This window comes from Arthrobacter sp. efr-133-R2A-63 (assembly GCF_030209795.1).
GTDB classification, from domain to species: Bacteria; Actinomycetota; Actinomycetes; order Actinomycetales; family Micrococcaceae; genus Arthrobacter; species Arthrobacter bambusae_A.
The window spans coordinates 115343-172202 of record NZ_JARVRG010000017.1; the positions used below are offsets into that span (position 1 = coordinate 115343).

At 64.1% G+C, this 56860-nt stretch carries 54 protein-coding genes and 1 pseudogene (2 of these 55 cut by a window edge); 30 read left to right on the plus strand and 25 right to left on the minus strand.

Annotated features, from left to right (window positions below; translation table 11 throughout):
- Window positions 1-1291, minus strand: the 5' portion of a protein-coding gene (gene hisS, locus QRN45_RS08635) for a histidine--tRNA ligase (RefSeq protein ID WP_264636429.1). It extends 65 nt beyond the left edge of the window; the window shows 1291 of its 1356 coding nt (coding positions 1-1291); the start codon lies at window positions 1289-1291; its stop codon lies off the left edge, out of view.
- Window positions 1292-1549: 258 nt separating this feature from the next.
- Here hisS and QRN45_RS08640 point away from each other — a divergent pair, with 258 nt between their 5' ends.
- From QRN45_RS08640 to QRN45_RS08650, 3 genes are all read left to right on the plus strand, one after another.
- Window positions 1550-2323 (plus strand): peptidylprolyl isomerase, encoded by a 774-nt coding sequence (locus QRN45_RS08640; RefSeq protein ID WP_502870703.1) that lies wholly within the window; start codon window positions 1550-1552, stop codon window positions 2321-2323.
- Between the two features lie 65 nt (window positions 2324-2388).
- A complete protein-coding gene (locus QRN45_RS08645) occupies window positions 2389-3897 on the plus strand; it encodes a DUF349 domain-containing protein (RefSeq protein WP_241709979.1) in 1509 nt (502 codons plus the stop codon).
- A 93-nt stretch (window positions 3898-3990) separates the two neighbouring features.
- Window positions 3991-4635, plus strand: coding sequence for a type IV toxin-antitoxin system AbiEi family antitoxin (locus tag QRN45_RS08650; protein ID WP_241709980.1), 645 nt, complete (start codon window positions 3991-3993; stop codon window positions 4633-4635).
- Window positions 4636-4646: 11 nt separating this feature from the next.
- Here the strand turns inward: QRN45_RS08650 and QRN45_RS08655 are convergent, their stop codons facing one another.
- The 9 genes from QRN45_RS08655 to pdxT all read right to left on the minus strand — a co-directional run bounded on the left by QRN45_RS08655 (window position 4647) and on the right by pdxT (window position 14541).
- Window positions 4647-7040 (minus strand): RelA/SpoT family protein, encoded by a 2394-nt coding sequence (locus tag QRN45_RS08655; RefSeq protein ID WP_078108975.1) that lies wholly within the window; start codon window positions 7038-7040, stop codon window positions 4647-4649.
- Between the two features lie 149 nt (window positions 7041-7189).
- Window positions 7190-8203, minus strand: a complete 1014-nt coding sequence (gene secF / locus QRN45_RS08660; protein ID WP_284762976.1) for a protein translocase subunit SecF — start codon at window positions 8201-8203, stop codon at window positions 7190-7192.
- Window positions 8203-9957 carry a protein translocase subunit SecD gene (gene secD / locus QRN45_RS08665; RefSeq protein WP_241709982.1) on the minus strand — a complete coding sequence of 585 codons (1755 nt, stop codon included), beginning with the start codon at window positions 9955-9957 and terminating at the stop codon, window positions 8203-8205. Before secD ends, secF begins: the two co-directional genes overlap by 1 nt.
- A gap of 109 nt (window positions 9958-10066) precedes the next feature.
- On the minus strand, window positions 10067-10450 hold the full coding sequence (gene yajC / locus QRN45_RS08670) for a preprotein translocase subunit YajC (protein ID WP_241709993.1): 384 nt from the start codon (window positions 10448-10450) through the stop codon (window positions 10067-10069).
- A gap of 190 nt (window positions 10451-10640) precedes the next feature.
- Window positions 10641-11717, minus strand: a complete 1077-nt coding sequence (gene ruvB / locus QRN45_RS08675) for a Holliday junction branch migration DNA helicase RuvB (RefSeq protein WP_078108971.1) — start codon at window positions 11715-11717, stop codon at window positions 10641-10643.
- The gene (gene ruvA, locus QRN45_RS08680; RefSeq protein WP_284754937.1) at window positions 11710-12354 is read right to left on the minus strand and encodes a Holliday junction branch migration protein RuvA; all 645 of its coding nucleotides are present in this window, start codon (window positions 12352-12354) and stop codon (window positions 11710-11712) included. Before ruvA ends, ruvB begins: the two co-directional genes overlap by 8 nt.
- A gap of 103 nt (window positions 12355-12457) precedes the next feature.
- Complete coding sequence (gene ruvC / locus QRN45_RS08685; protein ID WP_236810689.1) at window positions 12458-13036, minus strand: crossover junction endodeoxyribonuclease RuvC; 579 nt, start codon at window positions 13034-13036, stop codon at window positions 12458-12460.
- A gap of 44 nt (window positions 13037-13080) precedes the next feature.
- Window positions 13081-13836, minus strand: a complete 756-nt coding sequence (locus tag QRN45_RS08690; RefSeq protein WP_284762978.1) for a YebC/PmpR family DNA-binding transcriptional regulator — start codon at window positions 13834-13836, stop codon at window positions 13081-13083.
- Between the two features lie 3 nt (window positions 13837-13839).
- Window positions 13840-14541 carry a pyridoxal 5'-phosphate synthase glutaminase subunit PdxT gene (gene pdxT / locus QRN45_RS08695; RefSeq protein WP_078108967.1) on the minus strand — a complete coding sequence of 234 codons (702 nt, stop codon included), beginning with the start codon at window positions 14539-14541 and terminating at the stop codon, window positions 13840-13842.
- A 100-nt stretch (window positions 14542-14641) separates the two neighbouring features.
- On the opposite strand from pdxT, the gene QRN45_RS08700 reads away from it, so the two are divergent.
- Genes QRN45_RS08700 through QRN45_RS08710 form a run of 3 tightly spaced genes read left to right on the plus strand, consistent with a single transcriptional unit; the run spans window position 14642 to window position 18748 of the window.
- Window positions 14642-15937 carry a Mur ligase family protein gene (locus tag QRN45_RS08700; RefSeq protein WP_284762980.1) on the plus strand — a complete coding sequence of 432 codons (1296 nt, stop codon included), beginning with the start codon at window positions 14642-14644 and terminating at the stop codon, window positions 15935-15937.
- Window positions 15934-16686: a type 1 glutamine amidotransferase gene (locus tag QRN45_RS08705; RefSeq protein ID WP_284762981.1), complete on the plus strand. Its 753-nt coding sequence runs from the start codon at window positions 15934-15936 to the stop codon at window positions 16684-16686. Before QRN45_RS08700 ends, QRN45_RS08705 begins: the two co-directional genes overlap by 4 nt.
- Window positions 16687-16735: 49 nt before the next feature.
- A complete protein-coding gene (locus QRN45_RS08710; RefSeq protein ID WP_284762982.1) occupies window positions 16736-18748 on the plus strand; it encodes a M3 family metallopeptidase in 2013 nt (670 codons plus the stop codon).
- A gap of 328 nt (window positions 18749-19076) precedes the next feature.
- On the opposite strand, the gene pdxS is transcribed toward QRN45_RS08710, so the two are convergent.
- Entirely contained in the window at window positions 19077-20003 is a 927-nt protein-coding gene (pdxS, locus tag QRN45_RS08715) for a pyridoxal 5'-phosphate synthase lyase subunit PdxS (RefSeq protein ID WP_078108963.1), read from the minus strand.
- Window positions 20004-20449: 446 nt separating this feature from the next.
- Here pdxS and QRN45_RS08720 point away from each other — a divergent pair.
- Window positions 20450-22453, plus strand: a pseudogene (locus QRN45_RS08720) (HNH endonuclease signature motif containing protein).
- Between the two features lie 65 nt (window positions 22454-22518).
- On the opposite strand, the gene pgsA reads toward QRN45_RS08720, so the two are convergent.
- The 5 genes from pgsA to QRN45_RS08745 form a co-directional block, all read right to left on the minus strand.
- The gene (gene pgsA / locus QRN45_RS08725; RefSeq protein WP_264636425.1) at window positions 22519-23148 is read right to left on the minus strand and encodes a phosphatidylinositol phosphate synthase; all 630 of its coding nucleotides are present in this window, start codon (window positions 23146-23148) and stop codon (window positions 22519-22521) included.
- A complete protein-coding gene (locus QRN45_RS08730; protein WP_264636424.1) occupies window positions 23141-23746 on the minus strand; it encodes an HIT family protein in 606 nt (201 codons plus the stop codon). Before QRN45_RS08730 ends, pgsA begins: the two co-directional genes overlap by 8 nt.
- 30 nt (window positions 23747-23776) lie before the next feature.
- Entirely contained in the window at window positions 23777-25786 is a 2010-nt protein-coding gene (thrS, locus tag QRN45_RS08735) for a threonine--tRNA ligase (RefSeq protein WP_264636423.1), read from the minus strand.
- A 242-nt stretch (window positions 25787-26028) separates the two neighbouring features.
- The gene (locus tag QRN45_RS08740; protein ID WP_264636422.1) at window positions 26029-26310 is read right to left on the minus strand and encodes a YegP family protein; all 282 of its coding nucleotides are present in this window, start codon (window positions 26308-26310) and stop codon (window positions 26029-26031) included.
- Window positions 26311-26357: 47 nt separating this feature from the next.
- Entirely contained in the window at window positions 26358-27800 is a 1443-nt protein-coding gene (locus QRN45_RS08745) for a S53 family peptidase (protein WP_264636421.1), read from the minus strand.
- Between the two features lie 373 nt (window positions 27801-28173).
- On the opposite strand from QRN45_RS08745, the gene gad reads away from it, so the two are divergent.
- The 4 genes from gad to QRN45_RS08765 all read left to right on the plus strand — a co-directional run bounded on the left by gad (window position 28174) and on the right by QRN45_RS08765 (window position 31735).
- On the plus strand, window positions 28174-29574 hold the full coding sequence (gad, locus tag QRN45_RS08750) for a glutamate decarboxylase (protein WP_264637953.1): 1401 nt from the start codon (window positions 28174-28176) through the stop codon (window positions 29572-29574).
- 46 nt (window positions 29575-29620) lie between these two features.
- On the plus strand, window positions 29621-30487 hold the full coding sequence (locus tag QRN45_RS08755) for a class II glutamine amidotransferase (RefSeq protein ID WP_241708496.1): 867 nt from the start codon (window positions 29621-29623) through the stop codon (window positions 30485-30487).
- An 89-nt stretch (window positions 30488-30576) separates the two neighbouring features.
- The gene (locus QRN45_RS08760) at window positions 30577-30729 is read left to right on the plus strand and encodes a hypothetical protein (RefSeq protein WP_171983578.1); all 153 of its coding nucleotides are present in this window, start codon (window positions 30577-30579) and stop codon (window positions 30727-30729) included.
- A 115-nt stretch (window positions 30730-30844) separates the two neighbouring features.
- Window positions 30845-31735 (plus strand): helix-turn-helix transcriptional regulator, encoded by an 891-nt coding sequence (locus QRN45_RS08765; RefSeq protein WP_078108951.1) that lies wholly within the window; start codon window positions 30845-30847, stop codon window positions 31733-31735.
- 13 nt (window positions 31736-31748) lie between these two features.
- Here the strand turns inward: QRN45_RS08765 and QRN45_RS08770 are convergent, their stop codons facing one another.
- The 3 genes from QRN45_RS08770 to QRN45_RS08780 all read right to left on the minus strand — a co-directional run bounded on the left by QRN45_RS08770 (window position 31749) and on the right by QRN45_RS08780 (window position 34159).
- On the minus strand, window positions 31749-32213 hold the full coding sequence (locus QRN45_RS08770; protein WP_264636419.1) for a hypothetical protein: 465 nt from the start codon (window positions 32211-32213) through the stop codon (window positions 31749-31751).
- Window positions 32214-32413: 200 nt separating this feature from the next.
- Complete coding sequence (locus tag QRN45_RS08775) at window positions 32414-33394, minus strand: cation diffusion facilitator family transporter (RefSeq protein ID WP_284762983.1); 981 nt, start codon at window positions 33392-33394, stop codon at window positions 32414-32416.
- A 27-nt stretch (window positions 33395-33421) separates the two neighbouring features.
- Window positions 33422-34159 (minus strand): DUF72 domain-containing protein, encoded by a 738-nt coding sequence (locus QRN45_RS08780; RefSeq protein WP_284762986.1) that lies wholly within the window; start codon window positions 34157-34159, stop codon window positions 33422-33424.
- Window positions 34160-34230: 71 nt separating this feature from the next.
- Here QRN45_RS08780 and QRN45_RS08785 point away from each other — a divergent pair, with 71 nt between their 5' ends.
- From QRN45_RS08785 to QRN45_RS08810, 6 genes are all read left to right on the plus strand, one after another.
- On the plus strand, window positions 34231-34440 hold the full coding sequence (locus QRN45_RS08785) for a hypothetical protein (RefSeq protein ID WP_241708503.1): 210 nt from the start codon (window positions 34231-34233) through the stop codon (window positions 34438-34440).
- Entirely contained in the window at window positions 34437-34991 is a 555-nt protein-coding gene (locus tag QRN45_RS08790; protein ID WP_284762987.1) for a DUF6328 family protein, read from the plus strand. Before QRN45_RS08785 ends, QRN45_RS08790 begins: the two co-directional genes overlap by 4 nt.
- A gap of 286 nt (window positions 34992-35277) precedes the next feature.
- Entirely contained in the window at window positions 35278-35577 is a 300-nt protein-coding gene (locus QRN45_RS08795) for a hypothetical protein (protein WP_264636415.1), read from the plus strand.
- 56 nt (window positions 35578-35633) lie between these two features.
- Entirely contained in the window at window positions 35634-36332 is a 699-nt protein-coding gene (locus tag QRN45_RS08800; RefSeq protein ID WP_284762989.1) for an SRPBCC family protein, read from the plus strand.
- Window positions 36333-36730: 398 nt separating this feature from the next.
- Complete coding sequence (locus QRN45_RS08805; protein WP_241708508.1) at window positions 36731-37078, plus strand: hypothetical protein; 348 nt, start codon at window positions 36731-36733, stop codon at window positions 37076-37078.
- Between the two features lie 18 nt (window positions 37079-37096).
- Complete coding sequence (locus tag QRN45_RS08810) at window positions 37097-38989, plus strand: transketolase (protein ID WP_264636413.1); 1893 nt, start codon at window positions 37097-37099, stop codon at window positions 38987-38989.
- Between the two features lie 65 nt (window positions 38990-39054).
- On the opposite strand, the gene QRN45_RS08815 is transcribed toward QRN45_RS08810, so the two are convergent.
- Entirely contained in the window at window positions 39055-40131 is a 1077-nt protein-coding gene (locus QRN45_RS08815) for a LacI family DNA-binding transcriptional regulator (protein ID WP_264636412.1), read from the minus strand.
- Between the two features lie 145 nt (window positions 40132-40276).
- On the opposite strand from QRN45_RS08815, the gene QRN45_RS08820 reads away from it, so the two are divergent.
- From QRN45_RS08820 to QRN45_RS08850, 7 genes are all read left to right on the plus strand, one after another.
- Window positions 40277-41158: an ABC transporter substrate-binding protein gene (locus QRN45_RS08820; RefSeq protein ID WP_241708519.1), complete on the plus strand. Its 882-nt coding sequence runs from the start codon at window positions 40277-40279 to the stop codon at window positions 41156-41158.
- Window positions 41159-41233: 75 nt separating this feature from the next.
- Window positions 41234-42022, plus strand: coding sequence for an amino acid ABC transporter permease (locus QRN45_RS08825; protein ID WP_078107981.1), 789 nt, complete (start codon window positions 41234-41236; stop codon window positions 42020-42022).
- Window positions 42019-42795, plus strand: coding sequence for an amino acid ABC transporter ATP-binding protein (locus tag QRN45_RS08830; RefSeq protein WP_284762994.1), 777 nt, complete (start codon window positions 42019-42021; stop codon window positions 42793-42795). The genes QRN45_RS08825 and QRN45_RS08830 overlap by 4 nt, the downstream gene beginning before the upstream one ends.
- Window positions 42795-43838, plus strand: a complete 1044-nt coding sequence (locus QRN45_RS08835; RefSeq protein ID WP_284762995.1) for a Gfo/Idh/MocA family protein — start codon at window positions 42795-42797, stop codon at window positions 43836-43838. Before QRN45_RS08830 ends, QRN45_RS08835 begins: the two co-directional genes overlap by 1 nt.
- 71 nt (window positions 43839-43909) lie before the next feature.
- On the plus strand, window positions 43910-45031 hold the full coding sequence (locus QRN45_RS08840; RefSeq protein WP_284762996.1) for an NAD(P)/FAD-dependent oxidoreductase: 1122 nt from the start codon (window positions 43910-43912) through the stop codon (window positions 45029-45031).
- A 178-nt stretch (window positions 45032-45209) separates the two neighbouring features.
- On the plus strand, window positions 45210-45479 hold the full coding sequence (locus QRN45_RS08845) for a hypothetical protein (RefSeq protein WP_241708522.1): 270 nt from the start codon (window positions 45210-45212) through the stop codon (window positions 45477-45479).
- A gap of 206 nt (window positions 45480-45685) precedes the next feature.
- Window positions 45686-46033, plus strand: a complete 348-nt coding sequence (locus tag QRN45_RS08850; protein ID WP_284762998.1) for a YegP family protein — start codon at window positions 45686-45688, stop codon at window positions 46031-46033.
- A 134-nt stretch (window positions 46034-46167) separates the two neighbouring features.
- Here QRN45_RS08850 and ligD read toward each other — a convergent pair whose 3' ends face one another.
- Complete coding sequence (gene ligD, locus QRN45_RS08855) at window positions 46168-47190, minus strand: non-homologous end-joining DNA ligase (RefSeq protein ID WP_284763000.1); 1023 nt, start codon at window positions 47188-47190, stop codon at window positions 46168-46170.
- Window positions 47191-47390: 200 nt separating this feature from the next.
- Window positions 47391-47705: a hypothetical protein gene (locus QRN45_RS08860; protein WP_284763001.1), complete on the minus strand. Its 315-nt coding sequence runs from the start codon at window positions 47703-47705 to the stop codon at window positions 47391-47393.
- Between the two features lie 315 nt (window positions 47706-48020).
- On the opposite strand from QRN45_RS08860, the gene QRN45_RS08865 reads away from it, so the two are divergent.
- Window positions 48021-49331 carry a serine/threonine-protein kinase gene (locus tag QRN45_RS08865; protein ID WP_284763002.1) on the plus strand — a complete coding sequence of 437 codons (1311 nt, stop codon included), beginning with the start codon at window positions 48021-48023 and terminating at the stop codon, window positions 49329-49331.
- A gap of 133 nt (window positions 49332-49464) precedes the next feature.
- Here the strand turns inward: QRN45_RS08865 and QRN45_RS08870 are convergent, their stop codons facing one another.
- Entirely contained in the window at window positions 49465-49722 is a 258-nt protein-coding gene (locus QRN45_RS08870; protein WP_284763003.1) for a DUF6458 family protein, read from the minus strand.
- Window positions 49723-49948: 226 nt separating this feature from the next.
- On the opposite strand from QRN45_RS08870, the gene QRN45_RS08875 reads away from it, so the two are divergent.
- Complete coding sequence (locus tag QRN45_RS08875) at window positions 49949-50290, plus strand: YegP family protein (RefSeq protein WP_284763004.1); 342 nt, start codon at window positions 49949-49951, stop codon at window positions 50288-50290.
- Between the two features lie 72 nt (window positions 50291-50362).
- On the opposite strand, the gene QRN45_RS08880 is transcribed toward QRN45_RS08875, so the two are convergent.
- Both QRN45_RS08880 and QRN45_RS08885 read right to left on the minus strand, forming a co-directional pair.
- Complete coding sequence (locus QRN45_RS08880) at window positions 50363-50830, minus strand: cytidine/deoxycytidylate deaminase family protein (RefSeq protein WP_284763005.1); 468 nt, start codon at window positions 50828-50830, stop codon at window positions 50363-50365.
- Window positions 50820-52124: an MFS transporter gene (locus QRN45_RS08885; RefSeq protein WP_284763007.1), complete on the minus strand. Its 1305-nt coding sequence runs from the start codon at window positions 52122-52124 to the stop codon at window positions 50820-50822. Before QRN45_RS08885 ends, QRN45_RS08880 begins: the two co-directional genes overlap by 11 nt.
- A gap of 547 nt (window positions 52125-52671) precedes the next feature.
- Between QRN45_RS08885 and QRN45_RS08890 the strand changes: the two genes are divergently transcribed.
- From QRN45_RS08890 to QRN45_RS08905, 4 genes are all read left to right on the plus strand, one after another.
- Window positions 52672-53280 (plus strand): helix-turn-helix domain-containing protein, encoded by a 609-nt coding sequence (locus tag QRN45_RS08890; RefSeq protein ID WP_078107968.1) that lies wholly within the window; start codon window positions 52672-52674, stop codon window positions 53278-53280.
- Between the two features lie 228 nt (window positions 53281-53508).
- Entirely contained in the window at window positions 53509-54891 is a 1383-nt protein-coding gene (locus QRN45_RS08895) for an FAD-dependent oxidoreductase (RefSeq protein ID WP_241708533.1), read from the plus strand.
- Window positions 54888-56147, plus strand: coding sequence for a CaiB/BaiF CoA transferase family protein (locus QRN45_RS08900; RefSeq protein ID WP_284763010.1), 1260 nt, complete (start codon window positions 54888-54890; stop codon window positions 56145-56147). Before QRN45_RS08895 ends, QRN45_RS08900 begins: the two co-directional genes overlap by 4 nt.
- Before the next feature lie 8 nt (window positions 56148-56155).
- Window positions 56156-56860: the 5' portion of an enoyl-CoA hydratase-related protein gene (locus QRN45_RS08905; protein WP_502870704.1), read on the plus strand. It continues 96 nt past the right edge of the window; 705 of the gene's 801 nt are visible here — the first part of the coding sequence; its start codon is at window positions 56156-56158; its stop codon lies beyond the right edge, outside the window.

Genomic DNA, 56860 nt, shown 5'->3' on the forward strand with positions numbered 1-56860 from the left:
CGACTTGCTCACCGGTGCGGATGTCCTTCACTTGGTGCTTGCCGTCGTCGTCGGTGAACCAGACGAAGGGAATGCCGCGTCGATCGGCGAATTTGATCTGCTTGCCGAACTTCTCTGCCTTCGCCGCAACTTCGGTTGCGATCCCCCGTCCGCGCAGCTGCGCCGCGACGTCCTGGGCGGCAGACCAGCTGTCGTCGTTGTTCAAGGCCACGAGCACGGCCGTGGGCACCGAGCGCGACGCCGTCGCGAAGTCCTGGCTGAGGATGCGGGAGACGAGGCGGGTCACCCCGATCGAGAGGCCGACGCCGGGAAACTTGCGGTTGCCCTTGCTGGCAAGGGCGTCGTAGCGGCCTCCGGAGCAAATGGAACCGAGCTGCTCGTGACCCACCAGGACGGTCTCGACGACGGTGCCGGTGTAGTAGTCGAGGCCCCGGGCGATGCTGAGGTCGGCAACAACCTTCCCGGGGGCACGCTGCACGGCGGCCTCGATGACTTGTTCCAGCTCACTCAGGCCCTCTTCAAGAAGCTCGTCCGAGACGCCAAGCGCCCGGACCTGGCCCACGAAGGACGTGTCCTCGGTGCGGATGCCTGCAAGCTTCAGCGCGAGTGCCGCCTGCTCATCCGTGGCGCCGAGCTCGTTCCTGAGCAATTCGGCAACTTTCGCTTCGCCGATCTTCTCAAGCTTGTCGATGCTGCGAAGGACACCGGCAGTGTCCATGAGGCCGATGCCGCGGTAGAAGCCCTCCGCCAGCTTGCGGTTGTTGATGCGCAAACGGAAGTCCGGGATGGGGAGGGCGCCCAGCGCTTCCGCAATCACGAGGGCAATCTCGACGTCGTAGCGGAACGGCAACTCGCCGTCGCCCACCACATCGATGTCCGCCTGCGTGAACTCGCGGGCGCGGCCTTCCTGGGGACGTTCTCCCCGCCATACCTTCTGGATCTGGTAGCGGCGGAACGGGAAGGCAAGGTAGCCGGCGTTCTCGACGACGTAGCGGGCAAACGGCACCGTGAGGTCGAAGTGGAGGGCCAAGGCATGGGGATCTGCCTTGTCGGACTTTCCGCCCTCGCCGGCGGCGTCTTCGTCTTCCTGCAGGCGACTGAGTCCGTACACCTCTTTGTCGATCTCGCCCTTGCGGAGGAGCTGGCCCACTGTTTCCACAGCGCGGGTCTCGATGGAAGAGAAGCCATGGAGTTCGAACGTCTTGCGCAGCGTGTCCAGCACATGCAGTTCCACCAACCGCTCCTGGGGAAGCCACTCGGGGAATCCGGACAGGGAGGCGGTACGAGCCATGGTGGAATTTTCTCCTCAACGATTGCGCGGGCCGGACCGCCGCCACGAACCGCGGCCGATTCGGCTTAGCTTGGGCGGGCGTCCAGCCAGTCATGCATAAACTATGTGCGGCAGCCAGTTTATGCTTTCGGCGCCTGCACATCTAATGCGGGCACCACGGTCTGGCTTGCTTGCGATGGAAGCTTGTCCAGACAACCAGGAGGACCTTTGTCTACAAGGCCGCGGGACAACCGTGAAGCCAAACGGCGCATCAGACAGATGGAAGCCAAGCGCGAGCTACGGCGTGCACAGGGCAAGCGCCGCCGCAGGGACAACGTGATCGCCGTCGGCGTGGGTGCCGCCGCCTTGATTGCCGCCGTCGTGCTCCAACTCACGGTGTTCAACTCGAACCCGAGCGAGTCGGAGTTCGCCGCGGCGCAGGCCGGACTCAGTTCGCCGTCGGCCCCAGCCTCTGCGAGCCCTTCCGCTTCCGCCGCCGCGACAGGCTCCAATAGTGCCGGGATTCCCAAACCGGACACCGCTGCAGGGAAGACTTTCGTCGGCCAGCTCAGCCTCAACGGAGGCGCCGTCGGCGTCGAACTGGATGGTACGACGGCTCCCCAGGCCGCGGCCGTGTTCAAATCCCTGACTGATGCGAGCTACTACAGCGGGCTCAAGTGCCCTCGACTAACCACCGCTGACAACTTCGCGGTGCTGCAGTGCGGAGCCAAGGGCGCGGACACCACCGATGACCCCAACTTCCACTGGGGACCGCTGGAGAACACCCCCGCCAACAACACCTACCCGGCCGGAACCATCGCCGTCGCCAGGACGGGCAATAACGCCTACGGCAACGGGCACCAGTTCTTCATCGTGTACAAGGACACGGTCATTCCCCCGGATTCCGCCGGCGGGTACACGGTGGTGGGCAAGGTGACGAGCGGCATGGATGTCGTGACGAAGATTGCCCAGGCAGGTATTAATCCGGGCAGCAGCGCCACCGACGGCGCCCCTGTGGCACCTGTCACGATAGACTCGTTTTCTCTGAAGTAACCAGCCCGGGCCACGGTCCACGGCGCATTACCTTAGTAATCCCTCCAAGCGAAAGACTTTTAGCGGTGACAGACAGTCAGAAATCCGACGAAACTGCAGTAGTGGCCAACGAAGAAGAGACTCAGGCGCCGGCGGCCGGGCAAACCGGCGTCGAATCAGCTGCCCCGGCAGACGACGCGGCCGAGTCCGCGCCGAAGCCTGCTTCTCCGGCACCGCGTCCTGCCCCCTCGCATGCGCCTTCTCCGGCGGCATTTGCTGCCCGCCCGAAAGCCTCGCCCAGCGTGATTCCGGCCGCGCCGGCGGCCCAGCCTACGGCTGTGTCCCTCGCGGAAGCCGCAAAGTGGGGGCGAGCCGAGGGTGATGGCCACGTCTTCCTGACCATCGACGGCGAAGAGCAGCCGGTGGGACAGTACCCGGGAGTGAGCACCGACGAGGCGCTGGGATACTTCGCCCGGAAGTACGACGACGTCGTGGCGCAGATCGTTTTGATGGAACACCGCGTGGAGTCCAAGGCCCCCGCAACCGACATGCAGAAGACGGTCGAGCACCTGCGCGAGCAGCTTGCCGAGCGGAACATGGTGGGCGACATTCGCACCGCGGAAGCCCGTCTCGATGCCCTGGCCGGACAGATTTCCGAGTTGGAGAAGTCAGAGAAGGCCGCGCACGACGCCGCCCGCTCCGCGGAACTCGCGGCACGCGAGGCGATCGTTGCCGAGGCCGAATCCATCGCGTCCCAGGATCCGTCCCAGGTGCAGTGGAAGACGTCGAGCGCCCGCATGAACGAACTCTTCGAGAGCTGGAAGACGGCCCAGAAGAACGGCATCCGGCTTGGCCGAAGCAACGAGGACGCCCTGTGGAAGCGGTTCCGCTCGGCGCGTACCGTCTTCGACCGCCACCGCCGCGCCTACTTCTCTCAGTTGGACAGCACCAACTCGGCCGCGAAGGTCGCCAAGGAACAGCTGATCGTCGAGGCAGAAGCACTCTCCAGCTCCACGGACTGGGGTTTCGCGGCCGGCGAATACCGCCGCCTCATGGATCAGTGGAAGGCAACTCCCCGTGCAAGCCGCAAAGACGATGACGCCCTCTGGCTCCGTTTCCGCGCAGCCCAGGACGTCTTCTTCAGCAACCGCCAGGCGGCCAACGACGAGATCGACCAGCAATACACTGCCAACCTTTCCGTCAAGGAAGAGCTCATCGTCGAGGCCCAGGCCCTGCTGCCGATCACGGACCTCAACGCTGCCAAGAAGGCCTTGCAGTCCATCCGTGACCGCTGGGAAGAAGCCGGAAAGGTCCCCCGCGCCGACATGGGCAGGATCGAAGCCGGCCTGCGCAAGGTCGAGGACGCCGTCCGCGACGCCGAAGAGGACAAGTGGCGCCGGAGCAATCCGGAGACAAAAGCCCGCACCAACAGCGCCCTGTCACAACTCGAGGCAGCCATCGCCGGCCTCAAGGAAGACTTGGAAAAGGCTGAAAAGGCCGGAGACCAGCGCCGCATCAAGAACGCCCGTGAGGCCCTTGAGGCCCGCGAGGCTTGGCTGGACCAGATCCAGCGTTCAGCGAGCGACCTCGCCTAGTAGTACAGCTTGATCCAACAGGCTCCGTCCCGGTTATCCACATAGCCGGGACGGGGCCTGTTCCCGTTGCTGCGGCCACGCAATGATTGCTGGATGGCCCCGAGAATACCGCCCTCGCAGCACCAGGTCGTCCCTGCCCAGGAACTGTACGCCCCTAGCCCCCTGTTCACGTGGGCCGAGCTGCAATCGATGGCCGCGGACGGTGTGCTGACCCCGCTCTACGAGAAGAGCTTCACGCCTCCCGGCCTGGTCGTCACGCCGAGGCTTCGCGCCCGCGCGGCCGCCCTGGTGGTTCCGGACCGTATTCGCAGGAAGGTCATTGCAGGCCGCATGACGGCAGCCTGGATCTACGGTTGCGCGGATGCTCCCGAAAAACTTTCGCTCCTGGTGGATGCCAAACACCGTATATCGAGCGTGCGTTCGGCCCGTGGCTGCATCCTGCATGAAGTCCGCTTGGGCCAACTGGACGTGGTCAGCATCGGCGGCCTGCTCGTGACCAGTCCGCTCCGGACGGCCGTCGATGTGGCGCTTCACGTCGAAGCGGACCGGGCCCTGCCCGCACTGAGAATGCTGCTGTCCCAAGAGGAACTGGGCGTCCGGCTGCGCCTCGTCACCCTCGCGGTGGAGGCGTCCGCGAGGGTGCCTCACAAAAAGGCTGCCTTGCGCAAGCTCGCCGCGCTGGCTCTGAGCGCTGACCCGCCGCCGGCCGGAGCATTCCAACCCAAGGAGGCCGCGTGAGATGCTTCGATTCAGCTTCTCCTGCGGTTCCCCGTGGTCCTGTAGACGTCGAAGACGCCGTCGATCCGGCGCACAGCGCTGAGTACATGGTGCAGGTACTTCGGGTCGCCCATTTCGAAAGCGAAGCGGGAGATGGCAACCCGGTCGCTGGACGTGTGCACCGAGGCTGCGAGGATGTTGACGTGGTTTTCGGACAGCACGCGGGTGACGTCCGAGAGCAACGACTTCCGGTCCAGTGCTTCCACCTGGATCTCAACGAGGAAGACGCTGGATTGGGTCGGTGCCCACTCGACCTCGACGATGCGATCGGGCTGGTCACGGAGATCCGAGACATTCGTGCAGTCCGTGCGGTGTACCGACACTCCCGAGCCCCGGGTCACGAACCCGAGGATCGGATCGGGCGGTACGGGCGTGCAGCAGCGGGCCAGCTTCACCCAGACATCCCCGACGCCCCTGACTATGACGCCGGAGTCCGAGTACCGGGTCTTCTGGAGTTGCGAGGGAATACTGACTTCGTCGAGGTCCTCATCGGGCGTCTCATGGCCTCCGAGGTGCTCCATGAGCTTTTCCATGACGGACTGCGCCGAAGTATGGCCGTCGCCCACACCGGCGTACAGGCCGGAAATGTCGACGTAGTGGAACTCCTCTGCCACCGTGGACAGGGCGTCATGCGTCATGAGTCGCTGCAAGGGCAGGTTCTGCTTGCGCATCGCCCGGGTCAGCTGGTCCTTGCCGCGCTCGATGGCCTCTTCGCGGCGTTCCTTGCTGAACCACTGGCGGATCTTGTTGCGGGCCCGGGCGCTCTTGACGAAATGCTGCCAGTCCTGGCTCGGTCCTGCGCCTTCGGCCTTGGAGGTGAAGATCTCCACCCAGTCGCCATGATTGAGTTCGCTGTTCAGCGGTACCAGCTTGCCGTTGACGCGCGCACCTATGGTCCGGTGCCCCACCTCGGTGTGGACCGCATAAGCGAAGTCCACAGGCGTCGATCCAGCCGGCAACGCCATGACTTCGCCCTTCGGGGTGAAGACGAACACCTCGCGGGCGTTGATCTCGAAACGGAGCGAATCCAGGAACTCGCCCGGATCCGACGTTTCCTGCTGCCAGTCGACCAAGGAACGCAACCAGCCCATGTCGCCGTCCTTCGGGCTCCCCGGGCCGACGGCGGTCCGGTTGGGCTGGTCCTTGTACTTCCAGTGCGCTGCGACGCCATACTCCGCGCGGCGGTGCATTTCGTGCGTGCGGATCTGGATCTCGACGGGCTTGCCACCAGGGCCGATGACCGTGGTGTGCAGGGACTGGTACATGTTGAACTTCGGCATGGCGATGTAATCCTTGAACCGCCCCGGCAGGGGGTTCCACCGCGAATGCAAGGTGCCAAGAGCCGCATAACAGTCACGGACGGAATCCACCAGGACGCGCACGCCCATGAGGTCGTTGATGTCGTCGAAGTCCTTGTCCCGGACGATCATCTTTTGGTAGATCGAGTAGTAATGCTTGGGGCGGCCCGTGATCGTGGCCTTGATGCGTGCGACCCGCAGGTCTTCGGCAATCTGGTTGCGGATGACGCTCAGGCTCTTCTCGCGTTCCGGAGTACGGTCCCCCACCATCCGGACGATCTCCTCGTACACCTTCGGGTACAAGGCGGCGAAAGACAGATCCTCAAGTTCCCATTTGATGGTGTTCATGCCGAGGCGGTGGGCCAGCGGCGCAAAGATCTCCAGGGTTTCGCGTGCTTTGCGTGCAGACGACTCTGCGGAAACAAAACGCCAGGTGCGGGCATTGTGCAGGCGGTCCGCAAGCTTGATCATGAGCACGCGGATGTCCTTGGCCATGGCCACAACCATCTTGCGGACAGTCTCGGACTGCGCGGCCTCACCGAACTGGACTTTGTCGAGCTTGGTGACACCGTCCACGAGCATCGCGACTTCCGGGCCGAAATCACGGGTCAGGTCAGCGAGGGTGTAGGGAGTGTCCTCCACAGTGTCGTGCAACAGCGCGGCGGCCAGGGTTGTTCCGGTGAGCCCCAGTTCCGCGAGGATCGTGGCCACCGCCACGGGGTGCGTGATGTACGGATCGCCGCTCTTCCGCTTCTGCCCCTGGTGGCTGCGTTCGGCCACCGTGAAGGCACGTTGGATCAGATCGAGGTCTTCCTTGGGGTTGTTGGCCCTGACCGTCCGCAGCAGCGGTTCGAGGATGGGCGAATAGGTGCTCGCGCCCCGTCCGGTCAATTTCGCCAGCCTGGAACGCGTCCGCTCGCGCCGTCCGGGGAACGTCGGGCGCACGCCCGGGCTGTCCACGGGCACACCATCGACGGTGCTGCCCGTAGCTGCAGTTGCGGTGCCGGGCACGCGGCTCAGGCCGTCCTCTCCGCCCGCCGGCGGCGCCGACGTCGTACGTTCCTCCACAAAAGCACCTCTCACGACTGACTTAATTCTCCCAGTCTATTCCCGCGGTAGACCTCTCCAAGAACCGGTACCCAGATGACGGAACCGGGAACGAAAAAGGCCGGTCACCGCTTTTCAGCGGTGACCGGCGCTTCGAGGGGAAAACGAGGCTAAACGGCCGCGGCTTCCGGGTTCGAGCTGGCGGCTGCCGCTCGTCGGGTAGCGACCTTCTTGGCCTGCTTCTGCAGCTCGGGTTCGCTCTGGCGCAGCCAGGCGTAGAGCGGAGCCGCGATGAAGATCGTCGCCGCGGTACCGATCAGGATGCCGACGAACAACGCGAGGGACAGGTCGCGGAGCGTGCCGGCGCCGAGCAGCCCGGCACCGATGAAGAGAATCGCGGCGACCGGCAATACTGCCACCATCATGGTGTTGATGGAGCGCACCAACGTCTGGTTGACGGCGAGGTTGACCTCTTCGGCAAAAGTGCGACGGCTGGAGGTGGTGATGTCCGAGGTGTTTTCACGGATCTTGTCGAAAACAACCACGGTGTCATACAAGGAGTAACTGAGCACCGTCAGGAAGCCGATGATGGCTGACGGGGTCACTTCGAAATCGCTCAAGGAGTAGACACCGGCCGTGGTGAACATCGTCACCAGCATGCCGGCGAGGGCAGAGACAGACATCTTCCAGGTGCGGAAGTACAAAGCCATCAAGAGAGCAGCCAGGCCTACGAACACCGCGAGGCCAATGAGGGCCTGCTTGGTCACGTCCTGCCCCCAGGTCGGGCCGATGAACGTCGAGGTCACCTGGCTTTCGGTGACGCCGTAGACCTTTGCGAGGTCCGTTTTGAGCTTGACGGTCTGGTCATCGCTGAGTTTGTCCGTCTGGATACGCATGGTGTTGCCTGCGACGTTGGCGACGCGCGGAACCGCACCGGGAACGACGTCGTGGACGGCCTTCTCACCCGGGGCTGAATCCGTGGTCTTCACGTTGGATACCGTGAACTCGGAACCGCCCCGGAAGTCGATTCCGAGGTTGTAGCCGCCCTTGACCACCGGCAGGAGGATGGAGATCGCCACTGCCACTGTGGCGATGATGAACCAGATCTTCTTGCTGGAGACGAAGTTGTAAGAGCGCTTGCCCGTGTAGAGCTCGTTGCCGAACTTTGCGAAGCTCGTGGTCATTACTTCTCCTCCTTGGTGCCGTTGGAAGAACCAGCCAGCTGGGCTTGCTTTTCGGCAAGCCGACGTTCGGCGATAGTCATGCGGCGCTCGGCTTCAGCGGCAGCACCGGTGTTGCGGGCGCGGACGACGGCGGGCTTCTCGGTCGGCGTGCGGAGCCTGCCGGCACCGAGGTAGAGCGGCACGGCGCCCAGTCGCTCGGGGTCGAGGCCTGAGAAGCGGTGTCCTTCGCCGAAGAACTTCGTCTTGGCCAGCACCTGGAGCGTCGGGTGCGTGAACATGAACACGACCAGGAGGTCTGCCAACGCGGTGAGGCCAAGGGTGAAGGCGAAGCCGCGGACGTTTCCAACAGCGACGAAATACAACACCAAGGCAGCGAGCAGGTTGACGGCCTTGGAGGCAAGGACCGTCCTCTTGGCGCGCCTCCAACCGTTCGCGACGGCGGACACGAGGCCCTTGCCCTCACGAAGTTCGTCACGGATGCGTTCGAAGTACACGATGAAGGAGTCCGCTGTTTGGCCGATAGCCACGATGAGACCTGCCACACCGGCCAAGGACAGCCGGTAGTTCTCAGTCCACCCAAGGATCGCGATCGCGAGGTAGGTGAGTCCACCGGCCACCACGAGGGAGAGGATCGTGACGAAGCCCAGGGCCCGGTACTGGAACAGCGAATAGACCACCACAAGCAGGAGCCCGATCACACCGGCCAACAGGCCAAGGCGCAACTGCTCGCCACCGAGGGTTGCGGAAATCTGCTCTTCGGACTGGATATCGAAGCTGATGGGCAACGCGCCGTAGCGAAGCTGGTCCGACAATGCCTGCGCGGACGCCTGCGTGAAGTTGCCTGTAATCTGCGGCTTGCCATCGGTGATCACGGCGAGGGCACGCGGTGCGGAAATGACCTGGTCATCCAGGACGATGGCGAACTGGGCCTTGGGGTCGTTGCCGCCCTGGGCCTGCGATGCCACGTAGAACTGGTTGAGCCGCTGCGTCACGTCCTTGAAGGTCTTGGTGGCGTTGGCGTCGAACGTGATCGTCACGCCCCATGCATTGGTCACCGAGCCCTGTGCGCCCTGGACGGGGTCGAAGGAGGACGACACGATGTCCTGGCCCTTCACTTCAACCGGGCCAAGGATGTACTTGACGGCGGGAGTCGTGGCCGTTGCCGGCTCGCAGGTCACCAGAGGCTTGGCCGGATCCGACCGCGGCTGCTTGTCCTGCGCAGGATTGGCGCAGTCCAAGGCTTCGAAGGCTTTGTAGACGTCCGCCGTGACCCAGTTGCTGTCGCTGGCGTTGGTTGGCGCAGCCGTTGGCTTGGGCAGGCTGGCATCAGGCGTCCGCGATGCCACCGGAACGGGAGCAGGATCGCCGGTGGTGATCACCGGTCGGAAGTTCATGTCGGCAGATGCCTGGATCAAGGCACGGGTTTCCGAACTTGGCGTCCCGGGAAGGCTCACCACGACGTTACGGCCGGACTGCGTGGTGATTTCCGCTTCGGCAACGCCGGAGCTGTCAACGCGCTGTCGGATAATCGCAACGGCTTGGTTCAACTGTTCTTCGTTGATGCCGGTGGATCCTTCGACCTTGGGCGCGAGGATCATTTGCGTGCCGCCCTCAAGGTCAAGCGCAAGCTTGGGAGCCCAGCTTGCGTGACCGGTGATGACGCCGCCCCCGAGGACTGCTGTCAGTACAGCGAATATTGCGACAAGCCAGATCAGCACCCTGCGGGCTGCATTTTTGTGGCCGGTTCGTGCCATGTTCGATCTTCCTGTTGATGACGGAACAGCCGCCGACGTGCACTTGTGAGCGCAGGCCGGCGGCGATTCATTGCCGTAGAGCTATTCCCGCTTGTAGAGCGGGTACGGGCTAGCTGTCCTTCTTGCCCTCGTCGTTGAGGCGCCTGAGGGTTTCCTCCGGGGTTTCCGAGGATGCCGACGCCTCGGCATCAGCGGCCGTCAGCGACGACGCGTCGTCCGGGACGTCAACCGGGGTTTCCTCGACAGGCTCAACGATCTTGGTAACGGCCTGGCGGTGCACCGTGGCGAGGTTGCCCGGTGACAGCTCAAGGACAACCTTGTTCTCAGCGTCGTCCATCGCGACAATTCGGCCGAACAGGCCGAAACTGGTCATGACCTCAACGCCGGGGGCGAACTGGGATTGCAGCTTGGCCTGCTGTTGCTGCGTCTTCTTGTTGCGGCGGAACATCATGAAGATGAAGACGCCGAGCATGGCAAACAGCAGGATTGTCATTGGATCCACAGGGAAGTTCCGTTCTTTACTTACGTTTTTGGTTTCACGGCCATGTCTGCCCGGTGGATCCGGCGGCCGTGGAGCTTTCGCCCGCGTGGCCGCACAATGCTCCGACGGGCGGGCACAGAACCAAGGACTCGAACGTGCCGAGTGTCATACCAGTCTAGAGGGTTAAGCTGAATGGATCGTGCTATCGGCCGGTGTCGATGCTTTCAGCGCCGTTTTCGCTGTCCTCGAACAGGGCGAGGGGATCCTGCCCGAACACTCCTGCCGGCACCGCATATCCAAGGTGCGTCCATGCTGACGCCATGGCGATCCGGCCGCGCGGCGTCCGGCCCAATAGGCCTTCGCGCACCAGGTACGGCTCAGCGACCGTTTCCACAGTCTCCGGCTCTTCCCCGACGGCGATTGCAAGGGTGGAGAGCCCCACCGGACCACCGTTGAACTTGAGGATCAGCGCTTCCAGCACGGCACGGTCCAAGCGGTCCAATCCACGCTGGTCCACCTCGTACATGTCCAACGCCGCGGAGGCTGCACGCGCATCGATCTGTTCGATGCCGTGAACCAAAGCCCAGTCCCGGACGCGGCGCAGCAGCCGGTTGGCGATGCGCGGAGTTCCGCGGGAACGGCCCGCGATCTCGCTGAAGCCGGCGGAATTGACCTTGAGATCTAGCAGTCCGGCCGAGCGGCGCAGCACCAGTTCGAGCTCCGCCACGGAATAGAACTCCAGATGCCCCGTGAAACCAAAGCGGTCACGCAGCGGTCCAGGCAGCAATCCGGCCCTCGTGGTGGCCCCGACGAGGGTGAAGGGCGGCAACTCAAGCGGGATGGCAGTGGCGCCGGCGCCCTTGCCCACCACGATGTCCACACGGAAGTCCTCCATGGCCATGTAGAGCATTTCCTCTGCGGGCCGGGACATCCGGTGGATTTCATCGAGGAAGAGGACTTCACCCTCCGAAAGCGAAGAGAGGATGGCCGCGAGGTCTCCGGCATGCTGGATGGCCGGCCCGCTGCTGATACGCAAGGGAGCGTTCATCTCGGCGGCGATAATCATGGAGAGCGTGGTCTTCCCGAGCCCCGGAGGGCCCGACAGCAGGACGTGGTCCGCGCTGCGGCCGCGCATCCTCGAGGCTTCCAGGACGAGCGAGAGTTGCTTGCGGACGCGGTGCTGGCCCACGAAGTCGTGGAGGTTCTTCGGGCGCAGTGCTGCCTCGATGATGCGCTCTTCGGGTTCCTCTCCCCCGGTAACGAGGGATTGCTCAGCCACGGCTGCCTACCCGGTTTCCGGCTCGGGCGCCGTCCTGCCCAAGCCAGCGAAGTGTTGCTCGCAGGATCTGGGCGACGTTGCCGGCGTCGGCGAGTTCCGGGGAATCGGCCATAGCCTTGTCGATGCTCCCGGCGGCGTCCTTTTCCGACCAGCCGAGGCTCGTCATGGCAGCTACCACCTGGGGCTTCCACACGGACTCCGCAGCGACGGCGGGGGCAGCCCCCGGAGCGGTGCCGTGGGGTACGAGCTTGCCCGCAAGCTCGAGGACGATCCGGCCGGCCACCTTCGGACCGATGCCCGGCACCTTGGTGAATGACTTGGCGTCACCGGAGTGGGCGGCGACGCGGATCGCCTCGGGCTCATGGACGGCGAGGACTGCGAGGGCCAGCCGCGGTCCCACACCGCTCACACTGAGTAGGACATCGAAAACTTCCCGTTCGTCGTCGTTCGAGAAACCAAAGAGCGTCAGGGAGTCCTCCCGGACGATCAACGAAGTGAACAGCTTCGCTTCCTCGCCGACATGCAGGTGGCTGAGGGTTTGGGGCGTGGCGTAGACGCTCATTCCGGCGCCGTTGAGATCGATGACGGCCGTGGAGAGACTGACGTGTGCCACGGTTCCGCGGAGAAAACTGATCAAGACCCGGCTCCTGAAGTACTGCCCCGTGCATGCTGCGCTTGCATCCAACACGCGGGAGCTATCCGAACATATCTACGAATACCCTAGCAAGGGCCGCCGACAATTACCGGCCGCGGCGCGCTTTCGCTTCGGCTTCCGCCCATGCCCGCTGGGCCGGCGTGAGCGCGCTGCTCCCCGGTCCGGTGGTGGCAACGGCGGCGCCGCTCCCGGCCCGCCACGCGTGCGTGACGGCGAGGGCCAGCGCGTCCGCGGCGTCGGCCGGACGGGGCGGGGCGTCCAGGCGCAGGATCTTGGTGATGAGCTTGGTCACCGCCTCCTTGTTGGAGGTGCCGCTGCCCGTGACGGCGGCTTTGACTTCCGACGGCGTGTGAAGCGCCACCGGGATGCCGCGCCGCGCTGCCGCCGCGATGACCACCCCGGACGCTTGGGCCACGCCCATGACAGTGCTGACGTTCAACTGGGAGAAGACCCGTTCGACCGCAAGAACGTCTGGCTTGTACAGGTCCAGCCATTCGTCGATGGCCTTGGCGATGACCAGCAGGCGCTGGTCCAATGATTGTTCCGGGGAGGTTCCCACGACGCAGACGGCCACCATGGTGGCGCGCCTGTTCCGTTCGACGTCGACCACTCCGATGCCGCAACGGGTGAGGCCCGGATCGACTCCTAGTACGCGAAGAGTCAAGTCCGGGCCTCCCTGTTGGTTGTCAGGCTATGTCGCAAAAAACATTATTCGGCTTCGAGCGCAGCCTGGACTTCCTCGCTCATGTCCGCGTTGGTGTAGACGTTCTGCACGTCGTCGAGATCCTCGAGGGCGTCGACGAGCTTCATGAACTTCTTGGCACCGTCGACGTCAAGCGGTACCTGCATGGACGGGACGAATTCAGCTTCGTCCGTCTCGTATTCGATGCCGGATTCCTTGAGGGCTTCGCGGATGGCCTGCAGATCGGTGGGTTCCGAGTGGATTTCCCAGTTGTCGCCGCTGTCCTTGACTTCCTCGGCGCCTGCGTCAAGCACGGCCATCAGGATGTCGTCTTCGCTGAGACCGTTCTTGGGCAGGTTGACGACGCCCTTGCGGGTGAAGAGGTAGCTCACGGAGCCGGGGTCGGCGATGGTGCCCCCGTTGCGGGAGATGGCCAGCCGGACCTCGGAGGCGGCACGGTTCTTGTTGTCCGTGAGGCACTCGATCAGGAGGGCCGAACCCTGCGGGCCGCGGGCTTCGTACATGATTTCCGTGTAGTCGACCACTTCGCCGGTGAGCCCGGCTCCGCGCTTGATGGCGCGGTCGATGTTGTCAGCGGGGACCGACGTCTTCTTGGCCTTGGTGACGGCTAGCTCCAGGCTCGGGTTGCCGGCAAGGTCCGGTCCGCCCATGCGGGCCGCGACTTCGATGTTCTTGATCAGTTTGGCGAACGACTTGGCCCGGCGGCTATCGAGGATGGCCTTCTTGTGCTTGGTCGTCGCCCATTTGGAGTGGCCTGACATGCTTTAAACTTCCCCTCTGATCATTCGAATAAACAATTCATGCACGCGCTTCTCCCCAGTCACTTCCGGGTGGAAGGAGGTGGCCAGCAACCGACCTGAGCGCACTGCAACAATTCTAGCCAACCCGTGCAAAGTGTCCGTGTGGCTGGCTTTTCCCGGTTCCACCTGGGCAAGGATTTCGACGCCCGGACCGACGCGCTCCACCCATGGTCCCCGGATGAAGACGGCATGGACGGGGTCGACGCCGGACTCGCCGGCGCTGAACTCGAGGCCCTTGAAGTCAAGGTCGGTTTCGAAAGACTCCCGCTGCCGGCCGAACGCGTTGCGGCGGACCGTGATGTCCAACCCGCCGAAAGTCTGCTGCGGATTCCCGGCGAGGTCCGTGGCGGGATCTGCGATGTCGTCAGCCAGGAGGATCATTCCGGCGCAGGACCCATAGACCGGCAGCCCGGACGCGATCTGCTTACGGATCGGATCCGCGAGTTCGAAGATGCGCGCCAGCTTGTCGATGGTGGTGGACTCGCCGCCGGGAATGATGAGGCCGTCAATGTCGTCGAGTTCCGCCGGACGCCGGATGCCGACGCCGGTGGCGCCGGCCGCTTCGACGGCGTGGATGTGCTCACGAAAATCGCCTTGTAGTGCGAGGACGCCGATGCGCAGGCCCGTGCCCACGCTTGATGACGCCTCGGAAGGGGGATTGGTCATTCGACCATCATAATGCGCCGCCGCTGCAGGCCTCGCCCCGTGGTGGCACCGCAGGCTTGCGGCACGTGGTTTATGCACCAACTGGGATATATTACAGAGCATGTTTTCGTTCACCGTTCCGCTCGGCAAGCTGGTCCGTGCTGTGTCCCGGCTTCGCGGCGGGGGTTCGGCTTTGCCGGGCCTCGTGGTCGAGAAGATCGACCCCGGCTTCATGCAGAGGACGCTGTCCTCGCTCCCCCACGGTGTGGCTGTGGTGAGCGGGACCAACGGCAAGACCACCACCACCAAAATGGTCGTGGAACTCCTGGAAAGCCAAGGCCTCAAGGTCTTCACCAACCGGACGGGCAGCAACTTCACCCGGGGAGTGGCAGCTGCGCTCCTGGGTGAGGTGGACTGGCGCGGCAGGCTGGACGCCGACGTCGCGGTGTTGGAACTCGACGAGGCACATGCCGTGCATTTCGTGAACAAAGTGCCGCCGCGCTACTGCCTTCTCCTCAACGTCCTGCGGGACCAGCTGGACCGCTTCGGCGAAATCGACGCCACCGCGTTGCTTCTCCAGCGCATCGCCGAGCGAACTACAGGCACCGTGGTCTTGAACCGCGAGGATCCCCGGGTCGCCCGTATCGCGGCAGCCGTCAGCGGCCCCGAGGTGCTCTACTTCGGATTGGACCAATCGCTCCGCAGCACCTTCCCGAACGACGACGACATGCGGGCCGTGGCTCCGGGAACCAGCCCCCTCGGTGACGTGCCCGCCTCCCCGGAGGCCGACGTCGTACTCCGCCGGGTGGGTGCCGACGACGCCGACTTCGAGTTCGACGGAACCCGCGTCGCGACCCACATGAAGCTCCGCGGCGTCTACAACATCTTCAATGCAGCCGCCGCCTTGGTGCTCGCCAGGAGCATCACCGGGGCAAGCGGCAGGCCCGGCGATGCCGCGAAGCTCGTCAAGGCGCTCTCCGAGGTGGCTCCGGCGTTCGGCCGTGGGGAAAGCCTGACGGTGGATGGCCAGCCTCTTGAGTTGGTCCTGGTGAAGAACCCGAGTGGTTTCCGCCTGGGCCTCAAGTCCTTCCCGGCGAAGGGCTACGCGTCCATGATCGCCATCAACGACAACTACGCCGACGGCCGCGACATGTCCTGGCTCTGGGACGTTGAGTTCGACTCCCTGCGCGAGGATGGCGTCGAAGTACTCACCGGTGTCCGTGCCTACGACATGGCCCTGCGCCTGCAATACGACGAGGTCCGTTTCGGTTCAGTGAACACCGACATCCCTGCGGCCTTGGCTGAATTCATCCGGGGCTCGGCCGGCAAGCCCAAACGCGTGTTCTGCACCTACACCGCGATGTTGGCCATCCGGCGCGAACTCTCCAAAATCACCACAGTAGAGGTGGTCTCATGACCCCGGCCGAAGACACCGCCCCCCACGCCAGCAAGGGCACCATCCGGGTCCTGCAGTTGTACCCCCGTGAGATGAACATCTACGGGGACTGGGGAAACGCGCTCGTCCTGCGGCAGCGCCTGCTTTGGCACGGCTACACGCCTGAACTCCTTGAGTACAACGTGGGTGACGACTTTCCCGAGGATGTCGACCTCATTGTGGGCGGCGGCGGGCAGGACAGCGGCCAGGTAGTCATCCAGGAAGATCTCCAGGCACGCGCCGAGCAACTCCGCGAGATGGCCGAGGACGGAACGCCCATGCTGGTTATTTGCGGGCTCTACCAACTCTTCGGCAAGTTTTTCAAGACGAAGAGCGGCCCTGTCATCCCGGGCATCGGCATCCTTGACGTCGAGACGGTCGGCACCGACGAACGCCTCATCGGGAATGTCACCCTCACCTCGTCCGAGTTCGGGGAAATCCTCGGCTACGAGAACCACAGCGGACAAACCTCGTTGGGCCCCGGTGTCGAGCCCCTCGGCACCGTGTCCAAAGGTGCCGGCAACAACAGCAAGGACAACCACGAGGGTGCCCGGCACCGGAATGTTGTTGCCAGCTACTTGCACGGTTCCTTGTTGCCCAAGAATCCTGCCATCGCCGATTTCCTGATCCGGACCGCCGTCGAACGCAAGTACGGTGCTTTCGTTCCCGGAACGCCCGACGACGACTTTGCCCGCCTCGCGCGCGAACATGCGGCGCGGCGGCCGCGCTAACACGAGGAAAAGCGTTGTGGGCGGGGACCTCGCATGAAAGGGTTGCTTCATGACGAACCCTCTCTTGGAGCCGAGCACCCTTCCCTTCGGATTGCCGCCCTTCGCAACGATCCAGGACAACCACTACGCCGAAGCTGTTGAAGCGGGCCTCGCTGAGCATCTGGCCGAGATCCAGTCCATCGTGGACAATCCGGAGCCTGCATCCTTCGAAAACACGGCGGTGGCGATGGAACGCTCCGGCCGGCTGCTGGAGCGTGCAGCGGCAGCCTTCTTCACCCTGGTTTCCGCCGACGCCTCCGACGCCATCCGGGAACTCGAAACCGAGCTGTCTCCCCGTTTCGCGAGCCACCAGGACGCGGTCTACCTCAATCGCGGACTTTTCGAACGATTCGCAGCCGTCGACACCTCGGGCCTCGATGACGAATCCCTCAGGCTGGTCCAGGAGTACCTCCGGGAATTCCGCCAGTCGGGGATCCACCTTGATCCGGCCGACCAGGAAAAGCTCAAAAGCCTCAATGCGGAACTCTCCCGTTTGGGAACGGAGTACGGGCAACGCGTCAAGGAAGCCATGAAGGACGCCGCGCTTGTGGTGGAGGACGCCACGGAACTCGCGGGCCTCCCTGCGGACGACATTGCCAGTGCCGCCGAGGCAGCACGCGCTGCCGGGCACGAGGGAAAATACCTCCTGACCCTCATACAGCCGAGCAACCAGCCTGCTCTGGCTTCATTGCAAAACCGCGAGCTTCGCCGTCGCCTGTATGAGGCATCCATTGCGCGAGGCAGCGACGGCGGCAGCCTGGACGTCATGGAACTGGCGAAGGCGATGGTGTGTTTGAGGGCCGAGAAGGCGGGCCTGCTCGGGTTCGGCAACTACGCCGAACTCGTCCTGGAACGCCAGACTGCCCCTGATTTCGCGGCCGTGCAGACGATGCTGAACCGCCTCGCCCCTGCCGCTGTCCGCAACGCCGACGCCGAAGCGGCTGCATTGGCGGAGAGCGCGGGGCACCCGTTGGAAGCGTGGGACTGGGCCTACTACTCCTCGAAGGTCCGGAGGGAGCGGTATGAGGTGGACGAACAGCTGCTGCGGCCCTATTTCGAATTGGACCGGGTACTCGTGGACGGCGTGTTCTTCGCAGCTACGAGCCTCTTCGGGATGACTTTCCACGAGCGGAAAGACCTTGAGGGGTACCACCCCGACGTCCGCGTTTGGGAGGTACGGAACGAGGACGGCTCCGAGCTCGGCCTCTTCCTGGGCGACTACTACGCGCGGGACTCCAAGCGCGGCGGCGCCTGGATGAACTCGCTCGTCGAACAATCAGCACTGCTGGGGACCAAGCCGGTGGTCATCAACAACCTGAACATCTCCAAACCGCCGGCCGGAGAACCGACACTGCTCACCCTGGACGAAGTCCGCACCACGTTCCACGAGTTCGGCCATGCCCTGCACGGGCTCTTCTCCAACGTCACGTATCCGCGGTTCTCCGGAACCTCGGTCCCCCGGGACTTCGTCGAGTATCCGTCGCAGGTCAACGAGATGTGGATCATGTGGCCGGAAATCATCGGCAACTACGCGCGCCACTACGCCACCGGAGAGCCGCTCCCCCAAGACACCATTGACCGCCTCAACGAGTCCAGGCTCTGGGGCGAGGGTTTCGCCACCACCGAGTACCTCGGCGCAGCCCTCCTGGACCTGGCCTGGCATGTCCTGGACGTGGACGGTGTTCCGCAGGATGCTCAGGACTTCGAGGCCAAGGCATTGGCAGCCGCAGGCGTGGCGCACTCCCTCATACCGCCCCGGTACCGCACGGGGTATTTCCAGCACATCTTCGCCGGGGACTTCTACGCTGCCGGGTACTACTCCTACATCTGGAGTGAAGTGCTGGACGCGGAAACGGTGGACTGGTTCACGGAAAACGGCGGGCTGCTGCGCGAGAACGGCGAACGATTCCGCTCGGAGCTGCTCTCCCGTGGCAACAGCCAGGATCCGCTGGAATCCTTCCGCACGCTCCGTGGCCGCGATGCTGCCCTCGAGCCGCTCCTGAAGCGTCGCGGCCTCCAGTAGCCAGCGGGTCTACCCAACTGACTCGCAGTAGTTGTCGTTTTGGAGCCTCAGAACGACAACAACTGCGAGTCAGTTGGGTTAACGTACGACGCCGGTCGGTCACCGAAAAGGTGACCGACCGGCGTCGTACTTCTACTGACTGAAAGGCGTCGGACGGTGTGATCCGGCTGCGCGCGTAAAAGGGCCCCCGCCCTTAGCCGCCGCAAAGCCGCGGCAGCGAAACGGGGGGAATAGCGCGCCGAGGATCAGCGCCGTCCGGTGCACCAACCAAGCGCGCAGACATCTGCGCTGTCCGGCGTGCCAACAGAGCGCGCCGGTTAACTAGGATTTACCAGCCGCGCTCGGCGAGGCGGTGGGGTTCGGGGATTTCCTCGACGTTGATGCCGACCATGGCTTCGCCCAGGCCGCGGGAGACCTTGGCGATGACGTCGGGGTCGTCGAAGAACGTGGTGGCCTTCACGACGGCGGCGGCACGCTGGGCCGGGTTGCCGGACTTGAAGATGCCCGAACCAACGAACACGCCGTCCGCGCCGAGCTGCATCATCATCGCAGCGTCGGCCGGGGTGGCGATGCCGCCGGCGGTGAAGAGGACGACGGGGAGCTTGCCGGTAGCGGCGATTTCCTTGACGAGTTCGTACGGTGCCTGCAGTTCCTTGGCCGCGACGTAGAGTTCGTCCTCGGGCAGGGTGGAGAGGCGGAGGATCTCGGCGCGGATCTGTCGCATGTGGGTGGTGGCGTTGGAGACGTCGCCTGTGCCGGCCTCGCCCTTGGAGCGGATCATGGCCGCGCCCTCGTTGATGCGGCGCAGCGCCTCGCCGAGGTTGGTGGCACCACAGACGAAGGGAACGGTGAAGTTCCACTTGTCGATGTGGTGGGTGTAGTCGGCGGGGGTCAGGACCTCGGACTCGTCGATGTAGTCAACACCGAGGGACTGCAGGACCTGGGCTTCGACGAAGTGGCCGATGCGGGCCTTGGCCATGACGGGGATGGACACGGCGGCGATGATCTGGTCGATCATGTCCGGGTCCGACATGCGGGACACGCCGCCCTGGGCGCGGATGTCGGCGGGAACGCGCTCGAGCGCCATGACGGCCACGGCACCGGCATCTTCGGCGATGCGGGCCTGCTCGACGTTGACGACGTCCATGATGACGCCGCCCTTGAGCATCTCGGCCATGCCGCGCTTGACGCGGTTGCTGCCCGTAACGCTGGCTGCGGACGAACCGGCTTCGTTGCTTACATCAGGTGTAGACACAAAAACCCCTATGGGTAGATAGAAGACCTTGGCCGGGGGCGCAGGCGGACAGGGGCCACACACAGCGCGCACCGGATTTCCAGGTCACATTGACCAAGTAACTTCAATACTAGTCCCCTGCGCTGTGCCCGTCGTACTTGGTTACCCGCCTCTGCCACGCACTTCCGCCGGCACCGGCGGGGCTTCGCGCAGCGGGTGATATGGGTCCCGCGTGTCGCGGATACTTCAGGTGCATTGATGGCAGCGGATTGGTTGACGATGCAAAGGCGCAGGAATCTGTCTTCGGCAATTGTGAGGGCAACACCGGGCCGGTCGCGGAGGCGATCCGGGTTCATTGGGACCTCAACAGCTAGTACTTGGGGCGTGTTTTCCTTGTTTTCGCTTTTCTCGTCGGCGGGTGGCAGCGTGGGGGCTTAATTGTCAGTGCCTCGTGACAGGGTTTAGTCATGGAAGGCACCGGTCACCTCACCGCCCCTCGGGCGGCCGCGCCCGACGGCGGGAACCCGTCGCCGGGGCGCGTGGCCCGCCGCCTGAAGCCTGTCGCCGCCCGCCATGCCCGGCTCCAATACGCAGCCCAGTTCGCAGCCCGGCTTCAAAACCCGGCCCGGTTCCAACACGCTGCGCAGCACCAGAACCTGGCCCGGCTCGAAAGCCCTGCGCAGCACCAAAACCTGGCCCGGTTCCAAAGCCCTGCGCAGCACCCAAACCCGGTCCGGCTACAAGACCCTGCGCAGTTCGAAAGCCCTGCGCAGTTCGAAAGCCCTGCGCAGCACCCAAACCCGGTCCGGTTCGAAAGCCCGGCGGCCGGCGGGCCGCTGCCCGCGGGCGGTCTTGATCAGGCGGTGGCGGTAATGGATGCGCTGCGCTCAACCGCTCCCGCCGACACCCGCCTGTTCGGTTTCCCTGAAGCCGCGGATTTCGCCGGCCGGGTCGAGGAGATCGCCCGGTCGGTGGAGTTCCTGCAGATCCTCGCGGCCCAGGCCGTGGAACGGACACGGCGCGAAGCCCGGGCCGCACGGCACCCCTGCCCGGCTCCGGGGTGGAGGACCGGCTGGACCGAACCCACCACAAGCGGCACGGCAGACACGGCCGACGCGGCCGACGCGGCCGACGCGGCGACTGACGCCGAGCCGGGAACTGACGCCGACACAGCAACCGCGGCAGGTGCGCCGGGGTCCATGGCCGGCCTCGCCGAAGCCGCCGACCCGGTCCATGACGGGTACCGGAACGCCGCCGAATTCCTGCGCGCCAGGCTGCGGATCGGCATCAGCGAAGCACGGCGCCGGCTCACCCTGGCCGAAAGCGTGCTCCCGCAGACAGGAATCACCGGACAAGACCTCCCCGCACGCCACCCGGTCCTCGCCGCGGCCCTGTCCGCCGCGGCCGTGCCGTCCCGCTCGGCCACCCTCATCAGCATCGCCCTGGACCAGGTACGCCACCACGCCGACCCGGACACCATCGGGCAGATGGAACACTCCCTGACCCGGACCGCCCTGGAAAGCGATCCCGACTTCGTGCACCGGATGGCCAAACGCTGGGTCGACGCCATCGACCAGGACGGAACCGAACCCAGCGAGGAAGAACTGCGCCACCGCCAAGGAGCATTCATCCGCACACCCCGCCACGGCCTGCACCACCTGGAAATCTTCGCCACCGCCGAACAAATCGAAACCCTCGCCACCGCCATGAACACCGCCGCCAACCCCCGCCTCCAACACCACACCGGCACCGGCACCGGCACCGGCGGCGAGGGAGCACAGGACACGGATTCAGGGGACACCGGCCCGGGCGGCGACAGCAACAGCGACGGCGCGCACCCCGGCCTGGACCGCCGCTCCCGCCCCCAGAAACTCCTCGACGGACTCGTCGGCGCCTGCAGTATCGCCCTGGCCACCGGCGAACTGCCGGCCAACGGCGGCCTCCGCCCCCAGGTCATGGTCACCATCGACTACCAGGACCTGCTCAACCGCCTCCAACACCACACCCCCGGCACCACAAACCCCGGCGCAGCAAACGCCCGGCCCGGCACCGGGGCCGCCACGTTCCACGGCCCGATCCACCCCACGGCCATCCGCAAAATCGCCTGCGACGCCGACATCATCCCCGTCCTGCTCGGCAGCGAGGGCCGCGTCCTGGACATCGGCCGCACCACCAGGATTTTCCCGCCCCACATCCGCAAAGCCATCATCGCCCGCGACCAAGGCTGAGCCTTCCCCGACTGCACAATCCCCGCACCCTGGTGCGAAGCCCACCACATCACCTACTGGACCAACGAAGGCACCACCTCAACCGACAACGGCACCCTGCTCTGCAGCCACCACCACGTCATCCACAAAGAACACTGGACCATCTCCACCGAAACCGGCGTGCCATGGTTCACACCCCCACCCCACCTCGACCCCCGCCAAACACCCCGACGCAACCACCACTTCAGACCCACCCGCACATAAAGCTGCCCCGGACATGAGCGTGCCCCGACACGAAACGCGCCGGGGCAGCAAAATGATCAGAGGGCTTAAGCGGGAGTCCCGCCGTCGACGTCTGCCATCGCCTGTTCGCGGACGGCCGCCATCCTTTGGACGACGGTGACTGCCGTGGCGGCGGCGAGGATGACGAGGGTCACCAGCAACACGACGGAAGGCAATCCCAGCCCGGTCAATCCGGTGACGAGGAGCACCGAGATGAGCCGCTCCGCGCGCTCGGCGATGCCCACATTGGCGTAGAAGCCCAGAGATTCAGCCTTGGCGCGGGCGTACGAAACCACCATCCCGAGCACTAGACAGGCCAGAGACGCGACGGCAATCGCGCTGTTCCCGCCCCCGGTGAAGAACCAGATCGCGACGCCGGCGAAAATGGCGCCGTCAGCCAGTCGATCCAGCGTCGAATCGAGAAAATTTCCCCACGGACCGCTGCGACCCTGCTCCCGCGCCATGATGCCATCCACGACGTCGGATAGCGCGAATACGGCGATCAGCAGCGAACCCCACCAAAGCTGGCCGAGGGGGTAGAGAATCAGGGCGCCGAGAACTACTCCGGCGGTCCCGACGACGGTGACGGCGTCAGGCGAGACCCCCACTTTGAGCAGGAACCGGGCAAGGGGCGAGAACAGCCCGGTGAAGAACCCTCGGGCGTGCCGATTAAGCATCCGGCTCCCCGGATAGTTCCGATTCCTCCGGCCACGCGTCCGCCACCTGCTGCCGGACCTCCGCGAGGGTCTGGGTGATGGCTTTCGTCTGGGCGATGATCGGGAAGAAGTTTCCGTCCCCACCCCAGCGCGGAACCACGTGCTGATGCAGGTGGGCGGCGATTCCCGCGCCGCCGGCTACACCCTGGTTCATGCCCAGGTTGAAGCCGCTCGGGTTGGCCACCTTCCTCAGCACCCGCATTGCGGTCTGCGTGAGCTCGGCCATTTCCGCGGTTTCCTGCACCGTGATGTCCGTGTAGTCCGGAACATGCCGGTACGGGCACACCAGCAAATGACCGGGGTTGTAAGGGAACAGATTGAGCACCACGTAGCACGTCCTGCCGCGGCGGACGATGAGGGCCTCCTCGTCCGTGCGGCTTGGAGCCACGCAGAACGGGCAGTCCTCGTTATCGAACTGGTTCTGCCCGCCCTTGATGTAGGCCAGGCGGTGCGGCGTCCACAAGCGTTGGAAGGCATCGGGAACACCTGCCAGGCCGAAGTCATCAGTCACTTCGGCATCGCCCGGATAGTCAGCTGTCACGCCCGTGTTCTCCTGCACTGTTTCCTGTCCCCCGAAGCGTCCGACTCGTCAGCTCTCGCGGTTCTTGACGGCGTCCACAATCCTGCGGACGGCCTCGGCAACGGGCACGCCGTTGTCCTGGCTGCCATCACGGAAGCGGAACGAGACTGCGCCTGCCTCTGCGTCCTCTCCGCCGGCAATGAGGACGAAGGGAATCTTGTCCTTGCTGGCAGTGCGGATCTTCTTCGGGAAGCGGTCGGAGGAAATGTCCACCTCGGCACGGATGCCCGCAGCCTTGAGCTGGCCAACGACGTCGAACATGTAGTCGTTGAACGCCTCCGCCACCGGAATGCCAACCACCTGCACGGGCGAAAGCCATGCCGGAAATGCTCCCGCATAGTGCTCAGTCAGGACGCCCATGAACCGCTCCACCGAGCCGAACAGAGCGCGGTGGATCATGACCGGACGCTGGCGGGTGCCGTCGGCCGCCTGGAATTCCAGTTCGAACCGCTCGGGCAGGTTGAAGTCCAGCTGGATGGTGGACATCTGCCAGGTGCGGCCCAGGGCGTCCTTGGCCTGCACGGAGATCTTGGGACCGTAGAACGCGGCTCCACCCGGATCCGGGACCAGCTCCAGTCCCGACGCCTCGGCTACTTCTGCCAGGGTACGGGTGGCTTCCTCCCAGGCCGCGTCCTCGCCAACGAACTTGTCCTCGTTCTTGGTGGACAGTTCAAGGTAGAAGTCGTCCAGGCCGTAGTCCTTGAGCAGTCCGAGGACGAAGTTCAGGGTGGTGGTGAGCTCGTCCTTCATCTGCTCGCGGGTGCAGTAGATGTGGGCATCGTCCTGTGTCATGCCGCGCACACGGGTCAGGCCGTGGACAACACCGGATTTCTCGTAGCGGTACACAGAGCCGAATTCGAAGAGCCTGAGGGGCAGTTCCCGGTAGGAGCGTCCGCGCGAACGGAAGATGAGGTTGTGCATGGGGCAGTTCATCGGCTTCAGGTAGTAGTCCTGGCCCGGCTTGCGGACAGTGCCGTCGTCGTTCAATTCCGCGTCGATGTGCATCGCCGGGAACATGCCTTCCTTGTACCAGTCAAGGTGGCCGGAAACCTCGTAGAGGTGTCCCTTGGTGATGTGCGGGGTGTAGACGAACTCGTATCCGGCGTCGACGTGGCGTTGGCGCGAATAGTCCTCCATCGCCTTGCGGATGATCCCGCCCTTGGGGTGGAATACCGGCAGGCCCGAACCCAGCTCATCCGGGAAGGAAAACAGGTCCAGCTCCGCTCCGAGCTTGCGGTGATCGCGGCGCTCGGCCTCGGCGATGCGCTCCTGGTAGGCCTTCAGCGCGTCTTTGGTGGGCCAAGCGGTGCCGTAGATACGCTGCAACTGCTGGTTGTTCTGGTTGCCGAGCCAGTACGCCGCCGAGGAGCGGGTCAGGGCGAAGGCGTTGGAGATCAGTTTGGTGTTGGGCAGGTGCGGGCCGCGGCAAAGATCGCACCAGACGCTTTCACCGCTCTTGCGGTCCACGTTGTCGTAGATGGTGATGTCCCCGGCGCCCACCTCGACGTTGACGCCTTCGCCGGCGTCGGCGGCGTCGTTCTTCTTGCCCAGCAGTTCGAGCTTGTAAGGCTCACCCTTCATGGCTTCACGGGCTTCGTCCTCGGTGACGACGCGGCGCACGAACCTCTGGTTCTGGTTGATGATCTTCTGCATCATCTTCTCGAGCTGGCGCAGGTCCTCGGGAGTGAAAGGCTCGGCAACATCGAAGTCGAAGTAGAAGCCGTCCGTGATATAGGGGCCGATTCCGAGCTTGGCATCCGGGCGAAGCTGCTGCACGGCCTGGGCCATGACGTGTGCGGTGGAGTGGCGCAGGACGTTCAGGCCATCCGGCGAGTCGATGGTGATGCCGTCAACCTGGGCACCCTCGGGCAGCACCTGGTCGAGGTCCTTGAGTTCGCCGTCGACACGGGCAACCACGACGTCGCGGCGCTCAAAGAAGAGTTCCGCGCCGGTGGTCCCCTCCGTCACCTTGGTCTCTTCGCCATCGACGATGAGGGTGATCTGCTGGGCATCTGACACGGGTGTCTCCTATTCATTGATACGGCTTCATAGCTTGTGGCGTACGGGGACCACAGCCAGCCATCGTCCATCGTATCCGCTCCGGCTGAGGCAGCCAAAGAAGGCACGGACGTGCCGTTCTTCGTCGAGGAGATCCGTGCCGCACGGATTCTTGGCAAGCGTTAGTGCGGTCCGTGCAAGCCGTTGAAGAGGGCTGAGGGACCGGAGCGCGGGGCAGTCTGCGAAACCGCCTTATCGCAGGGCTACGAGCGGCCTGCGCTTCTCACTTCGTGCTTCCGCCATGCGGGTTGGTGGAACAAATGCAAGTGGTGGGCCTGACGTTCAAGGGACGGGGTCCACCGTCCGTGGCTCCGGTCCTTGATGAGGGCCGTCCCGGCAATCTCCCGGAGTGTGGATATCCCGCGGACAGCCGACTGCTTGGTGGCGAAAGTCGTGGACATCGCCAGAAGCTCGCCGTCGCCGTCGCGCAGCGCAATCCTGTACCCATCGTTGGGTCCGTCGATCAGCTCAAAGTATCCAGCCATTGTGTAGCCTCCTTTGAAACCTGCGGTTGTAAAGGACACCAACCAGTTTATCGAACCAAACCTTTGGCCTGAAGCATCGCCAGCAAGGCGCCGCCGTCCGGACTGCCCAGGCCCGTGCAGGGATCCCAGCCGGTCCCGGCGTGGTAGCTTCCGTTCGAGCCGACGGTGATGTCATGGAAGCCCGACGCCGGTTGCGTGCCGTTTTGATAGAGCAGCGGCTGGATCAGCCCGAAACGCCTATTGGTGGCTTGGGCAAGGCGGGCAACGAGAGCCGCCCAGAGAGGGGCCACCGCACTCGTTCCGCCGATCACCATGTCCTTCCCGTCGACGCGCACTTGGTAACCGGTCTGCGGGTCGGCGACGCCACTGACATCAGGCACGCCCCTGCCAGCCTGCTGAGGAGCAGGCTTGTGGGTGGTGTGTCCCGCGATGCCCGACTGCCAGGACGGAACCGGAAAGACGTCGCTGTATCCTCCGCCTGTTGCCGAATTGGGACCGTCGTTCCAGACGGTTTCCGCGCTGATGGCACCCGTCGAGGCGTCTGCTTGAAGACGGGTTCCGCCGCAGGCCAGCACATGCGGGCTCGACGCCGGAAAATCGGCGTGGTCCTTGTTGTCGGTTGCGCCGTCCGCACTGCCGTTGTCCCCGGCTGCCGCTGTCACCGTCACCCCGAGGGCCGCTGCGTCGGCCATGGCCTGGTCGAAGGCCGTGCGGGCTTGCGCGGTCCAGGAGTCTTCGCTCTGGCCCCAACTGATGCTGATTGCGGCCGGCGTCGGGTTTGCGTGGGAGGCCGCGACAATCGCATCCAGGAATCCGGCGTCGGTGTTGGGAGCAAAGTAGACAACAATTGCGGCTTTCGGCGCCAAGGCGCCCACCACTTCGACGTCAAGGAGGACTTCCCCGTCGGCACCCGCCGGATCCTGCCCCGGTTGGTTGGCCCCGCCGTCGACTCCCACCGACGTGATGCTCGGCGTGGCGATGCCAAGGCCCTGGAAGTAAGCGTCAAGGTCTTGCTGGCCGTAACCGCCGCCCAACTCGAGGATGGCAACGGTTTGGCCCGTTCCGTCGGTTCCCGCCGGGAAATTGTAGATCTTTCCCAACTGTGGCGGGGTGTAGCTGGTTCCTGCCGCGGCGAGGGGGATGGCGCGGAACTGGGCCCGTGCCTGGGGACGGTCGTCAAGGCCGAGGACGGCAACGACGACGCCGTCGAGGGCTGCAGGTATGTGGAGTCCTCCAGTGCGATGCCGGTGGGTGACGGCACTTCCGTCCGGGCTGCGGCTCGTCAGCTCGTCCAGGGACGTCCCGAAGATGCTGCTCATCCGCTCCACGGTTCCGGCTAGTCGAATCCTGCGGCTGGCGGCGTCGGACTCCACGATGTCGAGACCAAGGGTGGCGAAAGTGCGTTCGGCCAGATCCAGGTCTGCGGCCGATGCGCCGTATCGGGAGGCCAGTTCGTCCCGGGAAATCGCTTCGGGCGGAACGTCAGCCATTTCCTCCTGCCGCCTCAGGATGACTGTCACCTCGATCCGCCGGGACGGATCAACGGGACCGAGGCTGTCCCGGACGCCCGGAGCGGGAGCCCGCTCCGATCCAGGCAGTGGAACGCTTCGCGCTTCCCCCGGCTGTCGATCTTCTGGAGTGTCCTGCATCGGCATTGGTGCCTCCTACGATCGCGGTGACTGAGCTCCGTCCCCTGCGATTATGCACCAGGAGTCACTTTGGCACCATGGCATGGGGGTGGAATCGACTCGGCCAGCGGCTCCCGGATGAGCTTGGGCACGGAGGCCTGCCACGGTAGCGTGGGGCCTTGGCGGGCCATGCCACCGCAGCGGCTGACGCTGCGGCGAGTCAAAGGAGCGAACCATCAGTAGGTCACACCGAACATCAGCCCATGAAACCGACACGGCAGTTGAGTTGAACCCGGTGTTCAGCCGGCCGGGAGAATCCAGTATTTTTCCGCGGTTCACCATTCCGGACGGCGAGTCCCTTCCTTCGACTGCCTATCAGGTGGTCCACGACGAAGCCATGCTGGACGGCAACTCCCGCCTGAATCTGGCTACGTTCGTTGGAACGTGGATGGAACCGGAAGCGTCGAAACTGTATGCAGAGACGTTCGACAAGAACATGATCGACAAGGACGAATACCCCCAGACGGCCTTGATCGAGACCCGCTGCTGGCGGATGCTCGCAGACTTGTGGAACGCGCCCGATCCCGCCAAGTCCGTTGGAACCTCAACGATTGGTTCGTCCGAGGCATGCATGCTGGGCGGCCTGGCATTGAAGCGACGCTGGCAGCATGCACGCCGTGCGGCCGGCCTTCCCACGGACAAGCCCAACCTTGTCCTCAGCTCGGCCGTGCAGGTGTGCTGGGAGAAGTTCTGCAACTACTGGGACGTGGAGGCCCGGTACGTCCCGGTGTCGAAGGAACACCAAGTCCTGGACGGCCACGAGCTGGACAAGTACGTGGACGAGAACACCATCGGCGTAGTGGCCATCATGGGCGTGACTTACACGGGGGCCTATGAACCTGTGGAGCAAATCTCGGCTGCCTTGGACGAAATCCAGGAAAAGCATGGCCTCGATGTGCCGATCCACGTCGACGGCGCCTCTGGAGCGATGGTTGCGCCTTTCCTGCAAACGGAGACGGTCTGGGACTTCCGACTGCCGCGGGTCGCTTCGATCAACACGTCCGGCCACAAGTACGGCTTGGTCTATCCCGGCCTTGGCTGGATCATCTGGCGTGACGAGCAGGCGCTCCCCGAGGACCTGATCTTCCATGTCAGTTACCTGGGCGGGAACATGCCGAGCTTTGCCCTCAACTTCTCACGCCCGGGCGCCCAGGTGCTCCTTCAGTACTACCTGTTCCTCCGGCTCGGATACGAGGGATACAGATCCGTACAGGCAGCCTCCCGCGACGTGGCGCTCTATCTCTCCAGCGAAATAGGGGCGATGGACTCGTTTACTTTGTGGAGCGACGGATCGGACATTCCGGTCTTTGCGTGGCAGCTTACTGACGGCTACACGGAGAATTGGAACCTTCACCACTTGTCAGAACGGCTGCGGATGAACGGATGGCTCGTTCCCGCGTACCCCATGCCGGAGGGACTGAGCGAGATCACGGTTCAACGGATCGTTGTCCGCAACGGCTTCACTCGAGATCTCGCATCCAGTTTCCTGGCCGACCTCAAGAAGGAAGTTGCTTACCTGGACGGCCTCACCGCGCCGATGCCCGCGGGTGGGCAAACCCAGGCGTTCCACCACTAGCCAGCAGCGTCAAGCAAATCCAAGCAATTCAAGGAAGAGGAGTGCCATGTGCCGGTTGTTCGGCTTACATGCCGGTTCGCAGGCAGTTCGGGCCACTTTCTGGCTTTTGGACGCGCCGGACAGCCTCGCTGACCAGAGCCGGCGCGAGCCCGACGGCGCTGGCATAGGAACCTTCGACGGCGACGGCGCGGCCCATGTTGCCAAGCAGCCGCTCGCTGCATGGGAGGACCACGCGTTTGCTCGTGAGGCACGGGTCCTGAAAAGCACGACGTTCCTGGCCCATGTGAGGTATGCCAGTACCGGCGCGCACACCATGGTCAACACCCACCCGTTCGAACAGGACGGGCGGTTGTTGGCCCACAACGGCGCGTTCGGCGATCTTGATCGGCTGGATCAGCGGCTGGCCGAGTTCGGAGTTGCAGACCTGGTGGAGGGCCAGACCGACAGCGAGCGGCTCTTCGCACTGATCACTGCCGAGATCAGACGGGCGGATGGCGACGTCGGCGAAGGTATCACCCGGGCGATCAGCTGGATCGCCGCGGAGCTTCCGGTGTTCAGCTTGAACCTCATCCTGACGACCGCTGGCGACCTTTGGGCCGTCAGGTACCCGGAAACGCATGAATTGCACATCCTGGAACGGTTGCCTGCCCGCTCCGACGACGAAGCGCCGCTTGACGCACGCAGCTCCCGAATCCGCGCGCACAGCAAGGAGGCCTCGCGTGCAGGACACGTCCTCATCGCCACCGAACCGATGGACGACAACCCCGGATGGAGTGCACTGCCCTCCGGTGCGCTGGTCCACGTCAATGCGGATTTAGCCGTAACTGTCAGCCACCCCTTCCCCGGGACTCCCGCGCATCCCCTCACGCTGGCCGATCTCTCCCCCTCGGCGGCCGCATCCCAGAAGCCGTGACCTTCGAGCACAAAACAACGCTCGGCGTCTTGCCCTGACGGCCGCGTGTTCATCATGTCTGCAGGCCCCGCCGCGCATAGGATCGATCCATGACCGCTGAAGTCGAATCCGAAGCCGCCTTCGTCCCGGCCGTCCAACTCGACGGGCAAATGAGCATCAACGACGTCCTGCTTGAGTTGGGGCGGGAACCTGTGGTGTACCCGTCCGCGAACGCCGACGCCGGCGACTTCCACATTTTCTAGGACGACGTCGGGCCACCACGACGCCGGGTCCGTGACCTTCGCTGGTGACTTGCCGCTGAGGGAGGTACTGGCAGGGACTCCCCCACTGCGCTTCAAGTTCACTATCGTTGAGCGCATGGACAACCGGAACGACGCTCGCGATTTCCTTGCCTCCCGTCGGGCGAAGATCACCCCCGAACAGGCCGGGTTGCCGACATCGGGCGGCAACCGGCGGGTACCCGGGCTCCGTCGCGGAGAAGTCGCGACCCTCGCCGGCGTGAGCGTCGAGTATTACACCCGCCTTGAGCGCGGCAACCTTGCGGGAGTGTCTGAAAGCGTCCTGGAAGCGTTGGCCAGGGCGTTGCACCTGGACGACGCCGAACGTGCACATCTCTTCGATCTGGCCCGCGCCGCAGGAACAAGCAAGAGGCAGCGTCGATCTGCGCCGCAAAATCTGCGGCCGAGCGTCCAGTTTGCCCTCGACGCCATCACTGACGCGCCGGCGTTTGTCCGCAACGCACGCATGGACATCCTCGCCGCCAACAGGCTCGGCCGCGCATTGCATTCGGAGATGTACGTCGACCCGGTCCGGCCGGCCAACTACGCGCGCTTCATTTTCCTGGACGAGGAACGGGCGCGGAGGTTCTTCCCGGATTGGGAACTCGCTGCCAACAATATGGTGGCCATCCTTCGCACCGAGGCCGGCCGAGATCCCTTCGACCGCGGACTGAGCGACCTCGTAGGAGAGCTGTCCACCCGCAGCGATGAATTCCGCACTCGCTGGGCAGCACACAACGTGCGCCGCCACTACAGCGGCTTCAAGCATTTCCATCACCCCGTCGTGGGCGAACTCCGACTGCTGTTCGAAGCGATGGAGTTGTCAGCGGACACCGGACTTTCGCTGTTCATCTACCCTGCAGAGCCCGGCTCCCCTTCGGCGGATGCCCTGCGCCTCCTTGCGAGCTGGGCCGCAACCCAGGAATTGGCGGAGCAACCTCAAACCGCTCCCGCTTCAGGTGGGGTGTAACGGCTGCCCGGACCTACGGTCTAGGCCCTCGGCGTCCTTCCTCGTCGCCTCGGTCCTCCTCCCGCTCTCGCCGGTTGGCGTCGTCCCTGTCCAGACGGCCGCCATCGTCGTTCCTATCCCCGCGGCCGCCGTCGTCGCTGACCGAGCGATTGCCCGCATCGGGGTCCAGCTCCTCCGCCCGCCGCAGCCTGTCCTGCGAGGCTTCATTGGCACGCTCGGCAGCCCTCTGCTTCTCGGTGGCCTCCTGGTGCAACCGCTCCGCTTCGTTCTCGGCCCGGGCTGCGTCGGCCTTCGCCCTGGCGGCTTCGGCGCTGCGCTCATGAGCTCCGAGGGCATCGGTACGGGCTTTCTCGCGGAGATCCGCGGCGCGCTTGCGGTTGGCGGCGTTCTTCGCGCGGCGCCCATAAAGGACGACGGCGACGATCACCGCGATGATGACAATCGCCACCACGATCCAAATCCAAACTTGCGCGTCCATTGCAGCTCCCCTCAACGTTGGCTGTGCTTCCGCGGCGCCTGTTCGATCGTTCGGCCGACCCTGCCGTTGGCCAACTGGGATCGGCGTCCCCGGACAGCGCGCGGATGCTGGTCTCTTGAGTCAACAACTTTGAGCGAACCATGGCACGAGTGGCGTGTACTTGTTTTCTCCGGTGGTTGCGGCGGCTTGCCGGGCTCGCCCTATTCAACGGCCGGCGATGGTCGCCGAACACCAAAGGACAGCGAGGGTTCGTCGGGGGTAGCGAGGGTCAGCACCGCTTCCTCGACGGTGTCCTCGTCTTCCAGTTCCCGTTCCACGCGGCGCAGGGCCACGGCTACTTCGTGCTCCCGAAGGTCGCCCGTGATATCCACGGCCGCTACGAGGTACAGCTTGCGCGGCCCGACAAACTCCAGGTGCAGATAGGTCAGGCGCTCGATTTCCGGGTGTTCCAGGACCCTGATCGCCATCGAATTCTCGAGTTCGGGAGTAACGCCCTGGCCGACGAGGAATCGGCGATTGCGATCTATCAACACCACCGCGATCACCCCGAGAAGGATGCCGACGGATATGGATCCGAGAGCGTCTGGAAGTGGCGATCCCGTGAGCTGGTGCAGCAAGATGCCCAAGAAGGCAATCACCAGGCCAATCAATGCCGCACTGTCCTCCGCGAAGACGGCGCGCATGGTGGGATCCGAGCTCTTGAGGACCTGCTCCAACGTGCGGCGTTCAAGCTCCCGCGCGGACGTGCGCGCTTGCCGTAACGCCTGGACGAACGACGCGCCTTCGAGAACGAACGATATTGCCAAGACACTATAGGCGACCGCGAAATCGCCGGCGGGCTCTGGTGCGAAAAGCTGTTGGATGCCGTGCATCACGGAGACCACGGCACCCGCAGTGAAAAGCCCGAATGCGGCAAACATCGACCACACGTACGCTTCCCTCCCATAGCCCATAGGGTGGGCTACGTCGCGCTGTTTCGAGGATCTCCTCTCAGCCACCAGCAAGAACACCTGGTTTCCGGTGTCCGCCCAAGAGTGGGCGGACTCGGCGATCATCGAAGCCGACCCGCTAATAACGGCAGCAACAGTTTTTGCCGTGGCAACAAGAAGATTTGCGGCAAAAGCCAGAATCACGGTCATAAGTGATGACGATGGCACCTTGGCCCCCTTGGATCGACCCATGAAATCTACCGCCTAACGATCGAGGGATCAGCCCTCGCGGTTGCCGAGGAATGAACGGAGGGCCCGGGCGTCACGGACCGCGTTGCCGCCGCCGTCGTTGTTGAAATAGACGAAAACTTCCTTGCCGGCGGCCTCCCACTCCGAAATCCGGTCCGCCCACCAGAGCAAGTCCTGCGCGGAGTACGACCCTCCGTAAAGGTGGTGGTGGTCCGGCCCATGCATCCTGACATAGACAAACGGCGCCGTGGCACGGAGGACGCAAGGCAACCCGGCCCCGCTCATGACGCAGTATGCAGTTTGGCGCTCCTCAAGCAGCTCGAAGACAGACTCGTCGTGCCAGCTGGGATGGCGGAACTCGACGGCCACCTTCATCCACTCGGGGAGGAGTTCCAGGAAATAGGCCAGCCTGCCGTCGTCGCGCTCCATCCCGGGCGGCAGCTGGACCAGCAGAACTCCGCGCCTGTCCCCCAGCTCATGCCACGCTGGCGAGATCCTTCCGACCCAGGTTTCCGGCGCGTACAGGCGCTTTCCGTGGGTGAGTCCGCGGGGGGCTTTGACCGAAAACACGAAACCGTCAGGTAACCGCCGTCGCCAGCTCGCGAAGGATGCATCACGGGGCCAGCGATAGAAACTCGCGTTGAGTTCTACGGTGTCGAACTGTTGCCCGTAGTACCCGAGCCGGTTGCGGGAGGGAGTGCCGGGAGGATAGAGCACGTGCTCCCAGTGGTCGTAACTCCACCCCGAGGTCCCAACGTGGTATCCCATCAGGCCAGCCTATGGTCCAGGTTGCTTAATAAGTAAGCTGAAGATATCCGGAATTGAGGAGAGGTTGGTCGATGGCCATGCGATTCGGGTCATTCTTCGGGCTGATCGTGGTGATCTGGCTCGTCGTGGGAGCGGTAGCCGCCGGTCAACGGGGCTACTTCAACGCAGTCCCGGCACAGTGTTCCCAGTTCGCGACGATTACGTTGAATATTGTCGCCGGTCCGCTGAACTACATGGGACTGAACCCTGTGGCAGGTTGCCAATTGCCTCGGCCATCGTGAGCGATCCGGAGGATCCGTTGCTTCCTGGTCCGGTGGCCGATACCAGGCACGAGTCCGAGGACCAGCGGATGGACCGCAACTGGAACGATCTGCTCCAGGAGATGCGCGTTCTCCAGACAGGCGTCCAAATCATCGGAGGCTTCCTGCTGACCCTTCCGTTCCAGCAGCGATTCGCCACGCTGACAGAGCTGCAGAAGTGGTGGTTCCTCGTCTTGGTTGTCCTGGCGACGATGACTACCGGGCTCATGCTGGTCCCGGTCAGCCTGCACCGGCGACTCTTCCAGCATCACGTCAAATACCGGCTCGTGGCCGCCGGGAACACGATCGTCAAGACGGTCGTCGCTTGCGTCGCCGCGCTGATTGCAGGATGCGCCGGACTGATCTTCAGTGTTGCCGTGGGGCCCGAGGCGGGCTTCGCCGCCGGTGGCGGCATCCTTGTGGTGCTCGCCGCGCTCGTGCTGCTGTACCCGCTGCTTTCCTGGTCGCCTCGGCGGCGGAAGGCTGTGCCGGACGACGTATCAGGCACGGCGCCCGAGCCGCGGGAGTCGTAGTTCGCGGCTCGTATGCCGGGCTAGTCTAGGCCCTTTCGATCAAGATAGTAAGTTTGCTGATCAATTTGCCGGAATCCATGGACAAGAGTCCGTCCGGCCTATTAGTTTCGATGTGGTGGCAAGGTCACGCGAACCGTCGAACGAAGACTGGCGTCCATCTCGTCCGGGGCCCAAGGGTCCTGCTTTTCCGAGTCCGCTCTCCAGGCCACCGGAGGAAGACGCCGTAGTAGCCGGTCCTTGATTTTCCATCAACAGGTTCAACCAGCACGGAAAGGACAGCGTGGACATGGACGAGCAGCATGCAGCCGAAGAAGCCGGGGGCTACGGAACTCCGACCCCCGACCAAGAAATGCCAGGCAACGAGGGGCAGCAGGCGAATCAGCCGAAGGAACAGGACGCCCCCACAACAGACGACGGCGACGATTCAGTCGCGGTGCCATCAGCCGATGCCGAGCTGGACGACTCCAACTCCGAAGAGAGCAAGACCGGGAGTTCTTTCTCGTCGGAGCCGAAGGGCGATGCGACCGGGCTGCCCGAGGACAAGTCCCCGAAAGACGACGACGGCGAGACATTCGACGCTGGCTAAATCGCCTGGACAACCACCAATCTCCGCAGGAACAAGCACTAGCAAGGAGCATGAACATGGCTACGGTTAATCGAACGATCGACGTGGAAGTTCCCGTTTCAGTGGCTTACAACCAATGGACCCAGTTTGAGTCCTTCCCGGAATTCATGAAGGGCGTCGAAGCGGTCGAGCAAATCGACGAGACCGCACTGCATTTCTCCACCAACGTTGGCGGCGTCAAGCGCGACTTCAACGCCCAGATCCTGGAACAGGTTCCGGATTCCCTGGTCAGCTGGGCCAGCATCGACGGACCGCGGAACGCAGGCTCGGTAAGCTTCGAGCCCCTTGGCACGGACCGTACCCGTGTGAGTGTGGAGATCGAATGGGAGCCGGAGAGCATTGCCGAAAAGGCCGGCTCGCTGGTGGGGATTGACGATATGCGTGTTTCAGCCGATCTCGACAAGTTCAAGAAGTTCATCGAAGAGCGCGGCCTCGAGACCGGCGGCTGGCGCGGTTCCGTTGCCGCCGGCGATGTCGACGAATCCGGTGCAGCCGTATCCCGTTCGGCCACCACTTCGGAACTTCCCGCCGTCGATCCTGACCTGACGGCGCCGGCGGCGATGGAAGTGCCCGACGGCGGCGACGCGACTCGCGTCGGCCAGTACACCGAGGGCGACTACGGCACGGAACGCGTCACTGACCTGCCCGCGGAGCGCATCGAAGGCGACTACACCAAGGAAGAGCCGGAAGCACGTCCGCATTCGACGGACCGCTGAGCCCCGTGGGGCCTGCCTGAACAGGCCGGCCCCACGGAAGTCCGATAGGAATCACCTGACATTCCGAGGAGCAAACAATGAGTGAGTTCCCTCCCGACCCGACCCGGGACCCCAACGCCGACCCCACCCGGGAGCCTGGCCCAACACCGACGCCGGAACCTGTTCCGTTCCCCGAGCCAGGGCCGACGCCCGTGCCGGCCCCCGGGCCGGAACCAAGTCCCGGACCCCATCCCGGGACCCCCGAACCGGTTCCGTTGCCCGAGCCGGGACCTTCTCCGGTCCCCGAGCCCGGTCCGGACCTTCCGTTCCCGCCCTCTAGGCCCTTGGGCGAGCCGCCACTCACGATCGTGTGACGTGGCCGTTTGGATCGTGTGACGGAAGAGATGGAGGTCCCAGGCATGACGGTGAAACTCAACAAGAAAGCCTTTGATCATGCGAAGAGCCTTATCCGGGACGACAGAGTAGTCATCGATGCCCGCGACGATTGGAGCGAGCATGCGCCGTCGACGCAGGATGAGAACGCGTTTCTGGACAAGAACGGAAGCGCCGAATATTCGAAGTGGTTTCTCGGCGTGGACGACGAGCACCCCGAAGGACAGAAGGGCCGCTACAAATTCCCCTTTGGAGACTTCAAGAAGATTCATCGATGCGCCGTGATTTCAGGCGAAAGCAGGGCCAGCCAGTACGACCATGACGATATTCGCGAAGCCTTGGGGAACTTGCTCGAGCGGCTGAACGAGCACTAAGGAAAGAGGGACCGGGGCATGTTAGAAGACAGGACAACAACCCACGCCCGGTTGGAAGCCGACGAAGCGGATTCCATCCGGGCGCTGGCCACGCAATTGCGCGTGGATTCCATCAGGTGCAGCACCAACGCCGGCTCGGGTCATCCCACGTCGTCGCTGTCCGCCGCGGATTTAATGGCGGTGCTCCTCACACGGCACCTTCGCTACGACTGGGAACGCCCGGAACTGCCGAACAACGACCACCTCATCTTCTCCAAGGGACACGCTTCGCCCCTGCTGTATTCCATGTATCGGGCCGTAGGCGTCGTGGAGGAAGATGAGTTGCTGAATACCTACCGGCAGTTCGGCGCCCGGCTACAGGGCCACCCGACGCCGGTTCTGCCGTGGGTCGACGTGGCGACCGGCTCGCTGGGGCAAGGGCTGCCGGTCGCCGTCGGGGTGAGCATGGCCGGACGGTACCTGGACAAGCTGCCCTTCCATACCTGGGTGTTGTGCGGAGACAGCGAACTAGCCGAAGGGTCCATCTGGGAAGCCCTGGACAAGGCGGCCTACTACAAGCTCGGCAACCTCACGGCCATTGTGGACGTCAACCGGCTCGGTCAGGACGGCCCTACCGAACTGCAGTGGAACATGGACGCCTACTCCAGGCGGGTTGAGGCTTTCGGGGCCCGGGCCGTCATCATCGACGGCCATGACCTAGCCGAGATCGACGACGCACTGGACCGGGCGCGGAGCGATCCAGACCAGCCGACCGTCATCCTGGCAAAGACGATTAAGGGTAAAGGTGTGCCTGAGATCGAAGACCAGAACGGCTGGCACGGCAAGGCGCTACCGGCAGACATGGCCGAGAAGGCCATAGCAGCCCTCGGCGGTCCAAGCAGCGTCCACGTGACCACCAGACCTCCGGAGCCGGGTACCCCGGCAATCACGCCGGACACACACGGTGCGGTAAAACTTCCGGAGTGGAAGGTTGGCGACAAAGTAGCGACCAGGGCCGCCTTCGGCGCCGCAGTGTCCGCGCTTGCGGTCCGCCCCGAAGTGGTTGTCCTTGATGGGGAGGTAGGGAATTCGACCCACGCCGGAGACTTCAAGGAGGTAGCGCCTGAGCGGTATTTCGAAATCTTCATTGCCGAGCAGCAACTCGTCGCCGCAACCATCGGCCTCTCGGTACGTGGATACGTCGCTTTCGCCTCAAGTTTCGCGGCTTTCCTGGTTTCGCGGCCCTTCGACTTCATCCGCATGGCCGGAGTCTCAGAAGTGGACATACGGCTCGTCGGCACGCACGCCGGCGTTGAAATCGGGCAAGATGGTCCTTCGCAAATGGCCCTTGAGGACATAGCAGCCATGCGGGCAGTGCACAGTTCCACTGTGCTCTATCCGGCCGACGCCCCATCCACGGCGCAGCTTGTGAGCACGATGGCGGACACGCCTGGAATCTCCTACCTGCGGGCCACCCGTGGAGCCTACCCCGTGATTTACGGGCCGGACGAACAATTTCCCCTCGGCGGAAGCAAAGTCCACGGCGCCGGCCCCGACGACCAGGTGGCGCTTATCGGCGCCGGCGTCACGCTCCACGAGTGCCTCGCGGCCGCCGAGCAACTGGCCGAGTCCGGAATCAAAGCCCGAGTCATCGACCTCTACTCCATCAAGCCGGTCGACGTCGAGACCCTGCGCCGGGCGTGCCTCGAAACCGACGGCCGGATAGTTGTCGCGGAAGACCACTACGCCCAAGGCGGCATCGGCTCGGCCGTCCTCGAAGCGCTCGCGAGTGCAAACACGCCCAAACTCCATCTGGCACTGCTCGCGGTGAGGGAACTGCCGGGGTCCGGAGAACCCAAGGACCTGCTCAACGCTGCGGGTATTTCCGCACGCCACATCGCGGCCGCAGCGCGCGACCTCGTCATGGACTGATGACAGGCAACATCACGGCGGCCGGGCCTGCAGGCCCGGCCGCCAGCGCAGTTTGCCGAATGGATCTAAACCCTCGCAGCACGTGGCATTGCGACCGAACCGCGCCGGATCAGCCGGGCGGAGAACCCGGGTCCGTTGGCCGCAGGCTTCCGGCCCTCGATTTGCCGGATCAGGGCGCCGGCAGCGGCCACGCCCATTTCGTACACAGGCTGGGAAACGACGGTCAGGGGTGGGCTCGTCAGGCGTGTCCAGGAAAAGTCGTCATACATCAGGAACGAAACATCCTCGGGGATCGAGAGGCCCAGCTCCTGAATGGCTTCGACGACGCTGAGTGCTATGAGGCCGTCGGACGCCACAATGGCAGTGACCGGCTCGGGCATGAGCAAGAGCCCGCGGGTGATATTCCGGATTGAATCCGCGTCGCCGGCGTTGAGCCGCACGTGGTCCTCCGGGAGCGTCAATCCGATTTCGGAGAAGGCGCGCTCCATGCCCTCAAGCCGCTCGGAGATCTGCGAAGAATCCAGCACCATTCCAGACCGGTACGGAGAGCCGGTCTTGAGGGTGGAGACAAACGCGATCCTGCGGTGGCCGGCCTGAAGGAGATACCGGGTGGATTCGTAGGAAATCCCAGTCATGCTTACCGCGATGGTTTCCACGTCCAACCCCTCGGCTTTTCGGTCCAGGAGCACCAACGGCCGCCCGGACTCGTGAACGTCCTGTAAATGTTTCGTTTCAACGGACGACGCCGGCGCCACGATCAGTCCGTCCACGCGCTTATCGAGCAAGACCTGGACCGCTTCGGTTTCCGCGGTGAGTTCCTCGTCTGTGTTGATCAGAATGACGTTGTAGCCGCTCTTCTTGGCAGTGTCCGTAATGCCCCGCGTCGCGAGTCCGAAGTGAGGGTTCTCAATATCACCCACCACGACTCCGATCGTGTTGGATTTCCCCGTGTTCATGCTGCGGGCCAGTTCGTTCGGCCGGTAGGAAAGTTCCTCTGCCGCCGCTAGCACGCGGCTCCGGACATCCTCGCTGACGGCCCCGTAATTTCCCAAGGCACGTGCGGCCTGGGCCTTGGACACCTGTGCCGCCTTCGCGACGTCGGCAACGGTAATCTCGCGCCGCCTCGAACCATTGCTGCTCATGCATGCCTTCCGAACGGGCCTTGACGGCCAGTGTGCCTTGGGTTACATTTTTTGCAACCCCCTGTGAGTCCGGTCTCAATCCTAACTACTGAGACCGGACTCAGCAAGGGGAATTCCGTAAGGCTTTAAGGCCGCCTCGCTTCTCATGATTGGAAAATTTGCTGTGACTAAACGACTGAACTTCCGCCCCGGAGTGATCGTTGCGGCTGCTGTCGCAGCCCTCCTGGCACTGAGCGGGTGTGGCGGATCGACCCCTGCCTCGTCGTCGACCGCCGGAAACCCTTATGGCCTGATAGAACCTGGCACTATCCGCGTGGCCAGCCTGGGAGACGCCAAGCCCTACACGTTCACGGACGCCTCGGGAAACTTCACAGGTTTCGACGTCGAACTCTTCAAAGATGTCGCGCACCGCGCCGGAGTGGAGAAGGTCGTCTTCACCGGACAGGACTTCTCGGCGATCCTGCCGGCCGTCGCCAACGGACAGTTCGACGTCGGCGTCGCCGCCATCGGCATCACGGACAAGCGTAAACAGACCGTGGACTTCTCCAACGGCTACCTCGCCGGATACCTGACCGTCCTGACGACCAAGACCTCAGGGATCAAGGATGTCAGCGGCCTTGCCGGAAAGCGGCTTGGCGTGGTCCAAGGCACCCTGCAGGAGGCCTACGCAGTGAAGAACTTCCCCACCGCGAACCTGGTGCGCTTCCCGGACAACAACTCCGCGATCTCGGCAGTGAACAGCGGTTCGGCTGACGCCCACTTCCTTGACTACGAGGCCGCCAAGTCCTACGAACAGCAGTTCGGCCTGGTCAGCGCGGCCGATATTCCGTCCTTTGACGCACCGGCCGGCTTCGCGTTGGCCAAGGACAAGACCGCCCTCAAGGATGCCCTGAACAAGGGACTGGCCGCGGCGATGGAAGACGGTACCTGGGAGAAGCTCTACCAGAAGTGGTTCCCGGGATCCCCGATGCCCACGCAGTACCTGCCCAAGGCTGAGCAGACCGCCAGCCCGGCGCCGAGCAAATAGCCCAACTGCCTGACGGGCGGGCGTCCCTTTCGCGGTCCGCCCGCCCCGACGGCCACCTAAGTCTGAGAGCAAACCATGGACTGGTTAAGCACCATCACACGTACATTCTTCGATTTCGGCGCGATGGCCGAAGTCCTGCCGCAATTGATCGGCGTCGGCCTCTTGAACACCCTGATCATTTCGGTCTCCGCCACGATCATCGGCGTGGCACTGGGCATGGTCGTTGCGGTCATGGGGATCTCATCCTCGGCGTGGCTGCGCGTCCCTGCCCGCATCTACACCGATCTGTTCAGGGGCCTGCCGGCCATCCTCACCATCCTTCTGATCGGCCAAGGCTTCGCCCGGCTAAGCCAGTCGATCTTCGGCCCCTCCCCCTACCCGCTCGGCATCATCGCGCTGAGCCTTATCGCCAGCGCGTACATCGGGGAGATCTTCCGCGCCGGCATCCAAAGCGTTGACAAGGGCCAAGGCGAGGCATGCCGTGCCCTGGGCATGAGCTATGCCAAATCAATGCGGCTCGTGGTGGTGCCTCAAGGCATCCGCCGGGTGCTGCCCGCCCTGGTGAACCAGTTCATCGCCATCGTCAAGGACTCTTCACTTGTGTACTTCCTCGGCCTGCTTGTCAGCGAGCGCGAGCTCTTCCGTGTGGGCCAGGACGCCGCCGTGCTCTCCGGGAACCTGTCACCGCTGGTCATGGCCGGTGTCTTCTACCTCGTGATCACCGTCCCGCTGACCCACCTCGTGAACTACTTCGACAGCCGATTCCGCACGGGCCGCCGTCGTCCGAGCGCGCCGAGCAGCGGCCTCAAGGAACTCACAGAACTCGACGCGGCATCGCCGCTGATCACCGGGAGCAACACATGAGCGCCAGCACCAGCACAAACAACACCGCCGCCGGTGTCCAGACATTCCACGGTTCCAGCCTGGAGTTAAGAAACCTGACCATGGCCTATGGCGACATCGAGGTGCTGCGCAACGTCAGCCTGAACGTTGCCCCCGGCACCACCACCTGCATCATCGGCCCCTCCGGATCCGGCAAGTCGACCCTGCTCCGTGGCGTCAACCGGCTCCACGAACCCAAGGGCGGCGATGTACTCCTGGCCGGTGAAAGCGCACTCGCGGTCAAACCGGACATCCTGCGAAGCCGCATCGGCATGGTGTTCCAGCACTTCAATCTCTTCCCTGACCACACCGCCCTGGAGAACGTTGCCTTGGCGCTCTGGAGCGTGAAGGGAATGTCCAAGACCGCAGCCAGGGACCGTGCCCGCCGCAGCCTCGCCGAAGTGGGGCTCGCCGAACGGGCGGACCACCGCCCCCGCGACCTCTCCGGCGGCCAGCAACAGCGCGTGGCCATCGCCCGGGCGCTGGCCATGGAACCGGAGGTCATGCTCTTCGACGAAGCCACGAGCGCACTGGACCCCGAACTCGTCAAAGGCGTATTGAACCTCATGGCGGGCCTGGGTCGGCGCGGCATGACCATGTTGGTTGTCACGCACGAAATGGGCTTCGCCCGGAAAGTCGCCGACCAGGTGGTCTTCATGGATGAGGGTGAAGTCGTAGAGTCAGGCACGCCTGTAGACCTCTTCGACAACCCACGCAGTGAACGGCTCCAACGATTCCTCTCGGAGGTGCTGTAATGGCGAACGCCACCCCCTCTCCTATCCGCACGGCCATCGCCGGATTCGGGGTTTCCGGGAAAGTCTTCCACGCGCCGCTGATCGCCGCCGACCCCTGCTACTCCCTCGATGTCATCGTCACGGCAGACCAGCAGCGGGCAGCGGAAGCGGCAAGGCTGTATCCCGGTGCACGGATTTTCCCCACCCCGGAAGCACTGTTCGCAGTAGCTCCGGACCTGGACCTCGTGGTCCTCGGCACTCCCCCGCTCACCCATTTCGATCTCGCCGCGACCGCGATCGCCCATGGCCTCGACGTGGTGGTGGACAAGCCCTTCGCCACGACCTCGGCGCACGGCGAAGAGCTCATCGCCAGAGCATCCGACGGCGGTGTGCGGCTAACGGTATTCCAGAACCGCCGGTGGGACGCCGATTTCCTGACACTTCGTAAGGTCGTGCGGGAAGGCGGCCTCGGCGAGGTCCGAACCTTCGAATCGCGATTCGAGTGGTGGCGCCCGGAAGGCTTCGGCAATTGGCGTGACAGTGCGTCCTTGGGCGAAGGCGGCGGCATCCTCCATGATCTCGGCGCCCATTTGATCGACCAGGCCATCCAGCTTTTCGGTCCCGTCGAAGATTGCTACGGCGAAACGGCCAACCATGGACCGCACCCGGACGGCGCAGACACCGAAGCGTTTGTGACCTTGCTCCATAGCTCAGGAGTGCGATCGAGGCTATGGATGAACGGCATGGCTGCCCAAGCAGGACCCCGGTTCCATATCCTCGGTTCCAAGGCCGGCTACACCAAGTGGGGACTCGACAGCCAGGAGGCGGCCCTCGCGGCCGGACTCCCGCCGTCGGATCCCGCCTATGGCGTTGAGCCCGTAACTTCCTGGGGCGTGATGGGGACTGACGGAGACCCTGAGCCCGTCCCTGCCCAGACCGGCGCCTACCCCCGGTTCTATGCCGAACTCGCGGCCGCCATCCGCGGGGAGGGGCCATTGCCTGTGGACCCCGCGGAATCACTTGAAACCCTCAAAGTCATCGAAAGAATCCACGCCTTCGCGTAGGCGGATCTTTCCAGCCATGCCACCGTCCGCCTCGTGCGGCCGGCAACCACACCCCAAAGAAAGGGAGACTCATGTCCTCCACGCCCCCTACCAAGCATGTCGTCGTCATCGGCGGCGGCATCCTTGGAGTCTCCACGGCGGTCCACCTGCTCCGTGAAGGCGCGTCCGTTGTCCTGCTGACCGAAAAGGGCCTCGCGAGCGAGGCCAGCGGCCGTTCCCTGTCCTGGCTCAACTCCGCAGGAGAACGCTCCACCCCTTACCACCAACTGCGCCTCGCGGGGGTCGACCGCTACCGTACATTGTTCGCCGCGGATCCACACCGTGAATGGCTCCAGTTCGGCGGCGGCCTCATGTGGAACGCCGCCGGACAGCAAGCGGCCACGGAATCACGCCACGCCTACGAGAAGTCGGTCGGATACGACTCCAAGCTGCTGACTCCTGAAGAGATTGACTTCGCTACCCCTGGCATCAATGCAGGTGCAGTCCCGGAGTTCGCCATTTTCAACCCGGGCGAAGGGTGGGTCAGCCTCCCTGAGCTCATCGAGTTCCTTCTGGAGGAATTCCACGCCCGCGGTGGCCAGCTCGTCCTCAACGCCGGCAAGGCTTCCGTCACGGTCGACGGCGGCCGTGCCACCGGCGTCGAGACTGCTGCTGGCGGGACCTATCGAGCCGACGCCGTCCTTGTGGCTTGCGGTGCCGCTACCCCTGCCGTCGTCGCACCACTCGGCGTCGACATCCCGAACGCCTCCCCCGTCTCGATGCTGGTGCTGACCAAAGCCGTGGACCATGAGGTGAGAGCCGTGATGAACACCCCCCGCGCCGCCATCCGGCCAAACCCGGAAAACACCTTCGCGCTGGACCACGATTGGTACGAAGAGCACATCACCGAGCACGAAGACGGTTCCTTCAGCATCCCGGATGGCATCGTCCAGGAGCTCGCCGACGAGGCGTCCAAGCTCATCGCGGGCCGGCCCGAGCTCAAGCCGGCATCCTGGAAGATCGGCTACAAGCCCATTCCGGGCGACGGCGAACCCGTGCTCGGAGAGCTCGGCCACGTGCCGGGCTGTTATGTCGCTTTCACGCACTCGGGAGCCACGCTCGGACTCATCGTGGGCGAACTGCTGGCGGGCGAAATCCTCACGGGAAGCAAGCATCCCATGCTCTCCACCTTCCGCCCCGGCAGGTTCTCCTAGCCGCGCAGGATGGCTGGCTGCCCAAAGGGGGCCAGCCATCCCGCATGTTGTTCGCGTCACAAACCGTCGTTTCGATGCCATATTCGTCGTTCTGAGCAATAAGCGGTGAACAAGCCGGGCGCCCTCATTACTATCTAGTGGTGGGGGCGAATTCCGGACCTAGCTGGGAGTTGCCGGGATGAAAAATCAGGAGCTGGCAGTGTCGGAACCTTTGGAGTCTCAAGACCCGCTCGTCGAGCCGGAGCCCGTGCTGGTTCCGGGTGACAAGGGTGACACCCTGGCTGCCCTGCGTGGGCAAGCACAGGAAATCATCGACGAAGTCCTCGGCGGAACCGAACCGAGTGGCGAGCATCTCCGGGCGAAACTACGGTCCAGCATTGCCCGACACCCCGGATACCCCGAGCTGGCCCTGCTCGAACACCTGATGAACCGGGCCAGCGGCAGCTGACTCGTCCCGGAGTTGCACACGTTTTACACAGGGTTTACCCACGCGGTCTTGTTAGCGTCGACGCAGTCAGCACAGACTGAATATCACGTGAAAAACGATTCACGGTGGTTGTTCAACCAGAGCAGCGGACGAGGACTGCAGTGATGCTCCGTCCTCGCCGGTAGTGAAGTCGCTACCGAGCAGGATCCGCAGACCGGGAGGTAGCAGTGGCCGGCATATTCGAAGTGTTCGTTGACGGCGAATCGCTTTTCAGGTTCCGCCTCAAATCACCTGACGGAACGGTCATCGCTGTTTCGACGCCATTCAAGGACAAAACAGCGGTTGTCGCCGGAATCGCCGCGGCGCGGGAGTGCGCGGGCATGGGCCTCGTCACCGACCTCTGCCCGGCAGCGGGCGTGCGCGAAGCGGCCACGACCGCTCTTGCGAAGCCTGTCCCGCACAATGCGGCTTCCCAGGGATGTGATGAACCGCGCAAGGCCGCCAACGGATTCCGCACGCATGCCAAGGAACTAGGTCGGGCGTCGGCCGCGCCCAGATGGACCGGCGCGGCTTAAGAGGTTGACAGCGAAGGACCGACGGCGCACTGGGGGACTTACCTGGGTCTCAGCAGGCAAGATGCGCCGCCGGCCGTTTTGGTCCAGCCCCCATTCTCCCACTCATCGCCCGCCGAGGCCACTATCCGCGCCCGTCAGACAGGCTTGCGCGCTCGGCTCGGCTGCACACGCGTCGGCTCGCCCGGCATCTTTGGATAGTCAGGCGGGAACGGCATCTCCCCAAGCCCCGCGGCGACGTCGCGTTCCCACCATTGAAGCAGCACGTCGATCTTCCCCGCTTCGGAATTCATCGCACTCCACGGATCGCCGAGGGTTTTCAACCTGCCAGGCACGCTCAGGATGGTGAAGTTTTTCGGGTCCGCTGATTCAAGTTCGTTCCACGTGATGGGACAAGAGACCGGGGCATGGGCGAGCGCCCTCGGGCTGTACGCGCCGGCTATGGTCCGGTCACGGTTGGCTTGGTTGAAATCGACGAAGACCCGTTCACCGCGTTCTTCCTTCCACCAGGCGGTGGTCACCTTGTCCGGCATTCGGCGCTCGAGCTCCCGGGCGGCTGCAATCACGGCATGCCGTACGTCCAGGAACTCATGCGAAGGCTCAATCGGGGCATAGACGTGGAGTCCGCGGTTTCCGGAGGTCTTGATGAAAGTGGTCAACCCCGCCTCCGCGAGTACGTCTTTCAACGCAAGGGCCGCGGGAATCGCGTCATCGAAATCCGTTCCCGGCTGCGGGTCCAGGTCGATCCGCAGCTGGTCAGGGTTGTCCGTGTTTTCGACCCGCGAGGGCCAAGGGTGAAAGACCACTGTGTTCATCTGGACGGCCCACACGGCTGCTGCTGGCTCATCGAGCACCAGTTGGGGATGCGAGCGCGCACTCGGATAGACAACCTTCACGGACCGGATGAAGTCCGGTGTTCCTTTCGGCGGATTTTTGGAGAAGAACTGGTCGCCGTCGATGTTGTCCGAAAAGCGCTGCAGCGAGATCGGCCGATCGCCGTTCGCAGAGATGAATGCGTCCCCGACCTCAACGATATAGCGCGCGAGATCCAGCTTGGTCAGGCCGAGCTCCGGCCAGAGGACGCGGCTTGGACTGGAGATCCGCATTTCGCGAGGACCGTTCGGCCCGTCAACGGTGAGGGTGGTTGCTTCGGTAGCCATGGGGACAAGCTACCCCGGCCCTACCCTCAGTGTCTGCAGCCTGAATGGATTGTGCAAACCGCGTCTTCGTCGGATTCCTGTTCCGCCCCCTAGCCGAGACCTTCATCTCCCGCTTCGGGCAATCCCGTAGCGGGAGGGCAGATGAGCACCTCCCGCTACGGGATCCACACGCTGCAGCCAGCCTTGGGGCTGAGAACCGCTTAGCGCTCCCCTGCGTCCGGGGTGCCCTCGGTGTGGGCGTGGTCCGTCTTGCCGTGTCCGGCGTCCTTGTCCTTGGCTTCCTTCATTCCGTCGTGGTCACGATCAGCCGGCTCGACCGCCGGGGTATGGGACGACGGTGACGAATGGGTAGGGGACGACGGCGACGGGCTGGCCGATGCGGTGGACGTTGGCGCAGGCGCTTCGGTGGTGGTGATGCTGGTATAGGCAGCAGCGCCGCCCCCTGCTGCGATGGCGCCCGCTGTGATCAGGGTGATCACGGCTTTGCTGGCTGCAAGGCTGGTCAGGATAGGCATTGGAGACCTCCGGAATTCTCTTCTTGATTGCTCATTGGATATTTCACGGACTGGGTTGCGGTTGCCTCACCGCGCGTTCCGGTATCGGAACTCCCACAGCCACGCTAGGCACAGAAGCCGCTGGATATCAGCCCTGAGGAGGAACGATCGCGCATTTGTTCACCCACCGTTCACCTCACCGCGGCACTTGCGGCCGGACCGTACCCTTGGGTCCGTGCGGGACGATTACCCCAGCGGGAACGAATGTCCGCGGCCAGGCAAACGGGGCCTAGACTGTACGGGCTCCGTCGGTTCGAAGAAAAGCGAGGTGTGAGCGTGCTGGATGGCCCAATCACTGGAGACAGCGATGCGCTGGTAGCAGCTCGGTACAGGCTGGGAACCCTGATCGGCCGAGGCGCGACGGCCTCGGTGTACCGGGCGCGGGATGAGAGGCTGGGCCGCGAGGTGGCCCTGAAACTCTTTGCTCCCCTGCTGGGCGGGCCGGACGAGCTTGCCCGGCATGAGAACGAGATGCGGCTCCTGGCGACCTTCAACCATCCGTCACTCGTCACTCTCTTCGACGCCGGTACCGACCATCGGGATCCGGAGCATGCCAGGACATTCCTCACGATGGAACTGATTCACGGTCCGGACCTGTATGCCAGGCTCCGGGACCGGCCGCTGACGACCCAGGACGTAGCCCACATCGGGGCGGATCTGGCGTCGGCCCTGGAATACGTTCATGGGCGCGGGATCATCCACCGCGACATCAAACCTGCGAATGTCCTCCTGCCTGATGCCCCCGTAGGATCCCCGATCCGGCCCAAGCTCACCGACTTCGGAATCGCCCGCATCATCGAGGGCACGCGCTTGACCGCAACAGGCACCATGGTGGGAACCGCTGCCTACCTGAGCCCGGAACAGGCCACTGGCTCTGCCCTCGGACCGGCCAGCGACATCTATTCCCTGGGACTTGTCCTCCTCGAATGCCTGACCGGAGAGCTCGAATACCCGGGAACCAGCGTGGAGTCGGCCGTTGCGAGGCTCCACCGCCCGCCACGCGTGCCCGATACCTTCGGAACGCAGTGGGTTGACCTCCTGACCGCCATGACATCGACCGAACCCTCCGCGCGACCTGCCGCGCGAGACGTTGAGCAAGCCCTGCGGAACAGCTTCAGTACCGGCGTCCCTGCGGCGATGCCCGTTCGCGGCAACGGAGCCACTCAGACCCTTCCCCGTATGCCCGACCGTCCGCCCCGCACAGCCAAGGCAACCACGCAGACGCGCGTTCAGCCGGTGGCAACGGCAAGCGAAAGCGCGGGCGGCGGCACCGTCGTCGGGCCGACCGTACGTAGCAGCCGCCCATGGCGGGGAAAGGCGCCGAGGCGCCCGCGTGGCCCGGCATGGGCCGTCGGGGCCGTCCTGCTTACCGCTGCCCTGGTGGTCATTGGCGTCAGCGCCATCCAGCCGCCCGCTCCCGCGGCCCCTGCCCCCTCCGTCTCGGCAACACCAACGCCCACGCCCAGTGCCTCAACCCCGACGCCGACGCCAACGCCATCACCGAGCGTTGAGTCATCGATGCCGGTTGCGCCGGTTCCCGTGGCCCCGGCGCCGGGACGCCACAAGGGCAAGGGCAATGGCGGTTAGGAGCCGGCGCCCGGGCTGAAGCCAGCCGGCTTGCCGGATCGAGCCGTCGGCAACGGCGCGTACTCAAGACATGCGGATGCATCGAAAAAGGGAGGGTCGGCGTGCCGACCCTCCCTTTCGTTTCCTGCTGTTGCTAGATACCGCCGTCGCGGGTGTCCCGGGTCACGATGCGGTCCCCCGTGACGGGGTCGACGGTGGCGCGGCTTTCGCTGATTCGGCGGGTCCGGCGCGGGCCGAACACGAAGAGGGAAACGATCAAGCCGATAACGCCGACCACCATGAGGATGTAGCCGACCATATGAAGGTCGATGAATGACACGACATCTCCGGGGATGGCGAAGGCCAGAATGGCGCCCATCGCGATAAGGAAGATGGATGATCCGATACCCACTGCTGTACCTCCTGCTGAACCGCGGACCCGGCGGTGGCGGGTATTACTAAGGTTACTTTGCATCGCCAAAGCTACACGTCGGCACTTCATCCGGCAACCACGTGCCGAGGATCCGGCATCTCTACGGCATCTCACCCCCAAAAACACTAAGGGTGCTTTGCATTTTCAGTGCCTGCCGGGTACCGTCCAATAAGGACCACGTGTCTCTATTGGGGGAGGTCAGCAAATGGCAGGAAAGTTTGAACTGTTTGTCGATGCCCGGGAGCGGTACCGGTTCCGGTTGAAGGCAGCGGACGGGACCGTCATGGCCGTCTCGAAGGATTTTGAGACCAAACGAGCTGCGGTGGCGGGAATCCGCGAGGTGCGGGCATGTGCCGGAATGGGACTGATCACAGACCTGTGCCCGGCCCAGCCGGCGACGTCCGTAGCAGCACCGGAAACCTCCCCGCCGGCTTTGTCCGAAGCGGTGCCGCCACGCGGCCGGCATTGGCTCGGCCGGACCTTTATCGTTCGCAGGCGCGGCCACAAAGCGCTGGCGTCCGCTCGATGGCTGAACTCGGTCGAGTAACAATAGAAGCCGGCCAATAGCTCAGGACGGTAGAAAAGGCCGGGACTCATGTCCCGGCCTTTTCCATCGCATTTAGTAAGGCTTCCCGGCACCTGGTGGCCGGGTGGTCCACTCGGTTTCGGTGGCGCGCATCCAGGGATACGGCAGGAGTTCTTCGAGGCTGACGGTCCCCACCTCTCCCCCGGCATCGACTAGGACAGTTGCCTCGGGCCCGTAGTTCCGAAGCAGTTCCCGGCACACCCCACAAGGATTGGTGACCTGGGGCTCGCCGTGTTCGTCCATGCTGACCGCAACGGATGACTCGATGGAGGTTTCCTGCGCCATCCTGGCGTTGGCGAGGGCGCTGGATTCGGCACACACATTGATTCGTTTGGAGCCAAGGTGAAGGCCGAGGTAGATCGCCCCTGAGGCACCCCGCATGGCGGCGGCGACGCGATGGTTCTCGCTGTGATGAGCCGTGAGAAGCAGTTCACGGGCCGCCGTGTAGAGCTCCACGTCCGGCTGGCTGAGGTCAAACGAGATCAGATTGCTAGCTCCCAATGAAGATGCCGCTCTTCCGACGCGCCAGGACGTAGAACACGATGCTCAGCACGGAGAGTACTGCGACGTAAACCGGGAAGATCCACGCTGCATTCATGGACTGGAGCCAGACCAGGAGGTACGAGGCCGTGCCGCCGAAGATTGCCACGCCAAGTCCGTAACCGAGGGAAGTTCCGGCGCCACGGCAGGATTTGGGCATCAGGGAACTGGTGACGACGTTGTACAGGGTCATGTTCAGGACCAGGACAACCGAGCCGCCCAGGAGGACCGCGGCGAATCCACCGATGCCCGGACGGACGTACATCAGCATCAGGAAGACCGAAGGAATGGACAAGGCGCGGGTGATGAGGAACCACTTGGAAATCGACTTGCCGTCGGCGAGCTTGCCGACAACGAGGCTACCGACAACCAGCACCGCTCCGAGGATGGTGGTGAGGGCGAAGACGGCGGTCGCGTCTTCCTTGAAGCTGCTGCGGGCCGCGGTGGGCAGGCCCGTATTCCAGGCGTAGTTGTAGGCCTGCGCCGCTCCAACGACGAACGTGATGGCCAGTACGCTCAGCCAATGCTTGCGCACTCCGCCCCAGACGGCTTTCGAGGAGTTTTCCGCAAGCTCCTCCGGCCGCATGGTTTCCGGAAGGGTCCGGCGAAGGTAGACCACGATGAATCCGAAGATTGCGCCCACGATGAAGGGAACACGCCATCCCCAGTCGGCCATGACAGCGCCGCTGAGCATCAGGCTGCACAGGTAGCTGACCAGCGAGGCGAGCAGGATGCCCGAGTTGACGAAGAAGGAGATGATGCCTGCGACGAACCCTTCGCGACCCACCGGAACCAGTTCCACCGCGTGTGCGGTGGAAAGAGGAGCTTCAACACCGGTGGAGATGCCCTGGACGATGCGGCAGACCAGGAGGATCATGCCGGCAGCGCCGCCGATCTGCTGGTACGTCGGGCAGAGGGCGATGACGAGCGTGGTGATGGCCATCATCATGATGGACCAGAGCATCACTTTTCGACGCCCGATTCTGTCGGCGAAAGTACCGAGCAGGACGCCGCCCAGCGGACGGAACGCGAAGCCGACGGCGAAGACCGCCAAGGCGTTGAGCGTCGCGGCGGTGGGGTCCTGCGAGGGGAAGAACTTTGGCCCGATGAAGGCCGACAGGAGTCCGAAGACCATCCAGTCGTACCACTCAAGGGTGTTCCCGAGACCGAGGCCCAGCAGCCCACGGCGGATTTCCGGAGAGAGCCGGGATTTCCGGGCGCTTTCCGGGCCATTCTTGACGACAGTGTCAGTCATGATTCTTTCCTTCCTCCGCACCTTCGGGTGCGTGAGGGTACGGATCACCGGTGACATCCAGGGGGTATGGACGGTGATCGAAACTATCATTTTGGCCTGGTTCGGCAGGGCCGAACCAACTCACCTCATGGGAAGCGAATTAGCCCAGATAGCTACGCGTGCCTCTTCGTAGCGCTTTGAAGCAAACGGGGACATCCAGTCCGGAAAGGGAGCGTGGATGGCTTGCTTGGGTGTCGCAGGATCAGCAGGGAAACACGAGGGTGGACGTGGGGCTGGGTTGGGCCTTCCGCCAGAAGGCTGAATGCCCGCGTCTGTGATCGTGTTGCAAACTTCCCAACGTGATGCGACTCACTTAACTATATTGAAGATATTCACCAGGTCAATGCTTTTAGATAAATAGCCCGCGTTATGCCGCCAATGCCGGAGAGTCCTGCCCCGAGAGCGGGCTGGCGAGCGTGGCGTGAGAGAAAAGTTTCAGCAAACCATTGATTCGCTAAAATTTTTCACTATAGTTGTGTGAGTCAGCTCACCGAGAGAAAGCTGGACCATGACCAACGAGATCATCACGGCATCCTCACCCGCCGGCACAAGCGCACTTCTGGCGACTGTCGGCAACAAGGTCCGTACGATGCGCAAGGACAAGGGGATGACCCTGTCCAAACTCTCGGAAATCACCGGTCTCAGCCCGGCGATCGTCAGCCAGATCGAACGCGGGCTGGCCAATCCGTCATTCACCACCCTGGCACAGCTGGCTCACGGCCTGGACATTCCGGTGGGGAAGTTCTTCCTCGGCCAGGAAGAAACCAGGTCGCCGGTTGTCCGCAAGGCGGAGCGGCGAAACCTCAAAGGCGTCACCAAGAAGTCCGTGGGAGAGGCGGTCTATGAACTCCTGACCCCGGACCTCAACGGTGCGCTCGAGGCCCAATGGATCGTGAGTCCGCCAGGCCACGACACCAGCGCCACTCCTTTCCGCCACAGCGGCGAGGAATTCGGCATCATCCTCTCGGGAAGGAAAGACATCTTCCTCGACGGTGAGTGCTACACGCTTGAGGCGGGCGATTCGATCACTTTCTCCTCGGATACGCCTCACTGGTACAAAAACAGCTACGAAGAGGTATGCGTAGCAATCTGGGTCAACGCCCCCCACGTGTGGTGATCAGCCGGCGCTAGCCGCCGCCCGATCCCATACACGCACGGACCCTTGGACGTCCGTTCGCAAACATCTCCATCTCCGTGTCCAGGTCCCCCGGGACCTCTACTCGTCATGCCCTTCGCCAGGCCCGGTCCGCCGCATTGCATTGCTGCGGGCTCCTCCTGAGCACCTCGTCTATACCCCGGCAACCGTGCCAGCGGCATGCCCGCCGGGAAGTAAGGATCCTCCACCATGAACTCCTTTGCCACCACATCGTCACTGGAACTCAGTACGACGACGGCGGATCTCACCGCGCCCGTCATCTCCCGCTCCGATGTCCTCGTGGTCGGCGGTGGTCCCGCCGGCGTGGCCGCCGCCGTCACTGCAGCACGGTCCGGGGCGTCCGTCACCCTCCTCGAGCGCTACTCCTCGCTCGGCGGGCTTGCCTCCGGAGGCATGGTCCTGGTGCTCGACGACATGATCAACGGCCAGGAAATCACGGTCACGGGCATCGTTTCGGAGTACGTGGAGCGTCTGCAGAAGCTCGGCCTGGCCGTCGTTCCGCCTGCCGATGACCGCAAGACCTCCGAGGAACTCTGGAACAAGTGGGGCCGCTACGGCACCTTCGACTTCCATTCCCACACCAACCCCAAGCCGATCTGCTATGCCGCAGCCTTCGACCCCGACGGCTGGAAGCGGGTCTCCAACGACCTCGTCCGCGAAGCCGGAGTCAACCTCCGCCTGCACTCGTGGTTCTCCCGCCCGATCGTGGACAACGGCGTCATGAAGGGCGTCATCTGCGAGACCAAGTCCGGCCCGCAGGCCTTCATGGCGGACATCGTGATCGACACGACCGGAGACATCGACGTCGCCTCCCGTGCCGGCGCCAGCCACATCAAGGACAGCTACCTCACCACCCTCGTCTTCCGCCTCGGCAACGTCGACACCGCCGCCGCCGAAGCCTTCGAGCAGGCCAACCCGAAGGAAGCCCGCGCCATCAACCGCACCATCAAGCGGCTCCTTGGCGGCGCCTGGGAACTGTGGTGGCTCAAGACACCGATCGACGGCGTCGTCTGGTGCAACGCTCCCCACATGACCGGGTACGACGGCGTGGACCCGGCGGACATGACCGCCGCCGAGTTTGCCGCACGCGACCGGATCAGCGAGGCCGTGGAGTACGTCCGCGCCCACCTGCCGGGCTTCGAGAACTGCTTCATGCTCGACGTCGCCTCCCAGATGGGCGTCCGGCAGACCCGCCTGCTCGAGGGCGAATACGTCATGACGAAGGACGATGTCACCTCGCGCCGCCACTTCGCGGACACCGTGGCCCGCGGCCGCGATTACTACTACCCCTACCGCTCCCTGCTTCCCAAGGAAGTGGACCAGCTCCTCGTGGCCGGCCGCCACTACTCGGCCACCCCGGAAGCGCAGAAGATGTCCCGCGAGATCCCGCCCTGCATGGCCATGGGCCAGGCAGTCGGCGTCGCCGCCGCTCTGGCGGTCCAGAACGGCACCCTTGTCCGCGACGTCTCCGCGCTGGATATCCAGCAGGGCATGCGCCGGCACGGTGCAGACCCGGGCGACGTCCCGTCGTCGAACGCTACCGTCGACAGCGAAGCCGTGGTGGGGGCATGAGCACCGAGACCCTCCTCGATGAGTTCGAGGAAACCACGACGGCGGCCGTCGCCGCTGCTGCCAAACCCAACGGCATCCCTCTGCCGCTCGACGGCATCAAGATCGTCGACTTCACCCAGGTATTCATGGGACCGTCGTGCACCCAGCTCCTGGGCGACTACGGCGCGGACATCATCAAGGTGGAACGTCCGGGCGCCGGCGACATCTCGCGCAACTCGTTCCCGGACAAGGACGGCCAGGACAACCCCATTTTCCTGTCCATCAACCGGAACAAGCGCAGCGTTTCCGTGGACACCCGCACCGACGAGGGCAAGGCCGTCCTCCGCCGGGTGATGGCCGACGCCGACGTCGTGGTCAGCAACTTCCGTTCCGGCGTGATGGAACGGATGGGCTTCGGCTACGAGGAACTCAAGGCAGAGAACCCGGGAATCATCTGGGCCTCCGGCACGGGTTTCGGCCCGGTTGGACCGTACTCCCACAAGGGCGGCCAGGATGCGATCGCACAGGCGTACTCGGGCGTGATGTGGCGGCGCGAGTCGGACGACGTGAAGCCGGCCATCTACCCCACCACGCTGTGCGACTACATCACGGGCATGCACCTCATGCAGGGCATCCTGCTGGCACTGCGCACCCGGGAGACCTCCGGCGTCGGGCAAAAGGTCGAGGTGACCATGTACGACTCCATGCTCCACCTGCAGATGCAGGAGGCTTGCATGCAGCTCAACCGCGGCTACGAAGTCAACTGGGGCGCCATGCCGCTAAGCGGCGTCTTTGAAACCACCGACGGCGCCGTCTGCATGGTGGGCGGTTTCACCCCCGATCCGCTGGCCCGGATTTCCGAAGCGCTGGGCCTGGACGAAGACCTTACCCAGCGGCCGGAGTTCGCCAACCTGGAGCAGCAATTCAAGCACAAGCCGGCCCTGCAGGCGATCTTCCGGGAACGGATCGCCACGAACACCACGGAGTACTGGACCAACCAGCTCGAAAGCCAAGGCCTGCTCAACGCGCCCGTCCACACCCTGGAGCAAGCCTTGGCCGATGCCCAGACCGAGGCCAACGGCATGATCGTCGAAGCCGAGCATCCCGGCGTGGGCACCGTGAAGATGCTCAACGCCCCGATTCGCCTGTCTGCCACACCGCCTTCCGTCCGGCGCGTGGCGCCGCGGCTCGGAGAGCACAATGTGGAAGTCCTCCTGGAGAACGGCTTCGACGCTGAAACCATCGAACGCCTGCAGACGTTGGGAGTCCTCCGGTGACTGTGTCGATGGAAGAGAAGAAGATTGTTGACCAGGTCACGCTGACCATCGAGAACCACGTCGCCACGGTGGTCATCGACCGCCAGCACGTGCTCAACGCCATCGACGGGACTGCACAGGCCCGGCTCAACGAGATCTGGACCCGGATCGAAGCCGATCCCGACCTGCGCGCCGTCGTCATCACCGGCGCCGGGACGCGGGCGTTCTGCGTCGGGGCGGACATGTCCGCCTCGGCCGTGGACAAGACCGGCTTGCAGTACTGGGCGGAACTTGATCCGAACGGTTTCGGCGGTCTGAGCCTGCGCACCAGCCTGGACATTCCGGTGATCGCCCGGGTGAACGGCTACGCGCTGGGCGGTGGCATGGAGATCGTGCTCGGCGCCGACATCGTGGTCGCCGCGGACACGGCCCGCTTCGGCCTCACCGAACCGCGGGTCGGACGCTTGGCGCTCGACGGCGGCATCCACCAGCTGGTGCGCCGCGTCCCCTACACGCAAGCGATGGGCATGCTCCTCACGGGCCGCAAGGCCGAGGCTGCCGAGATGCAGTCGATGGGCCTTGTCAACGAAGTGGTTCCCGCGGAGGAGCTCGACGCCGCGGTGCAGCGCTGGGTGGACCAGGTCCTCGCCTGCGCCCCCAGTTCCGTCCGGGCCGTCAAGCAAATGGTCAGCCGGACCAGCCACTTGAGCGCCACGGAAGCCCGCGGCCTCCGG

Bases quoted from the DNA above. Each gene is read 5' to 3' on its own strand.
- QRN45_RS08755 (WP_241708496.1), top strand. From the start codon at position 29,621: ATGTGCCGGTTGTTCGGCTTACATGCCGGTTCGCAGGCAGTTCGGGCC.
- QRN45_RS08710 (WP_284762982.1), top strand. From the start codon at position 16,736: ATGACGAACCCTCTCTTGGAGCCGAGCACCCTTCCCTTCGGATTGCCG.
- QRN45_RS08820 (WP_241708519.1), top strand. From the start codon at position 40,277: ATGATTGGAAAATTTGCTGTGACTAAACGACTGAACTTCCGCCCCGGA.
- pdxT (WP_078108967.1), bottom strand. From the start codon at position 14,541: ATGACCAATCCCCCTTCCGAGGCGTCATCAAGCGTGGGCACGGGCCTG.
- secD (WP_241709982.1), bottom strand. From the start codon at position 9,957: ATGGCACGAACCGGCCACAAAAATGCAGCCCGCAGGGTGCTGATCTGG.
- QRN45_RS08890 (WP_078107968.1), top strand. From the start codon at position 52,672: ATGACCAACGAGATCATCACGGCATCCTCACCCGCCGGCACAAGCGCA.
- QRN45_RS08740 (WP_264636422.1), bottom strand. From the start codon at position 26,310: ATGGCTGGATACTTTGAGCTGATCGACGGACCCAACGATGGGTACAGG.
- QRN45_RS08840 (WP_284762996.1), top strand. From the start codon at position 43,910: ATGTCCTCCACGCCCCCTACCAAGCATGTCGTCGTCATCGGCGGCGGC.
- QRN45_RS08810 (WP_264636413.1), top strand. From the start codon at position 37,097: ATGTTAGAAGACAGGACAACAACCCACGCCCGGTTGGAAGCCGACGAA.
- QRN45_RS08805 (WP_241708508.1), top strand. From the start codon at position 36,731: ATGACGGTGAAACTCAACAAGAAAGCCTTTGATCATGCGAAGAGCCTT.
- yajC (WP_241709993.1), bottom strand. From the start codon at position 10,450: ATGACAATCCTGCTGTTTGCCATGCTCGGCGTCTTCATCTTCATGATG.
- QRN45_RS08780 (WP_284762986.1), bottom strand. From the start codon at position 34,159: ATGGGATACCACGTTGGGACCTCGGGGTGGAGTTACGACCACTGGGAG.
- QRN45_RS08895 (WP_241708533.1), top strand. From the start codon at position 53,509: ATGAACTCCTTTGCCACCACATCGTCACTGGAACTCAGTACGACGACG.
- QRN45_RS08705 (WP_284762981.1), top strand. From the start codon at position 15,934: ATGACCCCGGCCGAAGACACCGCCCCCCACGCCAGCAAGGGCACCATC.
- QRN45_RS08785 (WP_241708503.1), top strand. From the start codon at position 34,231: ATGGCCATGCGATTCGGGTCATTCTTCGGGCTGATCGTGGTGATCTGG.
- QRN45_RS08765 (WP_078108951.1), top strand. From the start codon at position 30,845: ATGGACAACCGGAACGACGCTCGCGATTTCCTTGCCTCCCGTCGGGCG.
- secF (WP_284762976.1), bottom strand. From the start codon at position 8,203: ATGACCACGAGCTTCGCAAAGTTCGGCAACGAGCTCTACACGGGCAAG.
- QRN45_RS08900 (WP_284763010.1), top strand. From the start codon at position 54,888: ATGAGCACCGAGACCCTCCTCGATGAGTTCGAGGAAACCACGACGGCG.
- QRN45_RS08795 (WP_264636415.1), top strand. From the start codon at position 35,278: ATGGACGAGCAGCATGCAGCCGAAGAAGCCGGGGGCTACGGAACTCCG.
- ligD (WP_284763000.1), bottom strand. From the start codon at position 47,190: ATGGCTACCGAAGCAACCACCCTCACCGTTGACGGGCCGAACGGTCCT.
- QRN45_RS08690 (WP_284762978.1), bottom strand. From the start codon at position 13,836: ATGTCAGGCCACTCCAAATGGGCGACGACCAAGCACAAGAAGGCCATC.
- QRN45_RS08760 (WP_171983578.1), top strand. From the start codon at position 30,577: ATGACCGCTGAAGTCGAATCCGAAGCCGCCTTCGTCCCGGCCGTCCAA.
- QRN45_RS08800 (WP_284762989.1), top strand. From the start codon at position 35,634: ATGGCTACGGTTAATCGAACGATCGACGTGGAAGTTCCCGTTTCAGTG.
- pgsA (WP_264636425.1), bottom strand. From the start codon at position 23,148: ATGCTTAATCGGCACGCCCGAGGGTTCTTCACCGGGCTGTTCTCGCCC.
- QRN45_RS08770 (WP_264636419.1), bottom strand. From the start codon at position 32,213: ATGGACGCGCAAGTTTGGATTTGGATCGTGGTGGCGATTGTCATCATC.
- QRN45_RS08845 (WP_241708522.1), top strand. From the start codon at position 45,210: ATGAAAAATCAGGAGCTGGCAGTGTCGGAACCTTTGGAGTCTCAAGAC.
- QRN45_RS08885 (WP_284763007.1), bottom strand. From the start codon at position 52,124: ATGACTGACACTGTCGTCAAGAATGGCCCGGAAAGCGCCCGGAAATCC.
- QRN45_RS08830 (WP_284762994.1), top strand. From the start codon at position 42,019: ATGAGCGCCAGCACCAGCACAAACAACACCGCCGCCGGTGTCCAGACA.
- QRN45_RS08650 (WP_241709980.1), top strand. From the start codon at position 3,991: ATGGCCCCGAGAATACCGCCCTCGCAGCACCAGGTCGTCCCTGCCCAG.
- QRN45_RS08700 (WP_284762980.1), top strand. From the start codon at position 14,642: ATGTTTTCGTTCACCGTTCCGCTCGGCAAGCTGGTCCGTGCTGTGTCC.
- QRN45_RS08775 (WP_284762983.1), bottom strand. From the start codon at position 33,394: ATGGGTCGATCCAAGGGGGCCAAGGTGCCATCGTCATCACTTATGACC.
- QRN45_RS08815 (WP_264636412.1), bottom strand. From the start codon at position 40,131: ATGAGCAGCAATGGTTCGAGGCGGCGCGAGATTACCGTTGCCGACGTC.
- QRN45_RS08825 (WP_078107981.1), top strand. From the start codon at position 41,234: ATGGACTGGTTAAGCACCATCACACGTACATTCTTCGATTTCGGCGCG.
- QRN45_RS08875 (WP_284763004.1), top strand. From the start codon at position 49,949: ATGGCAGGAAAGTTTGAACTGTTTGTCGATGCCCGGGAGCGGTACCGG.
- QRN45_RS08835 (WP_284762995.1), top strand. From the start codon at position 42,795: ATGGCGAACGCCACCCCCTCTCCTATCCGCACGGCCATCGCCGGATTC.
- QRN45_RS08745 (WP_264636421.1), bottom strand. From the start codon at position 27,800: ATGGCTGACGTTCCGCCCGAAGCGATTTCCCGGGACGAACTGGCCTCC.
- QRN45_RS08860 (WP_284763001.1), bottom strand. From the start codon at position 47,705: ATGCCTATCCTGACCAGCCTTGCAGCCAGCAAAGCCGTGATCACCCTG.
- QRN45_RS08640 (WP_502870703.1), top strand. From the start codon at position 1,550: ATGGAAGCCAAGCGCGAGCTACGGCGTGCACAGGGCAAGCGCCGCCGC.